The sequence below is a fragment of the Nostoc sp. NMS4 genome (assembly GCF_017115095.1).
Classification (GTDB): domain Bacteria; phylum Cyanobacteriota; class Cyanobacteriia; order Cyanobacteriales; family Nostocaceae; genus Nostoc.
This window is the reverse complement of sequence record NZ_JABXKI010000132.1, coordinates 1-44,767: the sequence shown is the minus strand read 5'-3', so window position 1 is coordinate 44,767 and position 44,767 is coordinate 1. Positions and strand designations below refer to the sequence as shown.

Genomic DNA, 44,767 nt, shown 5'->3' with positions numbered 1-44,767 from the left:
TTCGACACTCTACAGATGTACGGAGCTTATTCAAAAATCAAATAGGATTCCTATATCTAAATTTCCAAATCGTAACTTCAAAAGCCCGTAAATGACTTTTCTTCGTTCGGCTTCTGCACCTTCCTCTTGCCAATTGGTCACAAATTCCATTTACGATTACCCTTGAAACCGCGATAATAACTCCTCACGGTCAGCTTGTAAGAGTGAATCCATATATTCATCGGGGGACAATTGTAACAAAGCGGGAATAATGCCTTCTAAAGAAGCATCAATGTCCCCAAAGCGCAGCTTTAAAATCTTAGTAATAGTTGCCCGTCGTTCTACCTGTACTGCTTTCCGTTCCCAACTGGTGACAATTTCCATATATACCTCCTGCTCAGTTAATCCCATTGTATCGACCACAGCTTGAAAGACTTCTTCTTCTGCTGCATTCAGTTCCAAGTACACATCTACAAATCCAGAAATTAATTGCATCCGCGCTGGGTCTAACCTTAAAGTTGTCAGCAACCGCAAACATTCCGCCTTCACCTGCGGACGTTCTGACACCGCAATATTCATCTTCGCCATCAAAGCCGCCGCCACTGGATTGTGCTGCGTTAAAAAATCCCGCCAACTTAGGCGATTTAATTGAATTGCTGCAAACTGAAATTCCAGCACCTTTAAATCGGGAAACGTGACACGATAATTTTGAGGTTCGGCACGTTTTGGTTCGTCGAAGGAGAAAATCACAACTGGATAAATTGGTAAATCATATTTTTCATGCAAGCGTGCAAAATACTTAAACATCCGCTTCGCAAATGCTGTCTCAGTATAAGATTGATTTTCAACGTGAATTAAAAAACAAGTGTCTTGTTGCTGATAACGCACCTGTGCCAGCAAATCAATTTCTTTCTTTTCTCCAGATGTGACATCAGTAAACACATCTTGGGGTAAAAACTGAATGGAATCGCGGTCTATTTGGCTGGCTACTTGAGGCAGGAATAAATCGAGAAACTCAACAAAGAATGTAGATATTAATTCTTTGAAAAGCCTGTCATGGTCAATCATCCTAGCAACTCCTCCAACACATCCAAATCTCCACAAACGGCAACAAAACATCTTCTGATCACGCTTTGTATCCTGATGTATATTTTAGCATTTTTCACACTTTTAATAATAGTATTTTTAGTACTTTTACTGTTAATTACCTACAGAAGATTAATACAATTCTGCGAAGCGCGCAGTTCTGATAAATGTTTCCAATAATATGGATCACTGCTGGGAACTTTTTTTCATATTCCTCGTTTATTCTCAGTCATAAGCTGTTGCGCCTACAATTTGCATATAATAAAAATAAATATAACTTCGGGTACAGGTTGTTATGCCGGTTATTGGCTTTCTAAGCTTAGAACAAAAACAACATCTACAACAGTTGTTAAAACAGAGCGTCCGCTCTGAAATGAGAGAGCGAGTTTTGATACTGTTATTGATGAATGATGGTAGAACGCAAGAAGAAATAGCAACATTAATCGGTTGTTCTCGTAGAACAGTAGCATATTGGTGTGTGCATGGAGATCCAGATACGATAGAAAGCTTAGAAGACGGTAGAAGAAAAAGAGAATATAGAAAAGTTAATCAAGTTTACATAGATAAACTATTAGAGATAGTAGAGAAAGAACCAAGCGATTTAAGCTTGGGATATTTTTATGTCCCTTGTTGCTACCACTCGTAAGTTGGAAATCAGTTTTTTTGAATACATACGTGACCGTATTTCTCAAATCGGTCATATTCCATCTTTGGGAGCTATTATTCGAGAGAAATCTTCTTTTAATTCCTTTGGTTGCTCATGGATACCAGAATAATTCCTACCCCGAAATTTTGAGGGGATACATTTTTTGTTTATTTATTGATTCATTGCTAAGGATTATTTTAGAGTAATCAATATGTAGATTTTTATCAAAAAAGTAAGAAAAATCTTGAGAAGTCATAGAAAGAGAAAAGTATTACTGTAATAAAGTATACTATTCTATTTTTCTGTATTGGCACTAATCAACCAGATCAAGGCATTCAAGTTGGTAGAAATGGGCGCATTCCCACAAATTCTTGGTTTGCTTCCCTGTGTTCGACTAGGTTCAGTAGTTGCCTTAGTGGGAATGGTTATTGGCTCTGTAGCACTGATCTGGTTTGGATTTCTCCAACCGAAACCTCCTGTCAAACAAGTAGTCCAAACTCCTACTACATCTCCAAAAGGCGAACCAGTTTTAGATGAATCTGCCGAACTAAAAAGCAGATTAGCCTTTCAAGACCAACAGCAACAACTCAAAGTGGAACCTGTTGCAGCTAAATCCCCAAGTCCAACCCTACAAAATAAACCCAAACCAACGCCATATCAACCTCAAGAGACTTTTTCACCGCGCACAACTCCTGCATCACGCATAACACCAATAACTCCTGTCAGAATTTCTCAACCTGCGCCCCCAGTAGTGCGGTATATTTCTCCAAATCCTGTTAGATATCAAGCTTCAACACCAATACGACAGCGTGAAAGGAATGTCGATCCTTTCCAGCAGTGGAGCCAACTAGCTAGCCTGGGACAGTCGCAAATCGGTAACTCTAAAGTAGCTGAAACTCAGTCAGAAGTTGCTGTGAACACTCAAACTCCAACAGGCTTGAAACCAACAGCTAGGGCATCCATTTCCACTCCCGAAGACCCTGGTATTCAAACAGTTTTAATTGGCTCCAAAAGCACTGACAGTAAAACTGATAACTTGACTCCAGGAATGGTAGGTATCCTCAATCGCACCCCTGTAGCTACAACCAATCTCAATGTCAATGAAACTAAAGACGTAGCGCTGGGTACATCTGCCCCAGGTAGAATTATCATGCCGATGATTTGGGATCAGGGAGGGAATAATAAGAGCGATCGCTTTGCCATCGAGTTAACCAAACCTCTCACAGCCACAGACGGCACGGTGGCACTCCCGGCTGGTACTGTTTTAGTAACGAAAACAGTGGCAGTAGGTAAAAAGAATAACTTGGTATCTGCTAGTGCGATGCCTGCGGTGGGCTACGCCTACGCGCTTATTTACCCTGACTCCCAAGGCACAGTCCAAAATTCAAAATTGGTATGAAACTATTTGCCACTCTTGTTATTACTAGCACAACAATACTGTTTTGGGTGACGATACCTGTTGTATATGCACAAGCACAAACTCCTGCATATCGCTTGATTGAACGGGATATGGCTGCAAACAACAGAATTCAGGTTCAAATTACTCCAGGACGTGCTACGCCTATTAGCTTCACTCAAACCGACGAGGCGATCGCCTACATTTTGGTAGCAGATCCTTCACGACTGGTCTACACCACAGATACAGATTTAAAAAGCGGACGCGCTACAACCATCTTTCTGAGGCCAATCCAACCGCTAAAGTTTCCAGGGGCTACCACCACTGCCATTACTAACTTACTTGTGCAAACTGTAGACAAAACGGGACAAAAACGACTCTACAACTTCGATATCGTTCCAGTGCGTAGAAACACTGGGTATCTTGGTATTCAGATTGCAAATGCGATTGTCTCCGGCACTGCGCCAAGACGCGGAACAGCTTCTGAAAGTAGCGCAATCGCTGGTCAGCAGACACTATTAATAGATAAAAATCGCAGAGCGAGAGTAGATGATATTGAAACCGGGCTGAGAATTGCTATTAATCGGGGTTACACCAACAAAAGCGATCCAGTTGTTCTTAAAATGCAGCAACTTTTAGACCTGTTACGAAATAGCAGAGTCACAATCCCAGAAGCAGCTACATCTGTCGGTGTTCCAGTTGAGGTTATTTCTGAATTAGGAAGAATCGCCTTAAATGACCGTCTACTCAGACTAGGACAGCAGCGCTAGAGGTGATGCACAGGGGAGAATACAAAGGAAGTCAACAACTCTAAAATAGTTGATATACTGCTCACGGGTAAAAACTGAACTTCTGTCATACTGAACAGAATGACAAATGGCAAAACCAGACATTTCTAATGCGTTTGCGATCGCAGGACAATCACAAATTTTTCTCCCACCAGTCCAACATTGTTTGTCACCTTTAGCACCGAATCTCAATTCCTGTACCGTATATGCTGTGCTTTATCCAGAATCCTTTGTGAGCAAGCTTTTTGAGACTTAACGGGAAAAGTCAGGTTAACGAAAAGGCACGCTAGCAATATGTTTGGATTTATTGTAAAGGATATTGTATTGGAGGCGGATATGGAAACTATGAGAATGTCTTTGGGTGAATATGTGAATTTGGGCGAATATGTGAATGGGAAAATTTATCACGGTATCAATTGTATGGAGTTATTGCAGGGAAAATGTAAGTTTTTTAAGCGGAGCATTACGTTTTTCCCGTCAGGTTGTAGAAAAAATTCCTATCCCCACTGCCACCAAACCACAGCACAAAGCAATAGAAACCCTAGTTAGCTATGTCCTGTATCTCTCAGAACAACTCAAAGACATACCCAGTCATGGCGAAAAGCTCATGGAAGTCGCAGACGACAAACTGATGCTGAGTTATTTTGAGCAAATTATTGATGCAGTAGTGATAGAGCTATATTTACCCGACGAACTCCATGCCCACGACAAACAATTTATGCGTCATCTCCTACAGGAGAACTTGCAAAGCCTAGAAAAAATTCAAGGCGATAAAATGCAAGCACTCCGCGAAATCTTTCGACGGTTGTTTGACAGAGAGCATCCAATCCGTGTAAGTATATTCTTTTTGGATAGCGTACCTGTCGTGCGTACAATTCGAGGAGTTGCATGAAAATCACGAAAATCGAACTGAAGAACTTTCGAGCTTTCTATGGGGAACACACAATCGACTTAAGTAAGAAAGGTAAAAATCTACTCATTTATGGTGAAAATGGCAGTGGTAAGTCTTCCCTACTCAAAGCAATTGAGCTATTCAAGGTAATGAAGTTATTCTGCGTGTTGACTTCCTTAACACTAAGTTTCCCTTAGCTCATCAGTTTCTTAACGAAGCCAAACTATCAGCAATCTCGCTTGCGATTTACTTAGCTACTTTGCGAGTCAATCCAAGTAGCGCTCTAAAAGTCTTGGTACTTGATGACGTGTTGATTGGCTTAGATATGTCTAACCGTTTGCCTATCATCGACATACTAAAAGACCAGTTTAACGATTACCAAGTCTTCTTGATGCTAAAAACTCAGATGGCACTCCAAAATATATTAAGGAAGATTTAGTGTTTCATGTTGAACTTTATCGCAGTTTCATCATGAATCCCCTCAGTCATGCTCAACTTGCGATCGCACCAAGACAAGAAATTCAAGACGCAATAGACACTGTCGAACGTTTAGAACAAGCCCTTGATGCAATCGTCTAAGTACTGCCTAAAGTACGTTGTGGTAAATGAAACCGTTCATCATGGTGAGAATCAAATTGCCATTTTCACAATGCTTTCACCAAAAATTGCTGATTCTGCTCCTATGCCCCTCCCTCGATCAATAACAGTTTCTCTCTACTTCCCTACTACCCTGCGTCACGCGCTGCCGCAATTTCATCCGTTCTAAGCGATTGACGATCCGGGTTACTAGTTCTGTCCCGATAATGGGCTTGCTTACAAAGTCATCAGCACCAATGCTAAACACCTGATTTACCATCTCGGCATCACTATGCACAGTGAGGAATAGGATGGGTAACTCACTCCAGCGCGAATCGTTGCGTACTAATTGGCAAAGTTCTATACCATTTGTATAGGGTAATTCCACATCCAGAATCAGCATATCTGGCGCAACTGCTTCTAAGGTTTCCCAGAACTGACGCGGATCTTCAAGAGCGATCGCTTTTAGTCCCCAAGGATTAAGTAAAGTTTGTAATAATGCCTGAATTTGCGGATCGTCATCCACAATCAATATTTTAGTTTCTGTATATGGGTCATTTTGCAACAGTTGCGTGACTGTTTCTAATCCTTGTGGGGTTGGTGATGCAGATATTGTCGCTCCATTCTTTCCATTAATTTCCCGACGCAATAAGTTTACCCAAGTTTTGAGGTTGCTAATCTCAGATTGACTCAAGGTTTGATCGCAACTCAGCAACAGTTCGATACTGCGTGCCAATTTTGAGCCAATAGGCAAGCCAAAAGTACCTAAAGATCCCGCCAAGGTATGCGCCTCTTTAGCTGCAAGGGAGAGCAATTCGGGATTTAAACTATTTTGGTTTAAAGTTGCGATCGCTTCCTCTAGCACCCTTACCTGCTCGTCTATCCGCCCTTGAAATCGTTGCCAAATTTGGGCTATTACCATTAATGTCTGCTGCTGTGATTTGATTTTGGAAACCGAGGATTTTGCACGATCTAATTCTCCCCTGTTCCCTTGCTCCTCTGTCCCCTCGGTTACTAAGCGACTTGCCCTGAGCTTGTCCTGTAGGGAAGAGAGTCGAAGTATGCTCCCCTGCCCCTCTGCCTCCCCAGTTACTGAGCGCAGCAAATGTATGCTCCCCTCCTCCTCTGGCAGCGATTTCAGCCGATAGCCGATACCATAAACTGTTTCAACCAAATCACTGGGCGCTCCTACAGCTTTGAGTTTGTGTCGTAACCCTTTGATATGGGTGCGAACAGCTTCTTCTTGGGGAGTGTCTTCATAACCCCAAAGATGTTCTAAAATCATGCCACAGCTAAACACCCGGCGAGTATTTCGCAAGAATAGTTCTAACAGAGCATACTCTTTGGGAGTAAGTGGCAGCAGATTTCCAGCATAGATTGCTTCACAGCTACTAGGGTCTAGTTGCAACTTCCCATACTCCAGCACAGGTTGCGAGGTTACGCCTTTGCGACGCAACAGCGCCCTAACACGAGCAATTAACTCTTCTGCATCAAAGGGTTTAACTACATAGTCATCTGCACCCGCATCTAATCCGATCGCTTTATCATGACTACTATCGCACCCTGTCAATAACAATATTGGCATTTGCAGACCACTAGACCGAATTTGACGACAAAGACTAATGCCATCTAGTTTCGGCAACACCACATCTAGGAGGATTAAATCATAATCGTAAGTTTGAATCAAATTCCAAGCAGTATCACCATCAGTGGCAACTTCAACGGCATAGTTTTGGTTAGTTAAAACCGTGGTGAGTGAATATGCATTTAACTCGTCATCTTCTAAAACTAAAATTTTCATATTAAAAGCTTTCCAAGTTAAAATGGATATAACAGAGAATAAGTAATAAACTTAAATTTCAAAACTAATCTAGTATTAAAGCATCTTCCAAAAGGTCTAACTTTTTAGTTTATACTCATTAAGAAATATCAATATTGATTAATTTTTAACTAGATTTTTTTAGCTACCTGCTTAAAGGTAGGTAATACGGTAGAAAAAAAACATTTTGCAGACCGTAACTTTATACTACCTTACTTACAAGTTTTTCTCATACAGAAAGGCTCAGATCCCGTCTTAATCCGCTACAACAGAAAAAATCCTCTGCTAAACCTGTGAAAAAACGAGTCACGCTTACCTTCCCGAAACGCGCTGTGCAGATGCCAGTAACTTACGTACTGGCCAAAGATTTCAACGTCGCCGCCAATATTATCCGCGCCCAAGTTGCCCCAAATCAAATTGGCAAACTGGTAGTAGAATTATCGGGAGACATCGATCAATTAGATGCAGCGATCGAGTGGATGCGATCGCGTAATGTTAACGTTTCTTCCACATTAGGCGAAATTGCGATCGACCAGGATGTGTGTGTCCACTGTGGCTTGTGTACTGGGGTTTGTCCTACCGAAGCCCTCACCCTGCAACCAGAGACATACAAATTGACATTCACGCGATCGCGCTGTATCGTTTGCGAACAGTGTATCCCCAGCTGTCCCGTACAAGCAATCTCTACTAACATTTAAAGGACTTCCAAATAAAAAAATATCCAATTAATTCTTGTGGGGTGGGCATCTTGCCTCACAATATTGGATAATTTATTTCTTGGAGTTCCCTAAGAGGATGTTTGAAAAGTCTTGTTGTTGGTAGCAAAAAGTTTTAGATCCCCCTAAATTCCCCGATAAATTGGGGGACTTTAAGAAGTTTTCTCACCTTTTTAAGGGGGGCTAGGGGGGATCAAGAGGTGCTGAACTGAAAATCACAGCTAACCACTTTTAAAACATCCTCTTAATGCAAAAACTACGACACCACAAGCTTGGAATGAATGGGGCGTTACGCTCTGCTAACCCACCCTACAAGACTACTGAGATTTTTTCAGAAATCAATCAATCAATCAAATATGATTGCTATATGTAACTATCAATAGTCATAAGCATATCTGATAATCCTCATGGAATAAAAAATATCAAAAGTAGATGTTAATTCTTAAATAATATTGTTATTATGCAATAACCTCATGAGGTAATCATTCAGACCAATTATGAAATTAGCCACACAACCCACAGTAAAAACTCTCGGTGACTACGCCTACCAAGCGATTGAAAAACACTTTAAGAAAACCTTTAAGTGGGAAAAATCTGTCAAGAAAGATGAAGACCCAGAAGCGCTGCACCAAATGCGAGTAGGAATGCGCCGCCTACGAACAGCAGTAACTCGGTTTGGACTAGCGGTGGATGTATCGAAACCAGTTAACGAGAAAAATATTGGTAAAATAGCCCGTCGTCTTGGTAATCTGCGAGATTTAGACGTACTTAAAGAAAGTTTGGAAAACAATTACAAACCAAACTTACCCCGTAAAGAGCAGGAATCTCTACAAACAGCTTTTACAGCTTTGGCGAAACAACGTGAAGATGTACAATCGAGTGTGCAGAAAACGTTAAACGATGAATCTTACAAGTCTTTAAAAAATGCATTAGATAAGTGGTTAGAGAAACCCAGTTATCAACCTTTGGCATCTGTTTCTATTCAGCAAGTGCTACCAGATTTACTTTTACCAGAAGTGAGTAACTTCTTATTGCATCCAGGTTGGCTAGTTGGTACTGAATTTGTAGAATCAGAAGTGAAGATTCAGAAAAACTGGAAACCAAAAAAGATAGAAAAACAGTTGACAACAGAAGGTGAAAATCTTCATAGTTTGCGAAAAGAAGCTAAACGTATACGCTATCAAATGGAGTTATTTACTGACTTATATGGCGATTCTTACGCAGCTTATATTACAGAAGTGAAAAATATCCAAGAAATTTTGGGTATGATGCAAGATAGTGCCGTTTTAACTGACTGGCTTGCAGATGTATATAAATCAGAAATCCAGACTGAGTTGCCCACCTTTGCTAATTTGTTAACTGAAAATCGTTACCAGTCGTGGCAGCAGTGGCAACCTTTGCAAGAACGGTATTTGAAAACTGAAACCAGACATAGTTTTCATTTAACAATACTGCACCCACTTTCAGGAGTAATCAGTTAAAAGTTACTCTTTGTTGGACAAGGATTGGACTAACGAGCAGACAATTGAATAAGAGCTTCTAGAGACAAAAGATAAACACTGCTCTTTGCGTCTTTTCGGCGGAACTCAAACCTGAAATTAGTCTAATACTGCTTTCTAGCATTGCTCCCCGTTCAATTTGTTCGGGGAGCGCCTTGGCTTCTAATCAATCCTGCCCCAAATAAAATAAAGACGGGTTGCAGCCCGTCTAAATAGCTTGAAAGTGCAAATACACCTTGTATAGGATTGAAAATAACACAGTTAATTTTATCAAAGTTGCCAATTTGCCAATTTATAAAAAAGACATCTGGTGAAATTAAATATGCGTTATCCAGAATCCTTGTAGAGATTTAGCAGTGCTACGTCTCTACATTTTTTCACTCATATCTCTATACCAGAGCATTTTTGAGCTACTCTCTGGTCTAAAAACAGTAATAATTGCTCCCACAAGAGATTGCTATGTCTAAATCAGTCATAGTAGAAGTTACAGCTAGTGGATATGGAAGCTCCTCTAATGTGTTGTTACGACTGGTTTAGTTTGAAATAAACTCAATCAGCACCAAAAATCAAGGTTTATAAACGTCAAATATGAACATTTTACTTCTATACCCCCGCTTTCCAAAAAGTTTTTGGTCTTTTGAAAAAACACTGGCTTTATTAGACCGTAAAGCAATGCTACCGCCTTTGGGCTTGGTAACTGTAGCAGCGATTTTACCGCAAGAATGGGATTTCAAGCTAGTAGATCGAAATGTTCGCGTCTGTACAGAAGCAGAATGGGCTTGGGCAGATTTGGTGATTATGTCGGCGATGATTGTGCAAAAAGAGGATTTGCTTTCTCAGATATTGGAAGCAAAGCAGAGAGGTAAACGGGTGGCTGTGGGTGGGCCTTTCCCGACAGCGCTACCGAATGAAATGACATCCGCCGGTGCAGACTATTTGATATTAGACGAAGGGGAAATTACCCTACCCTTATTTGTAGCAGCGATCGCACGCGGCGATCGCACAGGCATTTTTCGCTCTGACGGTGAAAAACCAGATGTCACCAACACTCCAACACCTCGCTTTGACTTGCTAGAGTTTGAAGCTTATGCAGAGATGTCAGTGCAATTTTCCCGTGGATGTCCCTTTCAGTGTGAATTTTGTGACATTATTGTGCTATATGGTCGCAAACCCCGCACCAAAAACCCAGAACAACTATTAGCAGAACTTGATTACCTCTACAAATTGGGTTGGCGGCGCAGTATTTTTATGGTGGATGACAACTTCATCGGCAATAAGCGGAATGTCAAATTATTTTTGAAGTCCCTTTTGCCCTGGATGGTGGAACATAATTATCCCTTTTCCTTTGCTACAGAGGCTTCAGTTGATTTAGCCCAAGATCAAGAACTGATGGATTTGATGGTAGCGTGTAATTTTGGAGCTGTTTTTCTGGGAATTGAAACCCCCGACGAAGAAAGTCTCACTTTCACGCAGAAATACCAGAATACCAGAGACTCACTCAGCGAGGCAGTGGATAGGATTACCCGCTCAGGGTTGCGAGTCATGGCAGGTTTTATCATTGGATTTGATGGCGAGAAAGTAGGAGCCGGCGCACGAATTGTCAAGTTTGTTGAGCAAACAGCAATTCCCACAGCCTTATTTAGTATGTTGCAAGCACTTCCAGATACAGCCCTCTGGCATAGATTAGAAAAGGAAGGACGACTCCGCAATAAATCAGCCAATATCAACCAAACCACGTTGATGAATTTTGTCCCAACTCGACCGTTAGAAGACATCGCTCGTGAATATGTGCAGGCCTTCTGTGATTTGTATGAACCAGAACGGTTTTTGGAGCGTACATATAAACACTTCCGGCTTTTGGGCGAAGCAACCTACCCAAAAAAGGGCAAAGCTGCCAAGAAACCATTGAATTGGAAAGTACTTCGAGCGTTTCTAATTATCTGTTGGCGGCAAGGTGTACGTCGTCAGACACGCTGGCAATTCTGGCGCAACCTGTGGAGTATGTATCAACATAATCCGGGTGGGGTGAGTAGCTACTTAGCTGTTTGTGCCCAAATTGAGCATTTTTTGGAATATCGCCAAATTGTTCGGGATGAAATTGAGGCTCAAGTGGCTGAATTTCTGGAAGCAGAAGCTAGGGTAAAACCGAAAGCAGAAGTGATGGAAGTTTTAGGAAGCGTCAAAAAATAACTCATAGTACTTAGAGTATTCCTCTAAGTTAAAATACAGCCTTTGCCCCAACTGGTTCCTAGCCTCCAGGCTGGGAACCCATGCTGGGAGGCTCCACTTGCAGTGACTTATTCTGTATGAAGATGCGCTAAACCATAAGTACAAGAAAGAAAAACGAACCGCAAAGGACGCATTCGCGTAGCGTCTCGTCAGAGAAGGACACAAAGAAAGAAGTTAAAAGGGTTTCGCGCAGCCTCACAAAGAAATGGTATTAGAGGAATACTCTAAGTTAAAATACAGCCCTTGCCCCAACTGGTTCCTAGCCTCCAGGCTGGGAACCCCTGCCTCCAGTGGCTTGCCCAGAGGTAAACGAGGTAAGAGGCTGGGAACGAGGTAATATAAGCTTTGGGCAGCATACATAACTATATACTTCGCAAATAAATAGTTTGCAATACTTAATATTAGAGAAACTAATAATTAGTATTCCATGAGATTGTGATTGCCAGCACATCTTTTTTTTTAGCGATCGTGTAGGCTCATATCTGCTGGGTAAAATTACTAGATAATTTGGGCTTTATAAGCGTGCCATTCGTCTCTTAGCACTACACCCAACACCTTGATAAACGCGAGGTTTCAGTTTTTCTTCGTGCCGATTCAGCTATATACAAATCAGTGATACCAACCATAAAGCTACTGCTAAGGCAATTTTAAGAAAAGAAAAAAGCATGAGTACAACACGCAAAATTCGTTTAGGTGCATTCATCCAAGCTACCGGACACCATGTCTCTGCTTGGCGACACCCCGATTCACAAGCAGATGGGGGACTGAATTTCGAGCATTATAAGGAAATTACCCAAACTGCCGAACGCGGCTTATTCGATGCAGTTTTCTTAGCAGACAGCCCAGGAGTGTGGGGCGGCGCTCCAGAAACTCAGCATCGCAATGGTAAAATTGCCCATTTTGAGCCTGTCACCCTCTTCTCGGCTTTATCCTCTGTAACCCAAAATATCGGCTTCATTTCCACCGCCTCGACTACTTATGAAGAACCCTATACTCTGGCACGTAAGTTTGCTTCCCTAGACTACTTAAGTAAGGGTCGGGCTGGGTGGAATGTAGTCACAACAGGTAATGAAAATGCTGCACGTAATTTCGGCCTTGAGCATCACCCAGAACACAGCCAGCGTTATGAACGCGCTGAAGAGTTTGTGGAAGTGGTGAAAGGTCTATGGGATAGTTGGGAAGATGATGCTTTTATCCGTGACAAAGAATCTGGGGTCTATTTCGACCCAGATAAACTGCATACATTGAACCACAAGGGTAAATATTTCTCTGTAAAAGGCCCTTTAAACGTTGGTCGTCCGCCCCAAGGTTATCCGGTGATTGTTCAGGCTGGAGCCTCCGAATCGGGACGAGACTTAGCCGCACGGACTGCCGAGGCGATTTTTACCGCCAATCAAACCCTCGCTGATGCTCAGGAATTTTATGCTGATATCAAAGGTAGGCTAGCACAATATGGGCGATCGCCAGACGATCTCAAAATTATGCCTGGTGCTTTCCCAATTATTGGCCGTACTGAATCAGAAGCTCAAGAAAAGTACGAATTTCTGCAATCGTTAATCCATCCCGATGTTGCCTGGGGGATTTTAAAGAATTATTACAAGGGTGTGGATTTGTCGGAATATTCTTTAGATGATGTGGCTCCCGAACTACCCAGCGACACTAACACTAATAAAAGTCGTCTCAAATTAGTTAGAGATTTGGCTACTCGTGGGACTCTCACGCTGCGCCAGTTGTATCTCTCTCTTGCGACTGCACGAGGTCATCGTACCATACTCGGTACTCCTGAAACCATTGCCGACCAGCTAGAAGAATGGTTCAACAACGGTGCAGCAGATGGTTTTAATATCATGCCGCCAATCCTTCCCACAGGATTAGATGAATTCGTTAATCTAGTTGTTCCCGTCCTTCAAAAACGCGGACTGTTTCGTACTGAATACGAAGGTAGTACCTTGCGTGAAAATCTGGGATTGCGTCGTCCAGCCAATCGTTTTGCCGTTAAACAACTAGATGAAAGATTGGTATTGGCGTAAATGACTTTTTATGTCTGCACTGTGCTTATAGTGCTTTAGCGTAAGTGAATTTTTTACGGATGCTTATGTCATACCTTTTAAACCATACCTTCTGTAGATCGCCGCCCTACGGAATTTGAAAATTGTGGAGAGACGCGATAAATCGCCGTCTCTACAAAAAATTTGTTTGTTAATAGCAGCATTGGATGCTAGGAAAAACCTGTAATTTTTTAAGGAAAAAAACATGACTGAATATAGCCGATTAAAGACTTCACGCTCTGCTGCAATCAGAGCAACCCTTGATTATCCGGTAATCGACACCGACGTTCATACTAATGATTTCACCCCAGCTTTTGAGGATTACATCGCTAAGTACGGTGGTGTGAAACTTGTAGACGAATTGCGTAAAACCGAAGCTTCCCGTCTTAACTCCAAGAGCAATGGTAAAGACTGGTATCAACAAACCCCTGAAGAACGTCAATACAATCGGACAATCCGATCGCCTTGGTGGGCTAGAGTTACCAAAAATACACTGGATCTCGCTACTTACACCCTCCCCGGATTACTTTATGAACGTCAGGCGGAGCAAGGATCGGACTATTCAGTACTCTTTCCCAACAATGTTTTAGCACCGGCGGGAGCGAGTGCGGAGAATCGTCAAGCACTGCAACGCGCTGTCAATCACTATCATGCTGATATTTACCGGAAATATAGCGATCGCTTGACACCGGTAGCTGGTATCCCATTAAGTACTCCCCAAGAAGGCATTGAGGAGTTAGAGTTTGCCGTGAAAACACTTGGTTTAAAAGTGATTAATATCACTGGCGGTGTGAAACGGCCAATCAAAGCGATCGCTGATAAATATCCAGCCGATAAATTCCCCGAAATCGCCAAGTATGCTTCTTATATCGACTTTTACGGATTAGATAGTGAATACGACTACGATCCCTTCTGGGCTAAGGTCGTGGAACTGGGCGTACCCGTCACCACCCATTACGGCAGTCAGGGTTGGACTGGCCGCTCATCCATCAGTAACTACATGAACAACCATATCGGTCACTTCGCCGATGGTTCGGAAGCATTTGCGAAGGCGCTGTTCTTCGGCGGTGTTACCAAGCGTTTTCCACAATTGCGCGTAGCCATGCTGGAAGGTGGCGCAGATTGGGGTGCGCGTGTTTACATTCATTTGGTAGATCGGTTCTTGAAGCGCAATGTCAAGGCACTGCAAAACTACAATCCAGCCTTGACAAATGCCGATGAGCTATTTGAGATATTTGAGCAATACGGTGCAGAAATTAGTCAAGGGCATTCTCTTGATAAAGATGAATTGACCAAGACTGTACTGGGAGCCTCATTCAGCCGTCATAGCCGCGCGCCCATTGATAGTGAATTGGATGATTTTGCCGCCGCAGGTATTGAAACAATTGAAGACATCCGCGATCGCTGGGTGAACAGTTTCTTCTTTGGTTCCGAGTCCGACGATCGCACGATCGCTACGGCATTCAATGACAAAGCCAATCCCTTGGGAGTCAAAATCAACGCTATCTATTCCTCTGATGTTGGTCACTGGGATGTACCAGACTTGACTTCCCCATTGGCTGAAAGCTGGGATTTGGTTCAAGAAGGCGTTATTTCCGAAGCCGACTTTAAGTCTTATGTATTCGCTAATCCCTACAAGTTTTACACCCAAGCTAACCCCGAATTCTTCAAGGGTACAGCGATCGAATCCAAAATAGATAACACCGAATTTAAACAAGTGAACAAAAACCTAGTGGTGGCCTAGAGGCAGAGCCTCTCGGAATTCGTTCCCAGCCTCCAGGCTGGGAACGAGGCTAATGCCCAATTCCCAAATAAATTAGGAGTCACAACCATGTCCGTTGAACAACGCTCTAATGGTTCCTTGCCTTATCTTTTCTCGTCTGTTTCTGACAATGCCAGCAAACCTGCACCCTTAGTACTATTTCTGCACGGAGGACGCGATCGCGGGACGGATTTGAATGTGCTACTAAAATGGGGTCTACCTCGTTTCGTGGATTTATCCGACTCGTTACCTTATGTCTTTGCTGCACCCCAGATTCCGGCTGAACAGACTTGGGCAGATCGAGCAGATGATGTACTTGCTTTGCTTGATGAACTGATCGTTTCTCAGCCTGTCGATCCAGCACGAGTCATATTGGCTGGGTTCAGCTTAGGCTCGGCGGGTATTTGGCATATCGCTGCTTTACAGAGCGATCGCTTCGCAGGTTTAGTACCTGTATCTGGACGAGTACCCAAAACATTAGAAGATAGCGAACTAACTGCACTCAAAGACATTCCCGTTCAGATATTCCAAGGTGGACAGGACAAAAATCTACCGATTGAGGATACGGAGAATTTTGTTGAGCGTTTACGCAAAGTTGGGGGGAAAGTTGATTTGACAGTACTACCCGATGGCGATCATTTTATTGCAGATGAGGTATACGGCGATCCGAAGTTGCAACAGTGGCTAATTTCCCAGAAGCGTCGTGAAATTTCTGTAGTTGCTTGAGGCAAAATATCCAAAAACTAACTTGCATATTCTGTTAGGTAGGCAGCATTTGACTAAGCGCTCAAGCCAAAGTCTTACCTGCCTAACATAACAATTAATATCTTCGTGAGATGACAAATAGAATCATGAACATAATGCTTCTTCTCAAGTCAAAACCGAACTTTTTCGCCAAAATTCAGTTGACTTAGGGAACTCCAAGAAATAAATTATCCAATAGTGTGGGGTGGGCATCTTGCCCGCACTATGGACTGGGCGCTCATGTTGCCCACCCCACAAGAATTAATTGGATATTTTTTTATTTGGAAGTCCCTTATGTCAGATTCTCGCAAAGAAATCAGAATTTGCTTTATTGGTGAATCCTTTGTCAATGGCACAGGCGATCCAGAGTTTCTGGGTTGGACAGGTAGAGTATGCCGCAATGCTGAGTTAAGAGGATACGCGATCACCCATTACAACTTGGGCGTGCGGGCAGAGACGAGTCGGTATCTCAAACAACGTTGGTACTCGGAAGTCTCCTATCGTCTCCCAAAAGAATCCGATGGTCGAGTAGTGTTTTCCTTTGGGGCAAACGATTCAGGATGGGCGGGTAAACAGCAAGGAATCGAACTGTCAGAGTCGATCGCAAATGCTCGCAATATCTTAAGCCAAGCAAAGCAGCTCTATCCGATCTTGATGGTTAGTCCGCCCCCCTCTGGTGATAATCAAATTCTTGCCAATCTGTCACAGGAATTCGCGTTGGTTTGTAATGAACTAGATGTCCCGTATCTTGATGTGTTTTCTAGTTTGCTCAACTCCCCAATCTGGCTAGCTGAAGCAAAAGCCAATGATGGCGCTCATCCAAAAGCTGATGGTTATGCAGAATTTGCTGCGATCGTCCAAAACTGGGAAGGTTGGTTAAATTGGTTCACGCCTTAAAAAATACCGACATCGTTATAGTTTTGCGTTAGCGAAGCGCACGTCGCATTCTATTTAAAAATTTCCACATTTTCTCAATTAACAACATCTCTATGACTTTACCAACTACTAATCTCGGTAAAACTGGATTGACGGTTTCGCGCCTTTGTCTCGGCACTATGACCTTCGGATTGCAGACCGACGAAGAAACTTCCAGGCAAATCCTCGACACTGCTGCTGATGGTGGGATCAACTTTTTGGATACAGCCGACGTTTATCCCCTTGGCGGCGGGCTTGCCACTGCGGGACGCACTGAAGAAATCGTTGGGCGCTGGCTGAAAGGCAAACGCGAACATTTTATCTTGGCTACCAAGTGCGTTGGTCGGGTTGGCCCTGCACCTTGGGATCAGGGGGCTTCGCGGAAACATATTTTGGATGCGATCGATGCTTCTCTACGGCGGCTGGGAACCGATTATATCGACCTATATCAGTTGCACTCCGACGATTCTTCAACTCCCCTTGATGAGACTTTGGAAGCATTGGATGCGGTAGTTCGTGCTGGCAAGGTGCGCTACATCGGGGTTTCCAACTTCTTAGCTTACCGACTCGCCCGTGCTTTGGGTCGTGCTGAGACACGCAATTTAGCTAAGTTCATCTCAATTCAGCCCCGCTACAACCTATTATTCCGCGAAATTGAGCGAGAACTATTGCCCCTGGCGAAAGAAGAAGGATTGGGTGTGATTTCCTACAATCCATTGGCGGGTGGTCTACTTACAGGTAAACACAATTTTACTCAAGGCCCCACATCAGGTACACGCTTCACGCTAGGTGCTGCCGCCGAACGTTATCAAGATCGTTACTGGCGCGATCGCGAATTTAATACTGTCGAAGAATTACGCACAGTAGCGGATCTCGCCGGATTTTCCCTCACCACCTTGGCGGTAGCTTGGGTTTTATCTAATCCTATTATCACTGCTCCCATCATTGGCGCTAGCCGCCCAGAACAACTTACTGACAACCTCAAAGCAGTAGAACTAAAACTTGACGACAATTTGAAACAAAAATTAGACGATCTAACCGCCGAATACCGAAGGGGAGATTCTCTTCGTTAGAAATTAGGGAAATGGGAATGCGGCGAATAACAAATGACCAATGACAAATGACAAATGACCAATGACCAATGACAAATGACAACCATAATTCCTTCAAATCAGAAATATCTCATAGATAAAATAGCTATGATTAAACGCCGTCGTTTTCTCCATTTTGCTACTTCCGGGCTATGTGGCTTTTCTATGGCATATCTGTTAGGAAGTTGTAGCGAACAAAGCCAACAATCTTCTTTAACAAACAGTATTCATGGCAATGAAGGTTCCCTTGGGATCAAAACTAAGGTTCTACGCATGGGATATCAGAGTGCGGGGGATCTTTTTAGAAATCGTCAAGTTTTAGAGAAACGCTTGGAGCCGTTGGGGATTAAAGTAGAATGGGCGCAATTTGTCCAAGGTCCCCAACTTATGGAAGGGATGGCTGCGGGAAAAGTTGATGTAGGATCGGTGGGAGAAACACCACCAATTTTTGCACAAGTGGCTGGCTCAAAACTTGTTTATGTAGTCGGTACACAAAGAGACAAAAGGACAGGGAAAAGTAGTGTGATTGCCGTTCCGCCTGAGTCTCCCCTTCAGAAGTTTGAGGATATCAAGGGTCAAGAAGTTTACTTTCAAAAAGGCTCGGCATCGCACTACTTTATTATCAGAGCGTTGCAATCTATCGGCTTGACCCTCAAAGATATTAAAGTCAGAAGTCTCCCAACTATCGAAGCACGGGCTGCTTTTCTCGAAGGTAAAATTCCAGTTTGGATGGCAGGAGATCCACACTATGCGATCGCTCAAAAAATGGGTCGAATTCGAGTCCTCAAAGATTCTGTCGGGCTAGATTCTCCTGGTGCTTATTATATTGCTGACAGAAAGTTTGCCGAAGAAAATCTTGGCTTATTAAAAATTATCATTGAGGAGCTTAATAAGCTCGACAAGTGGGCGGATGCAAATCGAGGCGAAGTTGCCAAATTGATGATAAGTGAACAAAAGCTCGATCCAGATGTGGTACAAATAGTAATGTCTCGTCGCACTTTCGTAGGACGCAGAGGACTCAGCTCTGCACTGATTAAGGAACAACAGCGTGTGGCAGATTTGTTCTTTAAAGAGGGTGTAATTCCTAAGAAAATTAATATTCAGGAAGCGTTACTTCCGCCTGATGTGTATACTGCAATTACACCACCAGAAATTATGGTTTAGTTAGACATTGTAAGAATTCAGGAGTCAGAATTCAGAATTCAGGAGTCAGAATAGTTAAAGAATCATCAGAACATTTGATGAATAAATATACTAATTAATCAATTAAAAATGATGCTAAGAGATCGACTTTCATGACGAAAAAGGCCAGACTATCCAAATCCTTTCAACGTGCTCCTGATGCACCAAACCTGCCATTAACTCCATTCAGGTTCATTTGTTATTTCGTTAACCAGTTTCGCTGGTGGTACGTGTTAATGGTGATCCTGGAGGTAATACACGCAACCTGTGGCATTATGTTGCCTTATGCCATTGGTGAAATCATCCGGGGCGTGACGCGATCGACAGGCGACAGCAAGCCCATTTTTGATGCCATGAGGCAACCCCTGATGTTGTTCATCGCCTTGAGTCTGGGTGAAGTGATATTTGGGCGATCGGCTGGACTTTTGCAAACCATCCTCCATCCGATCCACCGACAGCATATTGTGCGATCGCTATATGCCTACTTACAGCACCATTCGCATCGCTATCTGAGCAGCAGTTTTTCTGGAGCATTAGCACATCGGATTAGCGAAACTTCTCTGGGTGTTACTCAGACGATGCAAATGATGATTACTGAATTTATGCCCGTAATCGTTGTGTATAGCGTCGCCACAACCATACTGTATCGCGCCTATCCTCCTCTAGCTGCACTTGTGGGGATATGGGCAGTTCTCTTTATCACTATCTCTTTCTGGCTGGCAACTCGCTGCCGATTTTACTCCCGGAAAGCCGCAGCCGCCAGAAGCGAGACAACTGGCATCATCGTCGATACAGTCACAAATCTCACCAGTAGCCGACTATTTGCTCGTTTGGGTTTTGAAAGAGGCTATTTGAATGAGCAATTAAGCCGCGAACTCAAACACGTGAGAAAGTCCAACTGGTACTCGGAGCGAATTCGCTGGTTTCAGTTCATCTCAGCCGCGATTCTGAAAATCAGTACCCTGTATTACTCGCTCTCTCTCTGGAGTCAAGGAAAGATCGCTACTGCTGATTTCGTTGTAGCCACCAGTCTATCGCTGTTGATCATCAGTGAAGCCCGCAATTTGAGCCGCCGCTTTCTGGAATTTTTTGAACATGTTGGTAATGTCGCCAATGGTGTTTTCACCATCGTTCAACCCCACGAGTTGGTCGATCGTGAGATGGCGATCGCTCACTCAATTACCCAAGGTAAGATTGAGTTTCGGCGGGTGAATTTCAACTACACAGATGAGAAGAAAGTTTTCAACAACCTTTCTGTCAGCATCCAAGCGGGACAGCGCGTCGGATTGGTGGGCTTCTCTGGTTCAGGAAAATCAAGCTTTGTCAATCTAATTCTGCGCTTATTCGACCCACAATCTGGACAGATTCTGATTGATGGGGTTGATATTCGAGACATGACTCAGGATGCGCTACACGCTCAGATCAGCTTAATTCCCCAAGATCCGTCTCTATTCCATCGCACTTTGCTAGAAAATATTCGTTATGGACGCTTGGATGCAACCGATGAAGAAGTGATCGAGGCGGCGCGAAAGGCTCATGCTCATGATTTTATCGCCCAAATTAAGGATGGTTACAACTCTCTGGTGGGTGAACGTGGTGTCAAGTTGTCTGGAGGACAGAGACAGCGCATTGCGATCGCGCGGGTAATTCTCAAAGATGCGCCGATTCTGATTTTAGATGAAGCCACCTCTAGCCTGGATTCAATCACCGAAAAAGCTATCCAGGATACCCTAGATTTAGCGATGAATGGCAAAACGGTGATTGTGGTAGCTCATCGATTATCTACCATCGTCCATCTAGATCGGATTTTGGTGTTTGACAAAGGGCGGATTATCGAAGATGGTTCTCACGACAAACTTTTGGCACTCGGCGGCGCTTACTACAGATTATGGAAAATGCAAGCAGGTGGATTTTTACCGGAAAATCTCGACGAGGTTCGCACTGGCACAGATAACATCGAAGAGGGAATGATCGCTTGATAAGTTTTGCGAGGTTTGTAGTAAGCACTTTAGTGCTTAAAAAATCAAGACTAAAATTCTTACTACGAAATTGCTTACCCATTAATTTAAACTTTTCAATACCAATTCAATTAATAATTGCAACACATCTTTGGTTAAAGACGCGATTCATCGCGTCTCTACAAATGGTGTATTTGTCGCATTCTTTTTTCAAATTGGTATTAGTCATTGATTGTATTAAACGAGTTGTGTTTGTTAGAATTGCTTCCAGATTTAGAGATGCTACCCACCCAAGTATTGAATGGCTGTGAATAAGGGCGCAAATTGTCTAACTGCCTTAACACCCATTCAGAATTGAAAATACTGCGGTAGATGGGATTTTTAATTCTGAGATAGCCCTTGTGTTTCTCGACTAACCCTGATAGTAAAAGCTCAGTCTGTTCTCGGCTATCATCGGTAGGCACGGCAGATAAAACAGGATGCGGAGACTGGGAGACATAAACACGCCAAGAGTCCCTAGTATCTTCATTCTTCGTGTCCCCACATTCTGCTTGCAATACCTGCTGATAAAGACTCAACAAACGTCCGGCTTGTTGTTGGCTGAAAAGTAGGCGATCGCGAATAGTGCGGAGGTGTTCGGGTTGATCTTGTGATTCCCAGTGTTGGATAATCTGCGATCGCACCAATTCTTCTACCCAATACGCCTCAGTTTTTGGGGATAGGACAATTTTCCGCTCTGATGTCTTTAAGGCAGCTTGGAGAACTAATTGACAGAGTTTTTGAGTTAAAAACGGTTGTCCCCCTGTCCAGTAGATCACCTCTTGCAATACAACTTCTGGTTGGCTGATTGCTTCCTTTAACCCATTTAGCAATGGACTAGCTTCATCCAATCGAAAGCCGTATAACTCTATAGCCGTCCCAATGTTAAACGGTGTCGAGTCTTTGTCAGCAATTAAATCAGTTGGATTAGCAACACCAAACAATGCAAATCCCAAGCGTTGGAAATTCGGCTTGTGTGCCTGTTGATTGTAGCAATGACCAATCCAGGCAAAAAAGTCATTGACCGGAAAATTCAAACTCAGCAAACTATCAATTTCATCAATGAAAATGAAAATCCCTTTAGCTTTGCCGCTTTCTTCACAATCGCTCTTGACATTTGGCAGCAATACTTCTTCAACAAAGTGGTGTAATTTTTCTACAGGAGAAAGACCTGCTTGCATATCCCACCATTGCTTAAAATTGACGTGTTCCGCCAGATTTAACCCGTAGAAAATGCTGACAATAATTCCTTTATACCATTGTGCTGATGTCGTATCCTCGCTACCCAATTGAGTCACGTCTAAGTAAACACATTTATAGCCTTCTAACTTGAGACGATGACTTATTCGCTGTAGTAGGGATGATTTACCCATTTGGCGAGAGTTGAAGACGTAGCAAAAATCACCCCCTTTCAGACTGGTATAAAGTTTTTCATCTGCCTGACGCACAACATAGCTGCGATCGTCACTATGGAGGCTACCGCCAACTTGGTATCTCATCTGCAAAGTGTGATTAGAAAAGAATTTAGAATTCAGAATTCAGAATTCAGGAGTCAGGATTCAGAATACTATATCCATAAGCGTCTCGTGGAAACCATCGCTAACCTTGACCCGGAAAACATGGCAGATTACTTGAATAAGTACCAAAAGTCTGATAGGAAAACCATACTAATGAGAATTTGGACTACTACTGCTGTGCTAGCTGCTTTTTGGCTAATATCTGGGATCGTAGGTTCTGAGCCAATCAACGCTACTTCTGTTTTGGTAGAAAATGCTATATCATCTCCTACGCCAAGGAATGCAAAACAGATTACTGTCAGTAACACCGAGTTTGGACTGAAGAGAGTTGACTCCAAAGGAAACGTTACTATTTTCGAGACAACAAGAGTCACACTTCAAGAAGGAAATACCTACGGGTGGCGGATTAAACTCAAAGACTACCAAGGTGAAGTGAAATGGCGTGAAGTCTTACGTTTACCAAAACCTCCAGAAACTTGGGGTACAGATAATGGTGAAGATTTCTCAATATCAGCAGATGGCAAGACATCTGTAACACGGCGCACACAATCGGCTCCAGAGGGTGTGATTGAGAATTTTTGGACGATCGCTCCTGGCGATCCAGTTGGCAAGCATAGAATAGAAGTCTATATTGATGACCGTTTGATCGCTACTTTCCAGTTTGAAGTTATTCCAGTTAAGTAGAATCCTTCCCTGAAACTGAGGAGTATCTTAGAGATAAAAGAAGGTGAACGCAACGCATGAATGCTGAAGAATTAAAAAGGCGTTTTGCCGCCGGAGAAAGATATTTTCCAGCCGTCAACTTGAGTAGTAACAAGCTGATTGGAGCCGATTTGCCTGGAATTAATTTATGGGGATCTGATTTGAGTGGAGTTAACCTAGCTAAAGCTAAACTCTGGGGAGCCGACTTGAGTAGAACTAACTTAGCCAAAGCAAATTTGACTAGAGCTAATTTGAGCGGTGCTAATCTGAATGAAGCAAATCTCCGGGGAGCAAAACTCAACTATGCCAAGTTGTATGGAGCGAATCTGACTGGCGCTTACTACGATGAAAGTACCCGGTTTTCTAGAGGTTTTGACCCCATCAGTAGAAATATGCAGAAGGTGTAAAGGGGATTGGGGGAGATGAGGGAGTAATCAATTCAAAATTCAAAATTCAAAATTAAAGAACTCCTGCCCCCTGCCTCCTGCCTTCTCTTTCCCAATGCCCAATGCCCAATGCCCTTTAAATAACTGATAAATGTTGATGTGAACCATCTAACACAGACGATATCAGCATTTGTTCAAAGACTTTGGAAAGAGCAGTTTGAAAACGCTGACGATGCTTGATCTTGAAAAAAGGTCGAACTATTTCTGCGATTGCACCGTTACCTTCTCTGTTATCAATCACTCGAATTGCCCGCAGAGTCCCCAACTGGATTTCTTTTTTTACCATCAACTCAGAAATTCCAGTTGCGCCTACGCCATTTTCAATGGCAGCTTTTGCCATCTCACCACTGGTGAACACTAAAATTACATTCAGTTCGCTGAGGTTAATCCCCCAATTTTGCAACGCTTCCTCAAACCTTTGCTGTGTTCCAGATTCCCGCACCCGCATCACCCAAGGAGTTTGAGTTAGTTGGCTTAAGTCAATTTCTCCCCACTCAAACCAAGGGTGTTTTTGACCAACTACAATTTGCAAGCGATCGCTCGCTACTATTTCATACTCTAAAGTATTCTGAAGCGCTGGCTTCACCTCTCCTTCCACCAAACCTAAATCAAACTGTCCCATCGCTGTACCAACACAAATCGTTTCTGCATTGGCAAGGGTACAGTCAATCTGGATACCAGGATATTGGCTCTTAAACTCACTAATCTTACTTGGTAGCCAGTAGTTGCCAATTGTCAGACTTGACCCTAATTTCAATTCACCCCGTTGCAGATTGTTCAATTCTCGCAATCCCCTTTCTGTCAAGGAAACTTGATCGAGAATTTTCTGCGCTTCTACTTGCAGTAATTTACCCGCCTCAGCAATCTCGATATGGCGACCAATCCGATGGAATAGTTTCACACCGTATTCTTGCTCTAAGTTGTGAATCGCTGCACTGACGGCGGGTTGTGTAATATAAAGTTCCTCTGCTGCGCGAGTAAAGTGTAAGTTCTGCGCCACAGCCAGAAATATTTTTAGCTGCTCAAGCGTCATTCCTGCCATTTATCGTATCCCTAAGACTTAGTGTCAAAATTTTAATCACTTTCATTTATCATTTTGACAAATAAAAGCATTTGATTCTATCGGTTAGTTTGACTAAAGTATAAATCAAGGCTTCGGCACGGACTCAAACGGCCAAGTAGAGAGCGGAAGAAGCAGGGGGCAATCAATTCAAAATTCAAAATGACGCTCGCGGACTCGCTAACGCTGCGCTAACAAAATTCAAAATTAAAGAACTTCTGCCCAATGCCCAATGCCCAATTCCCAAGAATGATAAATAAGGACATCAAGAAATGAGCGATTTAGGAACTGCAATTACCACAGGGATTACCGCATTCACTGCCACCAACATTGATGATATTGTCATACTGACGTTACTTTTTTCACAAGTAAGCAAAACATTTCGCAGTCGTCACATCCTTGCTGGTCAGTATCTCGGTTTTGCAGCATTGATCATTGCTAGCCTTCCCGGTTTCTTCGGTGGACTAATCATACCGCAGGACTGGATTAGACTACTTGGGTTAATGCCCATAATCATTGGTGTGAGTAGTTTACTAAAACGTGAAGAGGATTCACCAGAGGAAGCCGAAGAAGAAACCGAGCCGTCTTGTCCCTCTATCCTTAGCAATTTTATCTCTCCGCAAACTTGTAATGTCGCTGCGATCGCCTTTGCTAACGGCAGTGATAATATCAGTGTCTATGTGCCCCTGTTCGCCAACTCAGAATTAGATAGTCTGCTGGTGATTATAAGTGTATTCTTTGCGCTTGTGGGTGTTTGGTGTTATACCGCTTACAAGTTAACCTACTTACCTGCGATCGCCAACTTTTTAACTGAAAATGGCAACACTTTTGTACCTTGTATCTTGATTGGTTTGGGCATATTTATTGTCACAGAAAATGTTACCTGGACTCTTTTATCTGTAGTTTCTAGTTATATATTCTCATTAATTTTAGGTTTCAATACTCAGCCATCAAGTCAAGAACAAGAAAAATTAATTGTCTAAAAATAGGTGCATCATGAATTATGTCACCAAAATGAATTCTCAACTGCAAAATATCTTCCCCCTTAACAGGAATCAAAACATGAAAATCTGGAAATCTCTGCTAATTGTCTTAATGGTTGTCGTTAGTTTCGCTTTTGCTCAACCTTCTTTCGCTGATAGACCAAAATTTAGCAAAAATCCTGATTATATCGAAGTCACAAAAGCACTTAACGAACTGACTCAAGCAAAAGAAGCCCAAACTCAAGTAGAAGGTGTCACACCAGAAGAAATTCAACAGAAAATCGATGAGTTAACATTCCAAAAATATGCTTTAGAGACGGGAATAAATTGGGGTCAATGCGAAAACAAAACAGGTAACACCATAGCGGTATATGGCAAAAGACCAAATCAGGAAGAAGATGAAGATGCTACATACGAAAACGGTCTATATTTTCTCGCTGATGGTCAGTCCACTAAAAATAACTGGGATTGTGATGGCTTCTATCTGCCAAATGATGCCACAATTACAGGTTTAACCGCAGACGGACAAGCTCAAGAATTTACAGAAGCAGTAGCTATTAAGATCCCTGATGGTAGTAAGTTAGCAATTAAGACTAATCCAGATACTGCCGCAATTGAAATCAACATTCCTAATGCTCAAATTGTCAAAGCTAATGAGGTTAACTGGTTTATCCCAAATGTATCACAGACTATAATAGATACACACATTCCTAATGCGCCTACTATGAAGTCTTAAATAATTGAACACTAAACAGTTACTAGGCGTATGGTAAGAAATTTATACTTATAACTGTTTATCGATTGTTCTCAATTTCAACAGGGTTACAGCTAATTTCAGAGAAAAAACAGGACAAATACTGGTGAAACATCTCTCTGAAATTGGCTGTTTTATTTATGAAACTTTATTACTTATAGTTGCTCCATAGCATCAATTCCGAATTCCGAATTATTCAATCGGGCTTGTGTTATTTCGATATCTGCATTAAAATAAATTTTGGAAAAAATGTACAATCACAACAGGCATATTTCAGTAGCGCGACTATTGCGCTGGGTGCAAGTCATCTGGAAAGAGATTTCCTACTACCTTCGCCTTTTTTTGATAAGAGCCGCTTTGGGGATAAGGGTGTTATTGATGCAGTTAAAATTGAAACCTACAGAAGAAGATAAAGATAAAGATAAAAAAAAGCCAGGACGACTGAATCCGTCGAGAATTCGAGACCACTTGGCAAATGAGCGTACCTACCTCGCTTGGATGCGGACGGGGATCGCTCTTTTAGGTTTTGGTGTCGTCATCGTGCGTTTGCGTGCCTTCCAAGTACCTTTGATACCCCACCCTGGTAACGGTTGGAAGTTAGGTTTAGTCTTCTCGCTTGTAGGTTTGATTACGGTGTGGCTGTCAACCTCACACTATTTCGCTGTCCGTCGTGATATCGAAGAAGATACTTATGAACCAACAGACAGATGGGTGTTGCTGTTCAGTCTCGCTGTGATGATTCTCGGAACTGGGGTAATCTATTTTGTTTTTACAACTTCTTTAGATCCAATGAGTCCACTTATCCCTGAGTAATACAGCAGAATTCAGGATTCAGAATTCAGAATGGGCTACGCCCCGCTACGCTAACAGGAGTAAAACACGCTTTGTACCTGGATAACAGACTTAGCTTGTGTACCTTACTAACTTGAAATCTGCTGTAAGATTTTTAAAATCGGATCTTATACAACTCGAATAATTCCCCTGATTTTTGCGTAACTATTTTAGCACCAGCCGCTTTAATTGTTTTTTCCCACTTAGCCAAAGGCTCTAAAAACACCTCAGCCCCCAAATAGGTTTCTAGAACTGCCCAATCTTCTGCTAAAGGCTGTTCTGGATTAAGGATGTCGAAAACAAAATGTCCACCTGGTTTTAACACTCGTTTGACTTCTGCGAGTACAACATTCCAGTATTCTAGGGGAAAATAGCAGCTAAATCCTGTAGCGATCGCAAGATCAAATTGCTCTGATGGATAGTTTAACTGATGAGCGGCTCCCAATTCAACACCTTTGAACAGCTTAGAATTCAACTGTGGCCCACGAGAATTAAGGGTATCCCGTGCCACATTACTGATTTCTTGCCCATGAAAAAATGCTTGCCAATCCCGCCAAGGATAGATTAAAAAGCTGATCCCACAGCCAATATCTATACAGTGCTGGTTTTTTTGAGGTTTAGCGATTTCCCAGAAAGGAGAAGCAATTTTTCCTGCTAATATGCCACTAGTCCACTCGCGGTATATCGGCATCGCCTGTACTTCCTCTGGGAGTTCAAAGGTTTCACGTTGATATTCTCGGTTAAAGCGATAGGCTACTTGTACTAATTTTTCTTGCCAGTCGCTTGAGTGATGGGCAGCGAAAAGATTTTGTAACTGAGAATCGGGCTTTTTAGACATTTAGGTTTTTACTACTCTTTCTAAGGATTGTAGTTAAATTCGGTTTGCGATGGTGTAACCGCCCGCCGTTGGCAAAGCCTCTCGTAGAGAAGGCATCGCACCTCTATCCAATCTCCTGCTGGGATTTGTCCGACTTCGTAGGTGTAGCCAACATTCCAAAACTGATACTGTACACGAGTTAATAAACTGACTAAACTAATAGCGATCGCTATTTCTATCTGACTTGTCTTTTAGAGGTTGTTTGAAAAGTCGGAGAGATGGTAAAAAAACTCTCTCAGTATATGCTGTGAATAGATAATAGACAGCACTGAGACAGGAACATGAGTAAAGCCTACCCTCGCAATTACTCAAAGATTATGACTCACGGTTCGCCCATTTTAAATTGAGTTAGGAAAAAGCCGAACGATTTAATAAGGGTTTCAATCTATAATTCAAACGTACTATCATCCCAAATTTATGCGATCGCATAAAAATAGAGTTCTGAGAGCAGAGTGATAATTTAAATATAATTTAGGTAAATTGCTAAAACCATTACGGTAACTAGGTTTTCTGGTTTTTAGCAATTTCTCGAACTCCAAAAAAAATGGGCGAACCGGGAGTTATGAGTTATTGCCGGAAACATTGGAGACGTTTATTTACCTTGCCATGATCCGACTCATGGTGCGGCGATTAGCATAAAATTTGTCTACTTAAAACTTTTCAAGCATCCTCTTAACTTGACTTTATCCAAAATTAAGAACTTGCTTATCTTGATACTACAAAAATACTAGCTTTTTGGCAAAAAGTTTTTCCATATCACTGATTCTCGGTTAAATCTAAAAAGTAAAACTACCGTACTACAAAGGTTTCAGTGTCAGCTTGAGTGTTGTCAAAAAATGGATAAAGTCGAGCTTAAATTAAATGCGTTTACCCAGAATATATATCTAACTATATATTAACCAACAAGAAAGACACTTCAAAAATATTACAGGGAATATATTTTATTATCGTCGGAGCAATATTATTGTTTAGTAACAAACCTGAATAAGCTTAATAGGAAAAGTCAGATTTTATGAAGGCAGAAATTTTCTCTGCCTTAAATAGTGTATTAGCCCCTCATAATCTTTGATTTAAAGCAAACCATCAACTATAACCAACCAGGCTTGAAAGAGGCAATAAAGATGCACGACAAATTTACGACTCACAAAAAGCTAACACTAGGGACGAAAGCAACACCAGTGAAGCCAATGTTTCAATCGCGTCCCTTCGCACTTCCAGCGCGACCAGCTAAACAGCAGCAGACAGAGGATTTCCAGGTAGAACCAAAAAGAGTAGAAAAATCTGGGTACAGATTAATTCCGCTCTCCCCAGAGTCAAGAACACCCATCCAACCAAAGCTGATAATGGGGCAACTAGGTGAGTATGAGCAGTCAGCAGACACTGTAGCGCGTCAAGTAGTACAAAGTCTTCATACACCCATGCCAGAGCAGATGCTAGACATCAGCCAGCTTCCAAATGAGTTTGTCCAACGAATGAAAGCCAATACACTACAACGAACACAGCAGCATCAACAACCACAAATACAAACCCAAAAAATAAATTTACTCAAACAAGCAGCAGTAGATAGAAAAGTTCAGAGGATACCATCACAAGAGCTGCAAGCTCAATCGGTAATTCAGCGCGTGCCTAGTGTCTCGCAATCTGGTTTTCTTGAGACCCTTAACCCACGTTCGCCTACTCCATGGGGTGAGTTATGTAATACGTATGCGGGATTAACTTCAACAGTGAGTGCAATCATTTATATGGTAGTGAATAATCTGTTAGCCTACAATCCCGACCAGTTTCCAGATGGGAGCAACGCGAAAAATAATACAGTAAATACTGCTCAAGCGGCTCAAGGTATTGCTATAGTTAGTGGTCTTCTTTGGCTTCTAAGCGGAATGTTGACATCCCGGAATAACAGAAGGAATCAGCAAATATTAGCAGACAATCAGCAAACATTAACAGACAGAACTACTGCACTGGAGACTCAAAATACTACACAGCAGAATGAAATTAATGAACTGAAGACTGCAACTTCAAATCTTATGAATGTAATTAAGGAACAGCAAAAGCAACTGGATACACTTGAAAAACGGCTAGAGTCCAAAAATAATGTAGAACAACCAGAGAGCAGCAAAAATGCAGGTTCTAGTAGAAGGGATGAATTACCAAAACTTGAAGCCCAACTTGAAAATTCAGAAAATAAAATTACTAAACAGGATCCAGAAAATTCAGGATTAGTAACGAAATTGAGTAATGAAACCGATAAAATTTCTCAACTAGTAAGCTAACGCGCATCTAAATTTGATAATTTAACTGTCGTCTAACTTCCGTCAGGACTGGCGTAATTAGTAATTCTGAACGGGCTTTTTCTGTGTTGATGGCAGTTGCTAGTTGAGTATATTATCTAAAAGACTTCGCGGTGTCTGGTGGAAACTAGGATCGCTAATTGCAATGCTACTGACTCTTGCAATAACTCCTCTGGCGCTGACAAAAATCTTTGCAAATCTGATCCGCTAACTGGCTGAAGAGGTTGCATGGCTGTACAACTAGAGCTAACAGTACATTTATACTATAAAAAGGATACGTCAAAACTATTGTGAAAGTTTTGTATCCCTATCTTTATAATTCCCAATGCAATATCTTTACTCGCACGCCTATCGAGAAAATTCTAAATCACAAAGACTCGATAAACCGCCGTCTCTACAATAATCAATTCTTCGTAGAGACGGTAGATTTATCGCGTTTTTTTGCTAGCTAAAATTAGCCTAAATCGAAAAGCAAGATTTCGCCGCCGATGTTGGTGCTAATTTCTAGCTGTTCTTCGCCGTTGATTTGTACACCGTCGCCGGCTCTGAGTTCTTCACCATTTAAGTTAACTATGCCTTGGGCTATTTGTAACCAGGCATAGCGATCGCCTTTTACTTGATAATTAACAACATCACCTGACTCTAAAACAGATGTGTATAAATCAACATCTTGGTGAATTGTCACAGCACCATCGCGCCCATCTTTAGCCGCAATTAAGCGTAATTTACCGCGCTTTTCTTCTAAGGGAAAAGCTTTTTGTTCATATCTTGGCGTTATTCCTTCTCTATCGGGAAGAATCCAGATTTGCAACAAGTGTAGTGGTTCCGTTGGTGAGGGATTAAATTCGCTGTGGCTGATTCCAGTACCAGCGCTCATAATTTGGGCATCACCAGGGCGAATCACTGAGCCAGTACCCAAGCTGTCTTTATGCTCTACAGCACCTTCTAAGACATAAGTGAGGATTTCCATGTCACGATGACTGTGGGTAGGGAATCCAGCACCTGGGGCGATGCGATCGTCGTTGATTACCCGCAGAGAGCGAAATCCCATGCGGTTAGGATCGTAAAAACTACCAAAGGAAAATGTGTGATAACTATCGAGCCACCCCATTTTAGCGTGACCACGGGCGTTTCTATCATGAATTAGATGGGTAATTGTATTTTGAGACATATATTTACCTCGTTGTTAATGAGTATTTAGAGACGCGATGAATCGTACAAGAGAGACGCGATGAATCGCGTCTGTACAAGAGTTAGGAATCAGAATGGAATTAGCATACTTTTCGCTAACCGACAGCTTATTGAAGTTGAAGTATTAATCTTGATATATCACTTGTCGAAGATATTGTGGAATTTTTCGACCTAGTTTTGAACTATTTCAATAGTAAAGTATATACATATAAAATAAAAGTACGCACCTAAAAGTGGCGTACTTACCAAAAAGATACTACTAGATTTAAGAAAGTCTACTTCGATCAAAAGTGCTTATTTTACAGCAGCAGGTGTCTTTTGAGTTTTAGTAGTACTTGTTTTGCCATTCTCTTCCTTAATTTCTGCTACTTGCAGATGAGCTTCTAAGAACCAGAGTCGTTTGTCAATGGTGCGAGAAACTTCGGTGTAAAGATCGGCGGTATCGAGGTCGTCTAAGTCATCGGTTTTAGCGATCGCTTCTCTAATATGTTTAGCGTAGATTGCAAAGCGATCTGACAACGCTGTTACATGGTCTTTACCATCCAAAATATCTAAGGGATATTCTGGCAAAATTGAATTGCTAGCTGCGGCGCGGACTGTTCCGAATGCGTATCCACCTAAAGCTGTGATGCGTTCCGCTACCAGATCGATGAACTCTTCCAATTCCCCAGCAAGTTCATCAAATAATAGGTGCAACTGGTAGAAGTCAGTTCCTTTAACATTCCAGTGCGCTTGCTTTGCTTGGGTTTTCAGATCAGAAGTAGCTGCTAAGGTTTGGTTGAGAAGTACCACAATTTGCACTCGCGCTTCGGCGGGAATGTCAATGCGGGTAGGATACAGACGTGATGTAATGCTGTTGTCGCTCATGATTCTACGTTGTTAATGCCTTTTATATCTAACTTTACAGAATTTCAAGGCTTGGCGAAACTCTCTGACGATGGATTGAATTAATGGCTGAATGTGTTACTGTTTATGACGATTTAGTTAAATGCGATGGTTTTCTATGGTATTAAATGTACCACCAAAAAGGCGATCGCGAATAACATCATTTTGCAAAAAGTCATGGGGAAAACCCAGTTCAATTTGACTCACTTCATCTAACCGTTGCAGATGTTCTGGTGAGAGGCTGACTTCTAGTGAAGCTAGGTTATCTTGAAACTGCGTTAATTTACGTGCGCCAACGATGGGAATAATCACACCACTTTGAGCGTGTAACCAAGCTAATGCTACCTGTGAAGGTGTATGGCCAATTTCTGCTGCAACTTCGCTGACAACTTGGGCGATCGCTAAATTCTTCTCGGAAATTCCTCCCCCCAAAGTTTCAAGTCGTCCTTGTTCGCCACCTGCTTGAGGAGGCTGATTATACTTCCCTGTCAGCACACCACCACCTAAAGGCGACCACGGTGTTACTGCTAAGTCGAAGGCTTTGGCCATCGGTAGCAAGTCGCGTTCTGGTGTTCGCTGAATCAAACTATACTCAATTTGCAGGGCGACAAACTGCGTCCATCCTTGGTAATGGGCGATGGTATTTGCTTGAGAAACGATCCAAGCGGGTGTGTCAGAAATGCCGATATAAAGTACTTTACCTTGACGGACGACATCATCAAGCGATCGCAATACTTCTTCAATCGGTGTTGTAAAATCCCAAGCGTGCAACCAAAATAAATCAATGTAATCGGTATTCAGCCGTTTCAAACTACCTTCCAAAGACTGAATTAAATTCTTGCGATGGTTTCCACTAGCATTAGGGTCGCCCTTCTTTTCATTCATCTGCAAGGGTAAGGAATATTTTGTCGCAACTATAAAGCGTTCCCGATCTTTAGCAATCAATTCACCAACAATTTTTTCACTGCTACCATCGGTGTAAGCGTTGGCGGTGTCAATGAAATTTCCCCCGGCTTCTACATAGCTATCAAAGATTTTACGGCTTTCGTCAACAGATGCACCCCAGCCCCAATCTTCACCAAAGGTCATGGTTCCCAAGGAGAGTTCAGAGACTCTTAACCCGCTTTTGCCCAAGAGTTTATATTTCATGAATATTTTCTCACTAATGAAAAAACTAAGCAAATACCATTCCAAAGGCATGATAACTAGAAACGCACATCGGGGAACGAAGACATGAATTATGAATAATTGTTACAAACTAGTAAATAATTTTTGGGAATATCGCCCAAGCTAATTAAAAGGTTTACGCCGAATGGATATTTTAATAGAATAATCTCATCAAAAGATTCGCAGAAATATAAATGGACTGGATTACACTACTGCGATCGCTACAGTCTGATTTTATTAAAAGGTTAGCATCTGGTTGTCTGCTTCATTGTGAAACAGAAGGTCAATATAGTGAATTAACTATAATTTCTGGAGAAAGGTTAAAGGCACTACGGGAATTTTGCTGGCAGATGGCTGAGAAATATAAGCGTGTTTTACCAGTCCGTGATGTTTTTCTTAGCTATCTCAAAGGTAAATTAGGTGAGGAAGTTGTTAAAGAACGTTTAGCTGATTTTATTACCGAAGTCGATTATGAAAAGCGATTTGGCGGCGATGGCAATATAGATTTCACCTTGACTTCTGACCCTTCTATTGGTATTGAGGTTAAATCTCGTCATGGTCGGATTGACAGAGTTAGATGGTCAATTAGTTCTGAAGAGGTTGAAAAAAATGCAGTTGTAGTTTGCATTTTGATTCAAGAGGATGTAAGTGAAGCACAATCTGAGTATCACCTTTTTTTAGCTGGCTTTCTCCCAACTCGGATGATTAAGTTGAAAACTGGTAAAATCTCTTTTGGGATAGAACAATTATTATATGGCGGTGGTTTATGGTGTTATCTAGAACAGTTACAATCTTCTATAAATAAATCTTCTCAGCCACAACCACCAATTTACAAATATCTGCCAAAACCGGAAATTTCATTGAAGCCACCGATTAATCGGGTGATTAAATCTTATTTGCAACCTGAATATAGCGATGAAGATGTAAATCGATTTTATCTAAAATTGGGTGATGAATATTTCGAGAAAGGAGAATATACAAATGCAATTGTTAACTATAATAAAGCTTTAAAAGTTAATCAGAGTGATGTTAGTTTATATTATAAGCGAGGTTTAGCTCACTACCAGCTAGGAGATTATGAGGCTGCGATCGCAGATTATTCCCAAGCAATCCAGATGAATCTTCATGATGCGAAATTTTATAATAAACGAGGTTTGGCTCTCTATCAACTGGGGCGACTAGATGAAGCAATTAATGATTATACCCAAGCTATTAGAATTAATCCTAATGTTGCTGTAGCCTATAAAAATCGGGCTGAAGCTCGTTCCTATGTTGGAGATAACCAAGGAGCAATTGAGGATTATACCCAAGCTATTAAAATTAACCCTCATTATGCTGACGCTTATAAAAACCGTGGAATTTCTCGTTATTTATTAGGCTCTCAACCGGGATTTCCTCAAGCAATTAAGATTAATCCTCAAGATGCCATAGCTTATAAAAAACGTGGTAATGCTCGTTCAGATTTAGGAGATTTTGAGGGTGCAATTGAAGATTATACTCAAGCAATCCAGATTAATCCTAGTTATGCCGATGCTTATTATAATTGTGGTAATGCTCGTTTAGAAATTGCAGATAAACAGGGAGCAATTGAAGATTTTCAAAAAGCAGCAGATATCTATCGTCAAGAAGGTAAGCTAGAAGCACTCAAAGATACACGAGAAAGAATATTAGATTTAGAAATCGAAGAATCATTAGATATTTTAAATTTCTAGCTGAATGCGGTTCAGTTAAGAGGATGTTTGAAAAGTTGTTGGCTGTGATTTTAATCGAATTATTACCCCCCTTAATCCCCCCGATGTATTGGGGGGAAACAAGAAATATATCTAGTTCCCTCCCCTTTATAAGGCTACGGTGTACACACAAGTCAAATTACCCCCCTTAATCCCCCCTTGCAAAGGGGGGAAACCGGAAAATCTAGTTCCCTCCCCTTTATAAGGGGAGGGTTAGGGTGGGGTAATTCGAGGACTGGTAGTAATTGTAAAAAAATATTTGACACATCAATCATGACTTTTCAAAGAACCTCTAAGACTAAAACATATATAGCAATTCTAAATGAGTTGTGAAAATCGAGAGACTAAGATACCCGACTTCTCAAAGAAGTCGGGTATCTTATTGTTTACAAAGATAAAATGTTGGGTTTCTCAACCCAACCTACAGATAGTATAAGTGTTTAACCGAACCTGATATTACTTCATATCATAGCCAAACAAATTTGGGTCTACTTCTCCTAACTGCAACTCTGCTAAACCATACTCCGCCCATCGTCTCTCTACCATCGCCGCCACCTCTGGGTCAGATTCTAAAGGCGAACCCCATTCATGGTTTGTTTCTGGCGGAATCTTTGTAGTTGCATCAATTCCCATCCGTCCACCTAAGCCAATCTTCTCGCTGGCAAAATCTAAGGTATCAAAAGGTGTATTCGGCAAAATAAACACATCTCGCACTGGGTCAACTTTGGAACTAATCGCCCAGACAACTTGACGCGGATCGCGAATATTTATGTCTTTATCTACAACAATTACAAATTTTGTGTATGTAAATTGTGGTAAAGCACTCCAAAACGCTAAAGCCGCCCTTCGCGCTTGTCCTGGATATGCTTTATCAATAGAAATAATCGCCGCTTTATAACTTAAAGCTTCCATTGGGAGGAAGAAATCGACAATTTCTGATACTTGTTGCCGCAGTATAGGCGTATAGATCCGATTTAGTGCGATCGCCATCATCGCTTCTTCTTTCGGTGGACGACCGCTAAATGTTGTTAAGTAAATCGGATTTTTCCGGTGCGTCATACACTCAAAGCGTACCAATGGCGAATCTTCCACGCCGCCGTAATAACCCATGTGGTCGCCAAAAGGTCCATCTGGTAAAACTTCCCCTGGTGTAATCGTTCCTTCTAAGACAAATTCGGAATCTGCGGGAACTTCTAAATCCACAGTTTTACACTTCGCCAACTGCACGCCAGAACCACCGTAAAGTCCAGCAAATAGCCATTCTGATAAATCTACAGGAATGGGTGTAGCAGCTGCCATAATAATTAGAGGATCTACGCCAAGTGCGATCGCAACTTCTAATTTTTTCCCACGTTCCGCTGCTTTTCGCAAATGCCTCGCCCCACCCCGCACTGATAACCAGTGAACCGTCATCGTATTTTTAGATTGTAGTTGCAAACGATACACACCCACATTTGGCGTACCCGTCTCACAATCCTTGGTAATTACTAATCCCAGCGTGATAATCTTGCCAGCATCACCAATATAAGGACGTATCAAAGGCAACTTGTTTAAATCTAAATCATTACCTTGCAGCACAACTTGCTGACAAGCGGGGAAAAAATCTCTTCCTGGTTTCGCCTTTACCACGTCAAACAGCACTTTTCCAAAATCTATCGCCTGGGAAATTTTCTTCGGTGGTTTTGGCTGTTGTAGCATACTCAATTTTTTACCCAGAGTTTCCAATTCCTCTGGATGCTGCATATTCATCGCCCAGCAAATCCTTTCCACAGTTCCCATCAAATTCACCGCCACCGGAAAGGAAGCGCCTTTGACGTTTTCAAACAACAACCCCGGCCCACCTTTTTGCAGCATTCGGTTGGAAATCTCAGCAATTTCTAAGTCTGGGTCAACTAAAGCTGAAATTCGCCGTAATTGTCCTCTTTCTTCCAAAATTTTAATGAATCCCCGCAAGTCTCTCGCCATTGTTCTAATAAAGCTGATTATTTAAGAAGTGTGAAGCGCCTTCTTATATTATGGGGCATTGGGTATTGGGCAATTCAATTTTAGTAGGACTTACGGAAAATCGAACCACAGAGACACAGAGAGAAGTTGCGTGCGCGGGTTCCCCGCGTTGAGCAAACTTCGGGAGAACGCGGAGAAATAAGAGTTTGAGAGGTATTTTGCGTAAGTCCTGTTTATATTTTGGATTAAAATTCAATTTAAAATCCAAAATCTAAAATCTAAAATTCTTCTTCCCCCAGTCCCCCATTTGGGAAATTGTTGGTTTTAATTGGAAATTAACCTATTTAGTAACTTTTCTTAACTGTGTTTTCCAAAGGATTTAGTTATTGTATCTAGGGATACGCAATTATTTTTTATAAATAAGCGCTGACCTAATCAAACATGGCCAGAATATACTATACCCTCCTGGCAGGTGTCCTTGTTATATGGCCCTGCTGGGTTTATTTGTTACAACAAATGTATCGGCTATAGAGGTGTATAGTTGTACACCAAGAACAATTAACTTAATTAATCTTCAAGATTCTCAATAAAAATATTCTATAACATCAATGAATTAAGAATTTTATACCTAAAAGGTGTGAGAGATTCAAGTAATAATGCTGACTTTACCAGTGTCAATATCGTAACAAGCACCAACAATTTTTAGTTTAGCTTCACGCAGCAATTTAGCTAAAATAGTCGAGCTTTCTTGTAATTTTTCAGTTTGATACTGAATGTTGGCTATAACTGCATCTTGCATATTATCACCTGTTCTAAACTTTACTCTTTCTATAGATGGTTTGATGCCCTCAATAATCAAACCAATTCTGCCAGGAAGTGGTTCGTTTTTAATTGCTTCTGCTACTGCACCGCATCTTTTATGACCCAAAACCACAATTAACTGCGAACCTAATACTGCTGTAGAATATTCCAGACTACCTATAACCGTGTCACTAATAACATTACCAGCAACTCGCACGACAAATAAATCTCCAAGTCCTTGATCGAAAACGATTTCCGCAGGTACTCTAGAATCTGCACAGCCTAATATGGCAGCAAAGGGATACTGAGCTTTCGCAACTAATCGTAGGTGTTCTAATGATTGATCGGGATATTGACGTTTTTGATGGATAAATCTTTGATTACCATCAAGCAAGCGTCTAATGGCTTCGTTTGGACTAATTGAACTAGGGTTAACTGGTTGAATATCAGCAATAGCAGTTTGCTTTGTATTCCCAAAGCTATCACCAAAAGCAGTAGCTGCAATACCTACAACACTGGCGAATTTCAAGAAATCACGTCGCCCTACAAATCCATTAATTCGACTCATCAATCTACCCTGACAACAACAAATCTGTTGCCAAGAAGATATCAGACTTAGATAAGATGTAAGAGTACCTGATTACACGGTTTAAGAGTCATTTAATATTCACGTAATTTAGAGTTGTTATCATCTAGTGGCGTGGCACAGCTAAAATGTCGCAATATAAAAATTGAGTTATGTTTCTCAAATATCAATATTCACAAGATTTATAATGCACTAATTTAGCTATGCTACGCCACTACAGAAATTTTATTTTTACTTTATAAATAACTTATCAGGCAATACCCATAGCTACCTAAAAGCGCTAGCGATGCCGTCAGGCTTATCGTTCTATTGTCAATGATGTTTGCTTTTTGATTCACTTAGGCAGAAAGTTTTGTTATTGCGTTCATTTTCAAAATCTTGTGGTTTACTGAAATTGGTTCTCTGACTAATGATGTGTTTTTTCTAGTCAAATTTAAAGTATTTCTGTTCATTTGTGAAATGAGATTAGGCATCTCTTGCCAGCAGTGGCGGCAGAACCAGTAGGTTTCTTGTAAACGAATATGACGAAGCATTTGGTTAGAACAGCAAGGGCAGTTTGTCATAGAATTGTTGTTTTATAAAAAAAGTTAAACACAAATAAGTAGTTCGCTCTTGGCTTCACTACCTACAGCTTTAATTTATAAATAGAAAATAAAGAACTAATAAAGAAAAAAATTAGTTAACAAGTTTTAACAAATCTCAACAAGCAGTTAATTAACATAGACTAGAATCACAGGCATCGCTCACTTCCCAAGACAGTCTATTTATACAAGAACGATCGCGCCCATTTGCTTTGGCTTGATAAAGGGCTTGATCTGCTGCCTCGATCAAATCCAAAGGAACCAGATTAGGTGTAGGAATCACTGTCGCAATTCCGATACTCAAGGTGACGTGATGCTTCACAGGCGATGCAGCATGGGGAATATTTAGCTGTTGGATTGCTTTATGAATTTTTTGGGCAACGTGAAAAGCCCCATCACTATTAGTGTTAGGTAAGATGACAACAAACTCTTCTCCGCCATAACGAGCAGCTAAATCTCTAGGACGTTTGACACTTTGCTTGATCGCTTGAGCAATCAAACGCAAACAATCATCTCCGGTTGCATGACCATAAGTATCGTTATATTGTTTGAAATAATCAATGTCGCATAAAAGTAGTGAGACAAAACCTTGTTCTCGTAAAAGATATTCCCAGACAGAATCAAGCTTAATATCAAAACATCGGCGATTGGCAATTTGAGTTAATTCATCCACCATCACCATATTTTCAAGTTGCTGGTTGGCACGCTGCAATTGTTGATAAAGTTCTGATTGTTGAATAGCGATCGCTACCTGTGTTGCTAATTGCTGAAGCAGTTCGCTCTCCCAAGGTTGCCACTCACGGGTGCTGCTACAATGATGAGCAACCAAAAGTCCCCAAAGGCGATCGCCTTGTAAAATTGGTACAACTAGCTTGGCTCTGACTTGCAACTGTTGCAATAACTCTACATGACAAGGGGCAAATCCGGCGGTGTAGATATCTGGAGTGACTTTCAGGGTACTTTGTTGATAATACTGTCCCTGTGTTTCGACAAAATAGGTGTCTGTAATTTGCATATTCAAAATCGTCTGCCAACCTTCTGCAACAGACTCGGTGACAACCATACCACTCCAATCAGGGTTAAAGCGGTAGATGATGACGCGATCGGTTTGTAGAAAATGTCGAACTTCTGCAACCGTTGTGTTCAATATTTCATCCAAGTCTAAAGACTTACGGATATGTTGAGCGATCGCATAAACCATACGTTCTCGTTCTGTTTGCTGTTGCAAGGCAATTTGTGCCTGTTTGCGATCTGTAATATCTGTAAATGATGTCACCACCGCAGATGGTTTTGATTCATCAGATTCAAACAATGGCTGAGAATTGATGGAAATCCAAGTCAAGCTGTTATCAGGCTTGTGAACTCCCATAATCATATTAAATTGGGGTTGTCCGGTGCGTAAGGTGACAATGGCAGGGTGAGTTTCACCTGGAAAAGAAGTACCATCTTCATGAATAGCTCGCCATCGCAAAGCGATGGAAGTTTGCCCCATCATTTGTTCGGCTGTTAACCCTAAAATTCTTTCGGCACTTTCATTACAGGCGGTAATTCGCCCATCGGATTGCTGTAGGATGATACCTTCTGCCATCGCTGTAATTACAGAACGATAGCGTTGTTCGCTTTCTCGCAGTGCTTCTTCCATACGCTTACGTTCAGTAATATCAGTATGGGTTCCTAGCATCCGTAAGGGAAAACCATTGGCGGCGCGACTCGAAATTTGCCCCCGATCTAGAATCCACTTGTAGGTTCCATCTTTGCACTCGATCCGATATTCACTGACATATTGTTGGGTTTCACCGTACAAATGCTTAATAATCTCTTGGTAAACCCTCGCTTTATCATCTGCGTACACCCGTTGTTCCCATTCACTAAGGGTATTGCCAATTTCATGCTCTGCAAACCCTAACATTTCTTTCCATCGTCGGGAGAAAAAGACTTCGTTAGTTTCAGCATTCAAATCCCAAACTCCGTCACCATTTCCTTCCAAGGCATACTGCCATCTTTCTTCACTGGTTTTGAGTGCGGCTTCGATTTGTTTGCGTGAGGTGATGTCTTCAAAAATGTATAACCGCCCAAAATATCGATCCTGAGTATCCCGAATTTGGCTGGAAAAGCGGCGAATCGTTCGCCCATCGACAAATAAGATTTCATCCTCAATCGTGCAACGATTTTCTTCAGACTGCAACGGTTTATAGGATTCGGTAAATGCCGATACATCGACAATTAAAGGTATACAATCAGGAATAATATCATTATTTTTTAAAGCACCCAAACGCATTTGGTCTTCTAGATGTTCGATGCCCCAAATTTTACAGAAGTGGTGATTGAAATAGAGGATTTCGTCGGTGTGATTGTCAACAACAAAGAATCCCAGCAAAGAAGTGTCAGTCATGGAACGCAGCAAAGTTTCCCGCCAGCGCAATTCTGACTCTGCACGCTGGTGTTCTTGTAGTGCAACTTGTTGCTTAGTAATATCCTTTTCGTTAACGAGGATGATGGAGTTACCCGTTACAGGATCGCGAGTGTATCGTATATCTATCCCATGCCATTTAATCCCCTCAGTAGTAAACACCTGAGCCTCTATGCTGAACACCTCACCGAAATTAATCGCTTCCATGACTTGTCGCGCAACACTCTTATCGACAAAGTGACTCAGGAAAATATTCTCAGTTGACGAGTTAGGGTGCAGGGTATCCCGATAACAGCGAAGGGCTGCCGGGTTTTGCATCAAAGGTACACCATCCATCGTGTAAAGTGAGACGATCGCTGTGCTGTGACGTAGAGCTTCAATCGATCTGAGTGTTTCTCGATCAATCTGATTGATAACTTCTGGTGTTCCTTCAACCAATATCGCCATTCGCCCTTGTTCAATTGGAATTCCAGAAAACAGACAGCGAAGAGTAACAGGTTTTCCCTTGGGGTAAAATGTCCAGTTTTCAGCGATGGTTTTTCCTTGCTGAAATTCTTGCAGATAGCTTTGCAGTCGAATTTGAGTAGACTCAGAAATATCACTGAAGTTGCGATCGAGCAATTCTTCTCGACTTTGAGCATTCCAAATTTGCACAGCTGCCTGATTCGCCCACCACATCTGCAAGTTTTGAATATCATAAATCCAAACTGGAGTTTGTAATCGGTCAAATGCAATCAAATCTGTAACTAATATATTTTTTGGCAATGCTGTTCTTGTTATAATAGATTTTCTAAAATTCTTATACAGAGTTCTTTTGATTGACCTCAACTTCAATTTTTTCCGATTTTGATTGAGTTGCAGCGTTAATTTTTGGCAGGATGTAACCCTTCGCTGATGGCGTTCTGCTTCCTTCAGAGCGATTCGTAGCTCTGCGCCTACTAGTTGGAGATACTCAATTTCTAAAGAACTCCATTGACGCTGGCTACTGCACTGGTGAACAATTAGTAAGCCCCACAAATGAGGATATGTATTAGAAACTCCATCAATCTCTTGATTGTTTACTAAAATTGGTACTACTAAATTAGCTCGAATCTGCAAGTCCGTTAATAGTTTTTTGTAACAAGGGTCAAGAATTGTAGTATTAATGTCTTCAATGACACCAACGTATTCATCTCGATATTGGGTTGTATTGAAGCAAGGATCGTAAATCAATCGCCCTAGAATCGGTTTCCATGCATGATTTACAGACTCTTCTGCGATTATTCCATCTCCATTCGGCAAAAAGCGATAGATAATGGCGCGTAGGCATAGCCCGTCGTAGACATCGCTTTCTAAAGTTTTTCTAACTTCGCTGATAATAATCTTGAGCATTTCACTGACTTCAAGTGACTGGTGAATTTGGTCAGCCAGCATCCTAATTTGATCGAGGATTTGCTTTAAATCAATTTCAGAACCTGATAGACGCTTGAATAACATGGTAATCTCTAATAAAGCTAAGTATTTCTACTTGGCTAAATGTAAAAAACTGCTTGAGTATTTCATTTTATTCCAAATTATCTAAAACGTTAAGTTAAATTTAAGCTTAAATTTGATAAACAATTTCGTGCGTTACAACGTTCTGGATAACACACCACTACAATACCTAATTTTTTCAGAAATCAAATCGGATTCCTATATATTCGATGTTTTACACATTCTTGTTTAATCCATTAGAGAAGTAAAATCCCAACCCAGCAGTTTAGCAACTTCAGCAGGAAGGGTAACTGGATTAAAGGGTTTGGGGATTACACCTGCGACTTGATACTGTCGCAAAATTTCTGAATCCAGCCATCGCGCTTTAGCACTGAGTAGCACTATAGGAATAGCTTGAGTTTCTGGATGATTTCTGAGTTTATTCATAAACTCAAAACTAGCAAGATCGCGGATTGAGATATCTAATACAATCGCATCAGGACTATTGCGTACTGCACTCTGCAATCCTTCTAATGGAGAATCTGCTGTCAACACATTCCAACCAGCTAAATCTTGGAGGCAAAATTTTACTATCTCACGTACATTCATTTCATCATCAATGAGCAATATCGTTTTACTGGTTATATTTACCTCCTGTAGCATATTCATGTCATTTCATACACCTTTCCGGTGAGATAAAATATTTGTATCCGTAAATAAAAAACATAGATTACAAAAATAAAAAACTAATAAAGATATAGATTTTTTTACAAAACTTAAAAATTAATTGTCCCATCTCAGAATTTCGTCAAAAGGTCAAGATCCCCGATTCTTCGAGAAGTCGGGGATCGAATTTTTCACAATTAATTTAGGATTGCTATATACGAATCTTGATATCAGAAATTAACTGTATAACAAAAAACAAAAGGACTGGATATACCAGTCCTTTATTATATTTATCGAACAGAATTCAGGAGTCATCAGTCGGTGATTCAGACCTGCGACTGATAGCGAAGCGTTAGCGAGTCAGACGCTCCTGCGTCGCTAACGCTGCGCTATCGAGCGTCGCGTCTTGATTCTGACTCCTGTTAGCGATAGCGGGGCGTTTAGCCCATTATGACTTCTGAATTCTTCTTCAATTAACGTTTTTATCTTAATAACGGGATTTTTTGGTTTTTAACTTTTGCTTTTTAC

38 protein-coding genes are annotated in these 44,767 nt (G+C 41.6%); 25 read left to right on the top strand and 13 right to left on the bottom strand.

Translation table 11 applies throughout. The features are described 5' to 3' along the window. Positions 1-156: 156 nt before the first annotated feature. Entirely contained in the window at positions 157-1,047 is an 891-nt protein-coding gene (locus HWQ37_RS10845; protein ID WP_292746815.1) for an Rpn family recombination-promoting nuclease/putative transposase, read from the bottom strand. 313 nt (positions 1,048-1,360) lie between these two features. Here HWQ37_RS10845 and HWQ37_RS10840 point away from each other — a divergent pair, with 313 nt between their 5' ends. The 8 genes from HWQ37_RS10840 (at position 1,361) to HWQ37_RS10805 (ending at position 5,366) form a co-directional block, all read left to right on the top strand. Then, the gene (locus tag HWQ37_RS10840; RefSeq protein ID WP_292746814.1) at positions 1,361-1,711 is read left to right on the top strand and encodes a helix-turn-helix domain-containing protein; all 351 of its coding nucleotides are present in this window, start codon (positions 1,361-1,363) and stop codon (positions 1,709-1,711) included. 307 nt (positions 1,712-2,018) lie between these two features. Continuing rightward, positions 2,019-3,110 carry a hypothetical protein gene (locus tag HWQ37_RS10835; RefSeq protein WP_292746812.1) on the top strand — a complete coding sequence of 364 codons (1,092 nt, stop codon included), beginning with the start codon at positions 2,019-2,021 and terminating at the stop codon, positions 3,108-3,110. Further along, a complete protein-coding gene (locus HWQ37_RS10830; protein ID WP_292746810.1) occupies positions 3,107-3,877 on the top strand; it encodes a hypothetical protein in 771 nt (256 codons plus the stop codon). The genes HWQ37_RS10835 and HWQ37_RS10830 overlap by 4 nt, the downstream gene beginning before the upstream one ends. Positions 3,878-3,983: 106 nt before the next feature. Continuing rightward, the gene (locus tag HWQ37_RS10825; RefSeq protein ID WP_292746809.1) at positions 3,984-4,151 is read left to right on the top strand and encodes a hypothetical protein; all 168 of its coding nucleotides are present in this window, start codon (positions 3,984-3,986) and stop codon (positions 4,149-4,151) included. Positions 4,152-4,286: 135 nt separating this feature from the next. Then, positions 4,287-4,787 carry a hypothetical protein gene (locus HWQ37_RS10820; protein WP_292746808.1) on the top strand — a complete coding sequence of 167 codons (501 nt, stop codon included), beginning with the start codon at positions 4,287-4,289 and terminating at the stop codon, positions 4,785-4,787. Continuing rightward, positions 4,784-4,984: an AAA family ATPase gene (locus tag HWQ37_RS10815; RefSeq protein WP_292746806.1), complete on the top strand. Its 201-nt coding sequence runs from the start codon at positions 4,784-4,786 to the stop codon at positions 4,982-4,984. The genes HWQ37_RS10820 and HWQ37_RS10815 overlap by 4 nt, the downstream gene beginning before the upstream one ends. 62 nt (positions 4,985-5,046) lie before the next feature. Next, positions 5,047-5,226 carry a hypothetical protein gene (locus tag HWQ37_RS10810; protein ID WP_292746804.1) on the top strand — a complete coding sequence of 60 codons (180 nt, stop codon included), beginning with the start codon at positions 5,047-5,049 and terminating at the stop codon, positions 5,224-5,226. Continuing rightward, positions 5,226-5,366 carry a hypothetical protein gene (locus tag HWQ37_RS10805; RefSeq protein ID WP_292746802.1) on the top strand — a complete coding sequence of 47 codons (141 nt, stop codon included), beginning with the start codon at positions 5,226-5,228 and terminating at the stop codon, positions 5,364-5,366. Before HWQ37_RS10810 ends, HWQ37_RS10805 begins: the two co-directional genes overlap by 1 nt. Before the next feature lie 118 nt (positions 5,367-5,484). On the opposite strand, the gene HWQ37_RS10800 is transcribed toward HWQ37_RS10805, so the two are convergent. After that, entirely contained in the window at positions 5,485-7,164 is a 1,680-nt protein-coding gene (locus HWQ37_RS10800; RefSeq protein ID WP_292746800.1) for a response regulator, read from the bottom strand. Between the two features lie 311 nt (positions 7,165-7,475). Here HWQ37_RS10800 and HWQ37_RS10795 point away from each other — a divergent pair, with 311 nt between their 5' ends. From HWQ37_RS10795 to HWQ37_RS10750, 10 genes are all read left to right on the top strand, one after another. Continuing rightward, positions 7,476-7,880 (top strand): NIL domain-containing protein, encoded by a 405-nt coding sequence (locus HWQ37_RS10795; protein ID WP_292746799.1) that lies wholly within the window; start codon positions 7,476-7,478, stop codon positions 7,878-7,880. Between the two features lie 515 nt (positions 7,881-8,395). Next, entirely contained in the window at positions 8,396-9,379 is a 984-nt protein-coding gene (locus tag HWQ37_RS10790; RefSeq protein ID WP_292746797.1) for a CHAD domain-containing protein, read from the top strand. 606 nt (positions 9,380-9,985) lie between these two features. Continuing rightward, positions 9,986-11,587 carry a B12-binding domain-containing radical SAM protein gene (locus HWQ37_RS10785; protein WP_292746795.1) on the top strand — a complete coding sequence of 534 codons (1,602 nt, stop codon included), beginning with the start codon at positions 9,986-9,988 and terminating at the stop codon, positions 11,585-11,587. Between the two features lie 704 nt (positions 11,588-12,291). After that, positions 12,292-13,656, top strand: coding sequence for an LLM class flavin-dependent oxidoreductase (locus HWQ37_RS10780; RefSeq protein WP_292746794.1), 1,365 nt, complete (start codon positions 12,292-12,294; stop codon positions 13,654-13,656). A gap of 223 nt (positions 13,657-13,879) precedes the next feature. Further along, positions 13,880-15,418, top strand: coding sequence for an amidohydrolase family protein (locus tag HWQ37_RS10775; RefSeq protein WP_292746792.1), 1,539 nt, complete (start codon positions 13,880-13,882; stop codon positions 15,416-15,418). Between the two features lie 87 nt (positions 15,419-15,505). Next, positions 15,506-16,162, top strand: coding sequence for a carboxylesterase family protein (locus HWQ37_RS10770; protein ID WP_292746790.1), 657 nt, complete (start codon positions 15,506-15,508; stop codon positions 16,160-16,162). Positions 16,163-16,474: 312 nt separating this feature from the next. Beyond that, the gene (locus tag HWQ37_RS10765) at positions 16,475-17,077 is read left to right on the top strand and encodes a GDSL-type esterase/lipase family protein (protein ID WP_292746788.1); all 603 of its coding nucleotides are present in this window, start codon (positions 16,475-16,477) and stop codon (positions 17,075-17,077) included. 92 nt (positions 17,078-17,169) lie between these two features. After that, entirely contained in the window at positions 17,170-18,168 is a 999-nt protein-coding gene (locus HWQ37_RS10760; RefSeq protein WP_292746786.1) for an aldo/keto reductase, read from the top strand. Positions 18,169-18,294: 126 nt separating this feature from the next. Further along, positions 18,295-19,350 carry an aliphatic sulfonate ABC transporter substrate-binding protein gene (locus tag HWQ37_RS10755; protein ID WP_292746817.1) on the top strand — a complete coding sequence of 352 codons (1,056 nt, stop codon included), beginning with the start codon at positions 18,295-18,297 and terminating at the stop codon, positions 19,348-19,350. A 131-nt stretch (positions 19,351-19,481) separates the two neighbouring features. Continuing rightward, complete coding sequence (locus HWQ37_RS10750) at positions 19,482-21,347, top strand: ABC transporter ATP-binding protein (protein ID WP_292746784.1); 1,866 nt, start codon at positions 19,482-19,484, stop codon at positions 21,345-21,347. 200 nt (positions 21,348-21,547) lie between these two features. On the opposite strand, the gene HWQ37_RS10745 is transcribed toward HWQ37_RS10750, so the two are convergent. Then, entirely contained in the window at positions 21,548-22,864 is a 1,317-nt protein-coding gene (locus tag HWQ37_RS10745; protein ID WP_292746782.1) for an AAA-like domain-containing protein, read from the bottom strand. 171 nt (positions 22,865-23,035) lie between these two features. Between HWQ37_RS10745 and HWQ37_RS10740 the strand changes: the two genes are divergently transcribed. After that, positions 23,036-23,566, top strand: coding sequence for a hypothetical protein (locus tag HWQ37_RS10740; RefSeq protein ID WP_292746780.1), 531 nt, complete (start codon positions 23,036-23,038; stop codon positions 23,564-23,566). Positions 23,567-23,622: 56 nt separating this feature from the next. Further along, positions 23,623-23,991: a pentapeptide repeat-containing protein gene (locus HWQ37_RS10735; RefSeq protein WP_292746778.1), complete on the top strand. Its 369-nt coding sequence runs from the start codon at positions 23,623-23,625 to the stop codon at positions 23,989-23,991. A 115-nt stretch (positions 23,992-24,106) separates the two neighbouring features. On the opposite strand, the gene HWQ37_RS10730 is transcribed toward HWQ37_RS10735, so the two are convergent. After that, complete coding sequence (locus tag HWQ37_RS10730; RefSeq protein ID WP_292746776.1) at positions 24,107-25,072, bottom strand: LysR substrate-binding domain-containing protein; 966 nt, start codon at positions 25,070-25,072, stop codon at positions 24,107-24,109. A 290-nt stretch (positions 25,073-25,362) separates the two neighbouring features. On the opposite strand from HWQ37_RS10730, the gene HWQ37_RS10725 reads away from it, so the two are divergent. The 3 genes from HWQ37_RS10725 to HWQ37_RS10715 all read left to right on the top strand — a co-directional run bounded on the left by HWQ37_RS10725 (position 25,363) and on the right by HWQ37_RS10715 (position 27,640). Then, a complete protein-coding gene (locus HWQ37_RS10725; RefSeq protein ID WP_292746773.1) occupies positions 25,363-26,073 on the top strand; it encodes a cadmium resistance transporter in 711 nt (236 codons plus the stop codon). Positions 26,074-26,152: 79 nt separating this feature from the next. Beyond that, positions 26,153-26,809: a hypothetical protein gene (locus tag HWQ37_RS10720; RefSeq protein WP_292746770.1), complete on the top strand. Its 657-nt coding sequence runs from the start codon at positions 26,153-26,155 to the stop codon at positions 26,807-26,809. Positions 26,810-27,205: 396 nt separating this feature from the next. After that, positions 27,206-27,640 carry a YidH family protein gene (locus HWQ37_RS10715; protein WP_292746767.1) on the top strand — a complete coding sequence of 145 codons (435 nt, stop codon included), beginning with the start codon at positions 27,206-27,208 and terminating at the stop codon, positions 27,638-27,640. 133 nt (positions 27,641-27,773) lie between these two features. On the opposite strand, the gene HWQ37_RS10710 is transcribed toward HWQ37_RS10715, so the two are convergent. Then, positions 27,774-28,496 carry a class I SAM-dependent methyltransferase gene (locus HWQ37_RS10710; RefSeq protein WP_292746764.1) on the bottom strand — a complete coding sequence of 241 codons (723 nt, stop codon included), beginning with the start codon at positions 28,494-28,496 and terminating at the stop codon, positions 27,774-27,776. A gap of 1,160 nt (positions 28,497-29,656) precedes the next feature. On the opposite strand from HWQ37_RS10710, the gene HWQ37_RS10705 reads away from it, so the two are divergent. Then, positions 29,657-30,808, top strand: coding sequence for a hypothetical protein (locus HWQ37_RS10705; protein ID WP_292746761.1), 1,152 nt, complete (start codon positions 29,657-29,659; stop codon positions 30,806-30,808). 116 nt (positions 30,809-30,924) lie between these two features. On the opposite strand, the gene HWQ37_RS10700 is transcribed toward HWQ37_RS10705, so the two are convergent. From HWQ37_RS10700 to HWQ37_RS10685, 4 genes are all read right to left on the bottom strand, one after another. Next, positions 30,925-31,056 (bottom strand): hypothetical protein, encoded by a 132-nt coding sequence (locus tag HWQ37_RS10700; protein WP_292746758.1) that lies wholly within the window; start codon positions 31,054-31,056, stop codon positions 30,925-30,927. A gap of 224 nt (positions 31,057-31,280) precedes the next feature. Further along, a complete protein-coding gene (locus HWQ37_RS10695) occupies positions 31,281-31,997 on the bottom strand; it encodes a pirin family protein (RefSeq protein WP_292746755.1) in 717 nt (238 codons plus the stop codon). A 314-nt stretch (positions 31,998-32,311) separates the two neighbouring features. Continuing rightward, positions 32,312-32,884, bottom strand: a complete 573-nt coding sequence (dps, locus tag HWQ37_RS10690; protein ID WP_292746752.1) for a DNA starvation/stationary phase protection protein Dps — start codon at positions 32,882-32,884, stop codon at positions 32,312-32,314. A gap of 117 nt (positions 32,885-33,001) precedes the next feature. After that, positions 33,002-34,051 (bottom strand): aldo/keto reductase, encoded by a 1,050-nt coding sequence (locus HWQ37_RS10685; protein WP_292746749.1) that lies wholly within the window; start codon positions 34,049-34,051, stop codon positions 33,002-33,004. A 212-nt stretch (positions 34,052-34,263) separates the two neighbouring features. On the opposite strand from HWQ37_RS10685, the gene HWQ37_RS10680 reads away from it, so the two are divergent. Continuing rightward, on the top strand, positions 34,264-35,781 hold the full coding sequence (locus HWQ37_RS10680) for a tetratricopeptide repeat protein (RefSeq protein WP_292746746.1): 1,518 nt from the start codon (positions 34,264-34,266) through the stop codon (positions 35,779-35,781). Between the two features lie 474 nt (positions 35,782-36,255). Here HWQ37_RS10680 and HWQ37_RS10675 read toward each other — a convergent pair whose 3' ends face one another. From HWQ37_RS10675 to HWQ37_RS10655, 4 genes are all read right to left on the bottom strand, one after another. Beyond that, positions 36,256-37,764 (bottom strand): UbiD family decarboxylase, encoded by a 1,509-nt coding sequence (locus HWQ37_RS10675; RefSeq protein ID WP_292746744.1) that lies wholly within the window; start codon positions 37,762-37,764, stop codon positions 36,256-36,258. Positions 37,765-38,389: 625 nt separating this feature from the next. Continuing rightward, a complete protein-coding gene (locus tag HWQ37_RS10670) occupies positions 38,390-39,112 on the bottom strand; it encodes a carbonic anhydrase (protein WP_292746741.1) in 723 nt (240 codons plus the stop codon). 732 nt (positions 39,113-39,844) lie between these two features. Next, positions 39,845-43,597 (bottom strand): diguanylate cyclase domain-containing protein, encoded by a 3,753-nt coding sequence (locus HWQ37_RS10660; protein ID WP_292746734.1) that lies wholly within the window; start codon positions 43,595-43,597, stop codon positions 39,845-39,847. A gap of 225 nt (positions 43,598-43,822) precedes the next feature. Further along, positions 43,823-44,242 carry a response regulator gene (locus HWQ37_RS10655; protein WP_292746732.1) on the bottom strand — a complete coding sequence of 140 codons (420 nt, stop codon included), beginning with the start codon at positions 44,240-44,242 and terminating at the stop codon, positions 43,823-43,825. Positions 44,243-44,767 lie beyond the last annotated feature (525 nt).

Coding starts and splice junctions, on each gene's coding strand:
- HWQ37_RS10845 (WP_292746815.1), bottom strand. CDS start 1,047: ATGATTGACCATGACAGGCTTTTCAAAGAATTAATATCTACATTCTTT.
- HWQ37_RS10840 (WP_292746814.1), top strand. CDS start 1,361: ATGCCGGTTATTGGCTTTCTAAGCTTAGAACAAAAACAACATCTACAA.
- HWQ37_RS10830 (WP_292746810.1), top strand. CDS start 3,107: ATGAAACTATTTGCCACTCTTGTTATTACTAGCACAACAATACTGTTT.
- HWQ37_RS10825 (WP_292746809.1), top strand. CDS start 3,984: ATGGCAAAACCAGACATTTCTAATGCGTTTGCGATCGCAGGACAATCA.
- HWQ37_RS10820 (WP_292746808.1), top strand. CDS start 4,287: ATGGGAAAATTTATCACGGTATCAATTGTATGGAGTTATTGCAGGGAA.
- HWQ37_RS10815 (WP_292746806.1), top strand. CDS start 4,784: ATGAAAATCACGAAAATCGAACTGAAGAACTTTCGAGCTTTCTATGGG.
- HWQ37_RS10800 (WP_292746800.1), bottom strand. CDS start 7,164: ATGAAAATTTTAGTTTTAGAAGATGACGAGTTAAATGCATATTCACTC.
- HWQ37_RS10790 (WP_292746797.1), top strand. CDS start 8,396: ATGAAATTAGCCACACAACCCACAGTAAAAACTCTCGGTGACTACGCC.
- HWQ37_RS10785 (WP_292746795.1), top strand. CDS start 9,986: ATGAACATTTTACTTCTATACCCCCGCTTTCCAAAAAGTTTTTGGTCT.
- HWQ37_RS10780 (WP_292746794.1), top strand. CDS start 12,292: ATGAGTACAACACGCAAAATTCGTTTAGGTGCATTCATCCAAGCTACC.
- HWQ37_RS10775 (WP_292746792.1), top strand. CDS start 13,880: ATGACTGAATATAGCCGATTAAAGACTTCACGCTCTGCTGCAATCAGA.
- HWQ37_RS10770 (WP_292746790.1), top strand. CDS start 15,506: ATGTCCGTTGAACAACGCTCTAATGGTTCCTTGCCTTATCTTTTCTCG.
- HWQ37_RS10765 (WP_292746788.1), top strand. CDS start 16,475: ATGTCAGATTCTCGCAAAGAAATCAGAATTTGCTTTATTGGTGAATCC.
- HWQ37_RS10760 (WP_292746786.1), top strand. CDS start 17,170: ATGACTTTACCAACTACTAATCTCGGTAAAACTGGATTGACGGTTTCG.
- HWQ37_RS10755 (WP_292746817.1), top strand. CDS start 18,295: ATGATTAAACGCCGTCGTTTTCTCCATTTTGCTACTTCCGGGCTATGT.
- HWQ37_RS10750 (WP_292746784.1), top strand. CDS start 19,482: ATGACGAAAAAGGCCAGACTATCCAAATCCTTTCAACGTGCTCCTGAT.
- HWQ37_RS10745 (WP_292746782.1), bottom strand. CDS start 22,864: ATGAGATACCAAGTTGGCGGTAGCCTCCATAGTGACGATCGCAGCTAT.
- HWQ37_RS10740 (WP_292746780.1), top strand. CDS start 23,036: ATGAGAATTTGGACTACTACTGCTGTGCTAGCTGCTTTTTGGCTAATA.
- HWQ37_RS10735 (WP_292746778.1), top strand. CDS start 23,623: ATGAATGCTGAAGAATTAAAAAGGCGTTTTGCCGCCGGAGAAAGATAT.
- HWQ37_RS10730 (WP_292746776.1), bottom strand. CDS start 25,072: ATGGCAGGAATGACGCTTGAGCAGCTAAAAATATTTCTGGCTGTGGCG.
- HWQ37_RS10725 (WP_292746773.1), top strand. CDS start 25,363: ATGAGCGATTTAGGAACTGCAATTACCACAGGGATTACCGCATTCACT.
- HWQ37_RS10720 (WP_292746770.1), top strand. CDS start 26,153: ATGAAAATCTGGAAATCTCTGCTAATTGTCTTAATGGTTGTCGTTAGT.
- HWQ37_RS10715 (WP_292746767.1), top strand. CDS start 27,206: ATGCAGTTAAAATTGAAACCTACAGAAGAAGATAAAGATAAAGATAAA.
- HWQ37_RS10710 (WP_292746764.1), bottom strand. CDS start 28,496: ATGTCTAAAAAGCCCGATTCTCAGTTACAAAATCTTTTCGCTGCCCAT.
- HWQ37_RS10705 (WP_292746761.1), top strand. CDS start 29,657: ATGCACGACAAATTTACGACTCACAAAAAGCTAACACTAGGGACGAAA.
- HWQ37_RS10700 (WP_292746758.1), bottom strand. CDS start 31,056: ATGCAACCTCTTCAGCCAGTTAGCGGATCAGATTTGCAAAGATTTTTG.
- HWQ37_RS10695 (WP_292746755.1), bottom strand. CDS start 31,997: ATGTCTCAAAATACAATTACCCATCTAATTCATGATAGAAACGCCCGT.
- dps (WP_292746752.1), bottom strand. CDS start 32,884: ATGAGCGACAACAGCATTACATCACGTCTGTATCCTACCCGCATTGAC.
- HWQ37_RS10685 (WP_292746749.1), bottom strand. CDS start 34,051: ATGAAATATAAACTCTTGGGCAAAAGCGGGTTAAGAGTCTCTGAACTC.
- HWQ37_RS10680 (WP_292746746.1), top strand. CDS start 34,264: ATGGACTGGATTACACTACTGCGATCGCTACAGTCTGATTTTATTAAA.
- HWQ37_RS10675 (WP_292746744.1), bottom strand. CDS start 37,764: ATGGCGAGAGACTTGCGGGGATTCATTAAAATTTTGGAAGAAAGAGGA.
- HWQ37_RS10670 (WP_292746741.1), bottom strand. CDS start 39,112: ATGAGTCGAATTAATGGATTTGTAGGGCGACGTGATTTCTTGAAATTC.
- HWQ37_RS10660 (WP_292746734.1), bottom strand. CDS start 43,597: ATGTTATTCAAGCGTCTATCAGGTTCTGAAATTGATTTAAAGCAAATC.
- HWQ37_RS10655 (WP_292746732.1), bottom strand. CDS start 44,242: ATGAATATGCTACAGGAGGTAAATATAACCAGTAAAACGATATTGCTC.